Source organism: Erythrobacter sp. S267, assembly GCF_057365045.1.
Map to the genome: position 1 here is coordinate 677,260 of NZ_CP200298.1, position 53,855 is coordinate 731,114.

The following is a 53,855-nucleotide window of genomic DNA, read 5'->3' on the forward strand; positions in this document are numbered from 1 at the left end:
CCTATCGCCGTGTGGCGCGCGAACTTCGCGGACGCGGGTCGGGCGGCTGGGTGCTGGACGGACGAGTGGAGGGACGAAACACCGAAAAGAGCCTGTTTGACGATATCCTCGATGTGGCGCGAGCGAATACGATCTTCAGCCACCATGCCAGCCTCTATAACCTCTATGTCTATTTCTGGCGCTGGTCGCTTTGGAAAGCGTTTTAGGCGCACGGCGATGGCCCTGGTATCATCACGCTGATCACGGGTAGCTCTTGGCTTCACGGTCCCGGTTTTGTCGGTTTGCGCGAGATGGTCCGGCAATTGGCTGATGAGGTTTGGGTGCTGGATCTTGGCGGCGACAACAAAGGCGCGAACCCAGAGGACAATATCTTCGCCATTGAGACGCCAGTGGCGATTGTGACGCTCGTGCGCGATGGCGCCAGCGACAAAGGCACTCCGGCCCGCGTCAATTACCGCAGAGTTCGAGGGAGCGAACAAGAGAAGTTGGCAGTTTTGCGCGATATTGGCGCGGCGGACGATCCGTTTACGGGCGAATGGATTATTGCTCCCGATGGCTGGCTTGATCCCATGATCCCGCCCACCGGCGATGCGGCATGGGAAGATATGCCACTGATCACCGATCTGTTTCCCTGGCAGCAGCCGGGATGCAAGTTTGGCCGCAGCTGGCCGATCGCGCCTTCGCGTGAGTTGCTGGACGAGCGGTGGAGGACGTTTGCCAATGCGCAGGTCGAGGATCGTCCAGAGCTTTTCAAGACTACGTCGAGTGGCCGCAACATTGAGACCAAGGTCGGCGATTTAGCTCGGCTAGTTGATGTCGATGGTGAAGTGCCGCCTCAAGCGATCCGCCAATACGGCTATCGAAGTTTTGACCGGCAATGGGCGTTTGATGATCCGCGTATGGCCAAAACTGATAGTCCATCGCTTTGGCAATCAGTCTCTCCTAGCCAGATATTCCTCACATGCACTCTGACCGCAAAGATTGGGGCGGGGCCCGCATTGACGGCAACGGAAGCGGTGCCCGATCTCCATTTCTACTCAGGGCGCGGCGGCAAGGACATCATCCCGCTCTACCGCGACGCCGACGCTTCCGAACCCAACATCACAGCCGGTCTCGCGACAACGCTCGCAACTCTTCTGGGCATTGATCCCCCGTCCGTCGAGGATCTGGCCTGTTATACCTACGCCATGCTTTCGCCGCTTGCCTATCAGCAACGCTTTTCAGCGGCGCTTGAAACGCCGGGCTTGCGCGTGCCCATCACCGCTGATCCGGACCTTTGGAGAGAAGCGGTAGAAGCAGGGCGGCACCTCTTGTGGCTGCACACCTACGCCGAACGGTTTGTCGATCCTGCAGCTGAACGTGCCGCACATGTGCCCGATGTAGACGGTGTTGGCTGGACCCGAGCGGTTTCCGCCATTCCCGCTGACACCTCAGAAATCGACTATGACGAGGAAAGCGGAACGATCACAGTGGGTGATGGCAGGGTTGGCGGTGTCCGGCCCGAAGTTTGGGGATTCTCGGTCAGTGGGATGCAGGTCATTCCCAAATGGCTCGGCTATCGCACGCGCAAGGGCACAGGGCGCGCGACCAGCTCTTCAAGCGCTCTTGATCACATACGCCCGCAAGAATGGCATGATGCATGGAATGACGAGTTGTTGGACCTGATCCGCATCTTGACCATCACCGTGGACCGGCAGGATGCGCTGGCTGAATTGCTGGACAGGGTTTGCGATGGAGAATTGATCTCCGTTGAAGACTTGCCCCAGCCCACAACAGCGCAGCGCAAGCCCCCTCCGACGCGATGAGTGGTTGGGGAATGCACAGTTTTTCCCCAGCATGCATGGCGCACGAAGCTTGAACGCTATCCCGTCTCAGGTATCTTTTGACTGATGAGCAATCAGCCCGATCTTTTCCCCTCTGAGCCAGTTCAGGAAGCCGTCGATCCCGATGACGTCCGTGAACAGATGATCGAGTTGTTAGCGACAGCTAAGGCGGCGGTTGAGACTGCTCCTTGGAATGCGCGTCGCCAGCGTTTCTGGCGCAAGGTCTATCCGCAAATGTCGAATTGGCTGACTGATCCTGATGAGGCCCGTCAGCTCTGTTTTGAATTCTCGGCAGAACTTGACCGGATTGAGGATATGCTCGCCGCTTAACCCAAGCTGCGCCCTACTTCGACCGACGCGCCTTCTTGCGCTCGTGCGGGCAGAGGAGGGTCTTGCGCAGGCGGATCGACTGCGGCGTTACCTCGACCATTTCATCATCGTCGATATAGGCGATGGACTGCTCCAGGCTCATCCGGCGCGGCGGGGTTAGGCGGATGCTGTCATCCTTCCCCGACGAGCGGATGTTGGTGAGCTGTTTGGCCTTCATCGGGTTGACTTCAAGGTCATCGTTTTTCGCATTCTCGCCGATGATCATGCCCTCATACAGCTTCATCGATGCGCCCACGAACAATTCGCCGCGTTCTTCCAGCATGTTGAGAGCGTAGGCGTTGGACTCGCCGTCGCCATTGGAGATGAGGACGCCGTTATTGCGCCCTTCAATCGGGCCTTTGTAGGGGCCGTACTTCTCGAACAGGCGGTTCATGATGCCAGTGCCGCGCGTGTCGGAGAGGAATTCTCCGTGATAGCCGATCAGCCCGCGTGACGGGGCGGAGAAGGTGATGCGGGTCTTGCCTTGGCCCGACGGCTTCATCTCAGTGAGGTCAGCCTTACGGCGCTGCATCTTTTCAACGACGGTGCCTGAGTGATCGTCATCCACGTCGATGACGACGGTTTCGTATGGCTCCAGCTTCTCGCCATTCTCTTCGCGCAGCAGCACTTTGGGGCGGGAGATGCCGAGTTCGAAGCCTTCGCGGCGCATCGTTTCGATCAGGACGCCGAGTTGCAGTTCGCCGCGGCCAGCGACTTCGAAACTGTCCTTGTCGTCGCTTTCTGTGATGCGGATGGCGACGTTGGTCTCGGCCTCGCGCAGCAGGCGGTCGCGGATCATGCGGCTGGTGACTTTGTCGCCTTCGCGGCCCGCAAGAGGCGAGTCATTGACGCTGAAACGCATGGCGAGGGTGGGGGGATCAATCGGCTGAGCTTCGATCGGAGTGGTGACTTTCGGGTCGCAGATCGTGTTGGCGACGGTGGCTTTCTCAAGCCCGGCCAGCGCGATGATGTCGCCCGCTTGCGCGCTTTCAACCGGCACGCGTTCCAGCCCATCAAAGCTCATCAACTTGGTCGCGCGGCCCGCTTCGACCACGTTGCCGTCCATGTCGATGGCGTGGATCGGATCGTTGATTTTGAGCTTCCCGGACTGCACGCGCCCGGTCAGCACGCGGCCCATGAAATTGTCCCGGTCGAGCAGGGTCGCAAGGAAGCTGAACGGCGCATCAACCTCAAGGCCGGGAGGCGGCACATGGTCAACGATCAGCTTGAACAGCGGGTCCAGTGTGCCTTCGCGGGCGGTCTCGTCATCGGAGGCATAGCCGTCGCGCCCGCTCGCCCAGAGCGAGGGGAAGTCGAGCTGTTCGTCAATCGCATCGAGGCTGGCGAAGAGGTCGAACACTTCGTCGAGCACTTCCTGCGGGCGGCCATCGGGGCGGTCGATCTTGTTGACGACGACGATGGGGCGCAGGCCGAGGGCGAGCGCCTTGCCGGTCACGAACTTGGTCTGCGGCATAGCGCCTTCCGCGCTGTCGACCAGCAAGATGACGCCGTCGACCATGGAGAGAATCCGCTCAACCTCGGCGCCAAAGTCGGCGTGGCCGGGCGTGTCGACGATGTTGATGCGCGTGACTTCTCCGTCAGGGCCTTCCCACTCGACACTGGTGCATTTGGCGAGGATGGTGATCCCGCGCTCTTTCTCCAGATCGCCCGAATCCATCGCGCGTTCTTCGACGCGTTGATTGTCGCGGAAGGTGCCCGATTGGCGGAACAATTGGTCCACCAGAGTGGTCTTGCCGTGGTCAACGTGGGCAATAATCGCGACATTGCGCAGGGAAGAAGGGGCCTTGGACATGAAATTTTGTTTCCGAGAAGTGAGCCGCCGTGGCGTGCCTGGCTCCAAACCAAACCGGACGGTCAGGGTAGGGGCCGAAAGTGAAGCTGCGCGATTGTGCAGCGCGAGAGGTGTGGGTGCCGGTCAAGCGCGCTGCGAGCGGGCAGACGTTACGGCATCCAAACCGCGACGTTGCGTGCTGCATTGCACCATTCTGGCGAAGTTGAGCGCGCGCCTAGCGCAGGTGGGGCGCAGCGGCAAGCCCAAGCGCCTATGAAAGGCACCACTTTACAACGCATGCTGACCGCATGGTCACTGTGTTCTGCTTGCAACAAGCATGGCGCCAGCGGCTGAAAACTGCGGGTTTGCAGCTTGTCGATGATGCAACACTCCCGTATTACGGTTTTCGATCAAAGCTGAAGGCGACAAGACTTTGTGCATCTGGGGATGCGCGCAAAAAGCAGCCGGACGCATTTGACGATATTGAGGAGAGGATTTCCATGCGTTCACCTGTTTCCGGCTCTGCCGGTTCGTTCCGTTTTGCCCTGCTCGCAGGCGCAGCCGGTTTCGCTCTTACTGCCCCCGGCGTCGCACTCGCCCAAGACGCAGACAGTGATGATCTCGCCGCTGAGCTTGGCGATGAAGGCAGTTCCAACGTCATCATCGTGACCGCGTCAAAGCGTGAGCAGACCCTGCAAGAGACCCCGATTTCGGTCAGCGTGACCACGGGTGAAACGCTTGAAAATGCGCAGATCCGCGACGTGCTCGACCTGCAAACGGTCACGCCTTCGCTGCGGGTCAGCCAGCTGCAAACTTCGTCAGCATCGACCTTCATCATTCGCGGTTTTGGTAATGGTGACAACAACTTTGGCGTTGAGCCTTCGGTCGGCGTCTTCATCGACGGCGTGTTCCGTTCCCGCTCGGCAGCGGCTCTGGGCGATCTTCCCAATGTGCAGCGGATTGAGGTTCTGAACGGCCCGCAATCTACGCTGTTTGGTAAAAACGCATCGGCCGGTGTTATCTCGGTCGTGACCCGTCCGCCGCAATTTGAATTCGGCGGCAATGTCGAAGCGGTCTACGGCAACTTCAACACCTTCGTGCTGAAGGCTGACATTACCGGGCCGATTTCGGACAACATCGCCTTCTCGCTCGACGGCAATTATCAGCGCCGCGACGGCTATGCCGACATCGTCAACCTCGATGAAGAGCAGAATGATCGTAACCGTTACTCGGTTCGCGGCCAGCTTCTGATTGAGCCGTCCTCGGATTTCTCGATCCGTGCGATTGCCGACTATTCGCGCATTGACGAGGTCTGCTGCCAGGTCGGAGCTCTCGTCAACGGCCAGACCGCTGCGGGTGTCGCGGCTGTGGGTGGCCAGATCGCTGACCCTGCCAACTTCTTTGAGTACGAGGCATTCCTGAACGTCGTGCCGACCAACGAAGTCGACAATTACGGCGGCTCGATCCAGATGGATTGGGACATTGGCGCGATCTCGCTCACGTCGATCACGGCCTATCGCGAGCTGCGCAACTTCTTCCTGTCGGACATCGACTACACCAGCGCAGATGTCGCAACGGAAACCCGCGATCAGGCGGTCGATACCTTCACGCAGGAATTCCGGATCGCGTCAGACTTTGACGGACCGTTCAACTTCCTGCTTGGCGGTTTCTACTTCGACGAGTCGATCACTCAGGAAAGTGGTGTCCAGAACGGGGCCGACATCCGCAACTTCTTCGAAATCCTTGCAGGCGAAGACCCCGTTGCGGTGCTGACCGATCAGCCGACGCTCTTTAACGGTTTGGAGGCAAGCTTTGGCTTCCCGCAGGAGACCATCTTCAACACGCCGCTTCTGACCCAAGAAAGCTTCGCGATGGACAACACGTCGTGGTCGATCTTCGGGACGGTTGATTTTGAGCCGATTGACGGCCTCGTCTTCACCGCCGGGTTCAACTACACGGACGACAAGAAGGACTTTGCGCTCAGTCAGACCTCGTTTGATCCACTGGCGCAGGTGAACTTCGTCGATGCTGGCATCATTGCAGGGTCAGGCGGAACGGTCACAACGCGTGAGCAATTCTTGGCCCTACCCCAAGCGCAACAGGATGCTCTTGCAGCAGGTGCACTTGATCCGTTGACCAACCCGCTCATCGCTTTGGCAGGGTTCCAGTTCCAACCGCCGTTCCTGGCAATTCCGAACGCGGTTGAGCCCGGTCAGACCCGTGATGATGAGCTGACCTATCTGTTCCGTGCGGCCTATCAGGTCTCAAACGAGATTAACATTTACGCCAGCTACGCCACCGGTTTCAAAGCCAGCTCAGTCAACTTGTCGCGTGACAGTCGTCCGTCTGGTGATGACTTTGTCGACGGTCCAATGACTGTGGAGCGTCCGGGCGTGCCTTCGCGACTTTCGGGTTCGACATTCCTCGCGCCTGACTCAGCCATCATCAATGGTGGGCTCGCTGTGCCGAACCTTGTAACGGGTTCGCGTTTTGCCGGCCCGGAAGAGGCTGAGGTCTACGAGATTGGCTTCAAGGGCCAGTGGGATGGATTTGGCATCAACGTCGCTCTGTTCGACCAGACGATCGACGGGTTCCAAAGCTTCGCTTTCACCGGCACCGGCTTTGCACTGCGCAACGCTGGTCGTCAGTCGGTCCGTGGTTTTGAGATGGATGCGACAATTCAGCCAACCGACGGGCTGATCCTGACCTTCGCGATGACGCACCTTGATCCGCTGTTCGACAGCTTCCCAGGTTCGGTCGTGGGTGACCTGACGGGCGTGCGTCCTGCTGGTATCCCCAGCTTTGCAATCGCTACCAGCGCGACTTACACGCATGAGTTCAACAGCGGCTCGCGCCTGATCACGCGCATCGACTACAATCACGAGAGCAACACCGACATCAACAATGGTCTGCCGACATTCAATGGCCCCATTGATGCACGTCGTGATGATCGGATATTCCGCCGTGAAGTGAACCTGGTGAACGCCTCGATGACTTTGGCGCTCAACAACGGTCTGGAACTGGGCGTGTTCGGTCGTAACCTGTTCGACGATCAGTACATCCTGACCGTGTTCGACAGTGTTGCGCAGGCCGGTTCGGTCTCTGGCTATCCCAGCCAGCCGCGCACATACGGTGGCCTCGTCCGCTTCCGTTTCTAAGCGCAAACGACAATTGTGGGGCTTTGCACCCACTCGAAGAGGCTCCGCCAGCAATGGCGGGGCCTTTTTCGTGCGTTTTGTCGCTTTTTGCAGGCTTAACCCCTGACTATTGGCACTTAGACGTTGTCCAACCGGTCAGAATGTGGTGGCTTATGCGCTCCTTCACATCGGACTTGAGAAAAAAGGGGATTGTCCAATGGAACAGTATGGAGGTTTTTGGATCCGGTTTGTGGCGTACATCATTGATGCCATCATTCTCGCGATCGTTGGTGCAGTGGTTGGAGCCATCCTTGGCGTCATTATCGGTGTTGGTGGAGGCGGCGAGTCTGCGGCTAGCAATGCAGGCGGTTTCGTTGGCCTTATCCTTGGTATCGCTTACTTCACCGTTCTGGAGAGCGGCGAATGGCAAGCGACTGTCGGCAAGAAGGCAATGGGCCTGATCGTGACTGACCTTGAAGGCAACCGTCTGACTTGGCCGCGTGCGCTGGGCCGCTATGCGGGCAAGATCCTGTCGGGCCTGATCCTTGGTATCGGCTATATCATGATCGCCTTCACCGACCGCAAGCAAGGCCTGCACGACATGCTCGCCAGCACGCTTGTGCTCAAAGGTGAGCCGGGCATGGGCTACAACGACACCTCGACCTTCGAGTAAAAGGGCGGGTTTCACACACTTAGCGTGATTGACGGGCCGGCATATCGATGAGTGTGCCGGCCCGGTTCATATCGGCTCGCTTAATGGCCGAACCTCAAGAGGGAAAATACAATGGAATGGATGTTGATGCCGCTGAAGCGGTATGCCGACTTCAACGGGCGATCACAGCGGATGGAATATTGGATGTTCGCGCTGTTTCAGCTGCTGTTTCTTATCGCCGCAGCCGTGATCCTTGGCGTCACAGGCGGGTTGGATGAAGGCAATGAGAGTGCGATCGGATCGCTGCTCTTGATCGTAATCGTCATAGCCTATCTCGGCCTGTTCCTAATTCCGGGCATTGCGGTGACAGTACGCCGGTTCCACGATCAGGATAAGTCGGGCTGGTTGTACCTGTTGAACTTCATCCCATACGTCGGTGGGTTGATTGTACTTGTTTTCATGTGCCTGGACGGCACTCCGGGTGAAAACGAATATGGCCCCGACCCCAAGGGCGGCGACTTCAACGAAGACGTATTCAGCTAAGTTGGTGGTGAATGGGGGAGTGCTTGGAGCGCTCCCCCAATCATAGCTCCCGAAGCGCTTGCGCCGGTTTCGCGCGCAGCAGCGGCAGTGATCCGCCGAGCGCGAAGGCGAGCACCATCGCAAGGCCGAGGCCGAGCACTCCGAGCACAACGCCCCAATCGGGCAGCCAGTCAAATTCGAACAGCTGAGTGATAATCACCCAGCCAAGCGCCGATCCCAGAGCCAATGCAACCAGCGCAAGCGCGCTTGCGATCAAGCCGTATTCTGCCAGTTGCAGGCCGAGGATTTGTTTGCGGCTCGCGCCCAGAACTCTCAGCACAACCGTGTCATAGGTGCGCGCCGCTCTCGCCGCTGCGATGGCTCCCATCAACACGGCGAGGCCAGCGAGCACTGCGACAGCCGCCGCGGCAAGGGTCGCAAGGCCCACTTGTTCGAGCAGAGTGCGCGCCTGGACCAGAACCTCTCCCACCTCGATGACCGAGCTGGAGGGATATTCGCGCACCAACGCCCGGAGCAGCTCTCCGCGCGCTTGGGTGTCGGCAGAGGCGCTTTCGGGCAGGTCAATCGTTGCCGACAATTTGTGCGGCGCGTCAGAGATAGCCGCGCGGGAGAAGACCATGGTGAAGTTGAAGCCCATCGTCTCCCAGTCAATCTCACGCGTATTGGCGACGCGGACAGTGCGCTCTGTCCCAAGGATGCCGATGGTCAGCATGTCGCCAACTTGAAGGTCCACCGCGTCCGCAAATTGCTTGTCGATGGAGACGAGCGCTTCGGTGCTGTCCTCAGCCCACCACTCGCCATCGACGACGCGGCTTCCGGGAGGGGCCGTGTCGGCATAGGTGATGCCACGTTCGCCCCGCAGCGCCCATGCGCCCTCGGGGATTTCCTCCAGCTCGGAGACGAGCTGCATGTCCCCTTCCGGCCCATAGGCCAGCACCGCGCCGCGCATGGTGGGGACGGTGCGCACGTCTGCTTCGGGGAAGGCATCGGTGACGAGCGTGGTGAAGCGTTCCTCGCCCTCAACCGGCACGTCGAGCGCGAAATAGTCCGGTGCCTCTTGCGGGACGCGGCTCTGGATATTGCCGTCAATCGAACTCTGGATCGCAGCGAGCAGGACGAAGGCGGCGAGGCCAAAGCCCAAGGCCGTGACCAGTGCGCTGGTGGGCGCTCCGGGACGGTGGATGTTGGCAAGGGCTGATCGCAGCAGCGGATTGCTCGGGCGTGGCAATTTGCGCGCGACGAATTGCAGCAGAAGTCCGAGGCCAGCGAGCAGAATGAGCGCGCCGCCCGCTCCGATCAGGAAGCCTCCGGACAGAAGCGGCTGCGCGGTGGTGAGGAGGGCGAGGGCGCAGATGGCGGCAAGGCCAATGCCGGTCGCAATCAGCGCGCGCTTGTCCCGGCTGAGCGGCACAATCCGGCTGCGCATCAACGCCATCGCCGGGAAGGACCGCGCGCGCAGCAAGGGCGCAGCGGCAAAGGCAAAGGCGACGAGAATGCCGTAAGCCCCTGCCAGCAGCAGTGGCGCAGGCTCGATCACAAAGCCGCTCTCAACCGGCAGCAACCCTTCGAGCGCGGCTCCAAGGATCGGCGTGACCAAGACGCCGGTCGCAAGGCCGAGGAAGCTGCCGAGGAAAGCTGCCACAGCGATCTGGAGCGCATAGACGCGCACGATGTCGCGTGAGGATGCTCCGAGCACTTTGAGCGTCGCAATGCTCGCCCGCCGCTGGTCGAGATAGGAGGACACGCCGCCTGCAATCCCGATCCCTGCGATGACCAGAGCAGCGAGGCCCACAAGGGTCAAAAAGTCGCTCATCTGCCGCACGAAGCGGTCCGCGCCGGGGCTGGCGCGGTCGCGGTTGCGGAAGTCGAAACCGGCATTGGGATAGGCCTGCGTTAGGGCTTCCTCGACCTCGGAAGGGTCGAGCGATTGGTTGTCGAAGGCGATGCGGTATTTGCTCTCATAGAGCGATCCGGGCTGCGTCAGGCCAGCAGCAGCGGGGATGTCACGGGCGACCAGAACGGTCGGGCCAAGCTGGAACCCTTCGGAGAGGCGATCCGGCTCGTTTTCAATCACGCCCGCTGCGCGCAATGTCATGGTGCCCACGCGGAACTCGTCTCCGACGGCAATGTCGAGCCGGTCTAGCGCGCCCTGTGCAAGGTAGGCGTCATTGGCGGTCGGAGCGGTGGTTTCGACGCCGTCGCCTACAGTGAAACTGCCATAGAGCGGCCACTTGTCGTCGACCGCCTTCAGCTCCACCGGAGCGGCAGCGTCGTCAGTCGTCGCCATCGCCTGCAAGCGGAAGCCGCCGGAAATCTCGCCATATTCGCTCAGACTGGCGATTTCCTCCTCAGACAGGTCGCGTTGCCAGACCTCAACCTCCAGATCGCCGCCGAGCAGCGCTTGGCCAGACGATTGCAGCTCGCGCTCGATCGAAGCGGTCAGCGTGCCGATAGCGGCGAGCGCTGCCGTGCCAAGGAAGATGCAGACCAACAGCAGGCGCAAGCCCTTGAAACGCGCATTGAGGTCGCGCTTGGCAATCTGCCACGCCGCGCCCCATGTCAGAGAGTTGATCCCAGCAGCGCTCACTCCGCAGCCTCACTGGCAGGCACATGGGTCGCTTCGGGCGCGCCGGTGCGGCGGTCAGAGACGATCACGCCATCCGCCATTGTCAGCACGCGGTCACAGCGCTCGGCGAGGGAAGGGTCGTGGGTGATTATGAGCAAGGTGGCGCCAGTCTCCGCGCGGCGGGCGAAGAGCAACTCGACGATTTCCTCGCCGGTGGAGACATCGAGATTGCCGGTCGGCTCATCCGCAAAGATTAATTGCGGTCGAGGCGCAATGGCGCGGGCGATGGCGACGCGCTGTTGCTCTCCGCCCGATAGTTGCGTGGGGTAATGGCCGATGCGGTGGCCTAGGCCCACAGCTTTCAGTTCGGCTTCAGCGCGTGGGCTCGCATCCGAACTGCCCGCCAGCTCCATCGGCGTTGCGACATTCTCAGCCGCTGTCATGGTCGGGAGCAGGTGGAAGGCCTGCAAGACAATCCCGATCCGCCCGCGACGTGCTGCGGCCAAGCCATCCTCATCCAGCGTCGAGAAATTCTGCTCTGCCACAGTCAGCGACCCGCCGCTTGCGCGCTCCAGCCCCGACAGCACTGCCATCAGTGAGCTTTTGCCAGACCCCGACGGCCCGAGCAGCGCGACCACTTCGCCATGGGCAATGTCGAGGTCGATGCCCTTCAGGATCTCCACCGGCGCGGCGTCGGAGCCAAGCGTCAGGGTGAGATTGCGAGCCGAGATCGCCATCGACTGGGATGGGTCGTTTGCAGATAGGGGAGAGGTCAAGAGATTGATCGCTTTACAATTGGGGGTATGGGTTCAGATGGGCTAGGAACGGTTTTCAAACAAGACCGACACTTAAAGGTTCGCAGATCACTATGACCAGCTTGCAGATGAATTCGGGTCTCAAACGCCCAAAACCCAAACGCACGGCAGCCGCGTTTGGTTTCGCAGCCGCGCTCGCTTTATCGGCGTGCAGCGACGAGGGAGCCGAGCCCTCTGAAACCAACACCCCGCGCACAGAGGCGGGCGAATTTGCGGAAGGCGAGCTGGCGATCCCCGTCATGGGCGAGGAAGTGCGCATCATCGCTTTCGGAGACAGCCTGTTCGCCGGATACAGGTTAGAGGAACCCGAAGGTTATCCCGAACGCCTCGAAGCGGCTCTGCGCGGGCGCGGGATTAACGCACGCGTGGTCGATGCAGGCGTCTCGGGCGATACAAGTGCAGCGGGCCGCGACCGGCTCGCCTTTACGCTGGATGCGCAAGCCGAGAAGCCGGACCTTTTCATTCTGGAGCTGGGCGGCAACGATCTGCTTCGTGGCCTCTCTCCCGATGAGACACGCGCCAATTTCGACGCCATGCTGACCGAGCTGAAAGCCCGCGAAATCCCCGTCCTCCTGATGGGCATGCGCGCGCCGCCCAATTACGGGCCGGAGTTCCAACAGCAATTTGACGAGATGTATGGCGAGCTGGCGCGCGAATATAACACCGCGCTGATCCCGTTCTGGTTGCAGGACATCTACGAGGATCAAAGCCTGTTCCAAGCCGACCGCATCCACCCGACCGCCGAAGGGATTGAAGCACTGGTGGCTTCAACCATCGACGAAGTGGCAGCGGCGTTGCCTGAGGAGTAGCACTTTTCTTCGTCATTGCGAGCCGCGAAGCGGCGCGGCAATCCAGGGCTGTCTCGCGTGACGCTCTGGATTGCTTCGCTACGCTCGCAATGACGAAGTGTTAGACCCGCTCCAGCGTCCCGCCGCTCACCCGCCACACTGCTGCTTCCTCTTCGATCGCGTCAAACGGCGCGAGTTCGGTTCCGGTCATCCAGACTTGCGCTTTGCCTGCACGCAGACGCTCGAACAGGGCTTTGCGGCGCACGGGGTCTAGGTGGGCTGCGACCTCGTCCAGCAGCAGCACGCTTGGTCGGCCTGAGGCGGCGAGTACGCTGTGGGCCAGCGTGATCGCGATCAACATCGCCTTTTGCTCTCCGGTAGAGCAGGATGCGGCGGGCTGGCCTGAGCCCATCATCACCACGTCCAACTCATCGCGGTTTGGCCCGACCAGCGCACGTCCTGCGGCGCGGTCGCGGGGGCGGGCGCGGGCGAATTCGGCAAGCAGCTCGGCAGGGTCGGTGGGCCCTCCGGCGCGGTAGGTCAGGATTGGGCGGGCGAAGGGCTCCGCAGGCAAGGCGGAGAGTTCGTCCGACAGCTGAGCTATCAGCCGCGCGCGGGTCTGCGCAACTAGGCTGCCGTGCTGCGCGGCCTGCGCTTCAATCGCATCGAGCCAGCGCGCATCGCCGTGATCTTCGAGCAGACGGTTCCGCTCACGCAGAGCGTTTTCCAGCTGGCTCACCGCCTTGGCATGGTCCGGCTCAATCGCGAGCGCCATCCGGTCGACAAAGCGCCGCCGCGCGCCCGCGCTGTCGGTAAACAGCCCGTCCATCGCCGGGGTGAGCCAGGAGACCGCATGCCACTCGCTTAGCGCAGAGGCGCTTGCCTCGCTGCCATTGATCCGTACCAGACGCCGGGTAGGGCGCTGGGCTTCTGTGTAAGTGCCAATCCGAGCGGAGATCTGCCCCTGCTCGATCAGGCTTGCGCCGATGGCAAAAGCGCCGACCTCGTCCGATCCCGGTGCCTTGCGCGCCAGGTCTCCCAAAGGCGCGCGCCGCAGACCGCGTCCGGGCGAGAGCAGCGAGATCGCTTCGAGCACATTGGTCTTTCCCGCGCCATTCTCGCCCACCAGCAGGTTGAAATGCGCGGTGTCGCCAAGCTCGCTCGCCGCATGGTTGCGGAAGTTTTGAAGGGTGATCTTTGCGAGCGCCATGACTGTGTCAGCGCCTAGCACGGGGCGGGATAAAGGCCAGCCGCGGCTAGGGCAAAATCCCCAATCCCAAAGCTTGGGAAAAATTCCCAACCTTTCGGAATGCTGAACGATGGGTTAAGGTTGGTGGGCCATGAAAACCGCAGAATTCTCCCGTTTTTCGAGTTTGGCACGCCTCCTGCAAGGTCTTGGGTGTAACCGGGACGGTCCCGGAGAACACACAAAGACACTCACTAAGGAGAATTCAAATGACTGCCACCAACACTGCAAACCGCTTCTTCGCCGCCGCTCTCTCGGTTGTCTTCTCAGCCGCAATGCTTGCCTACGCGATTGTCCCTGCAACCCCTGCGTTTGCTTGATCCAACTCACTCATAGGAGACCCCACCATGTTTAACTCTGACACTGCCAACCGCGTTTTCGCCGCCGCTTTCTCGGTCGTGATTTCTGCTGGTTTTCTCGCCTACGCCATCGTTCCGGCGACCCCTGTTATGGCTTGAGGGTGACGGTCTAGCCCCAACCCTCAAGACTCCCCCTCAAGACAGCCACTCAAACCATTCAGACCCACCATTCAAACACACAAAGGAGACTTCAATTCATGTATTCGTTCTACGCCCTGTCCGGTAGCCTGGCCGCCCGCTGCGCCGCTGCTGCGGTGGGATCGTTGATCGTCACGTTCATCCTGCTGGCCCCCGGTATCGTCGACGGTATCTCAGGTAGCGCCGCAGGAACTGCCTCCCCCGCAGAAGCCATTCTTTCGGTAACCCCGAACCTCGCTACCCTTGACCTATTCACCCTAGCAACTGGAGCAATCGCATGAGCAATCTGACCAACAATAACGGCCGACCGCCACAGACCAACTTCCGCCTCGACAAAACCGATGGCAAGCTGATGGGCGTGTGCGGTGGGATCGCAAATTATATGGGCATCGACCCGATCATTGTGCGGATCGCCTTTGTCCTTGGCGCTTTCTTCAGCGTCGGAACCGCTGGCCTGATCTACCTCGCTATCGGCCTGATCGCGAAGTAGCCGTACCATCACCGCAAACCGGGAGGGGCTCGTTGTAGGGGCTCCTTCTTTGTTTGTGGGAGAGATGGCCCTAAGCTCCTCGCTCAGAACAAAGAATCAGGGAGGGGAGACCCAGATGAAGAAATTGACCGCAGCAGCGTTGGCCTGCGCCGCGATGATGTCTGTGCCCGCAGCGATGGCCCAAGACGCCACGCCGCAAATCACACCGCAAATCACCTTGGGCAATGGAGAGCGCAACGCGATCCAGACCGAAGGCATGACGCGTACCAAAGGCGTTACCTCCTTCCAAACCCTGCGCGTCGATGGAGAGGCCGTCTCCGCCTATCGCGGCGATTCCGTGGCGCTTGTCTTCCCGGAGGTTACGATCGAGCAAGCCGGCTTCCTCGTCGCCCACCCTGTGATGGATGGCCGCCCCAATGGCGATGTCGTCTCCGGCTTCACCTATCTGGAGGCAGGCACCAACGAGGGCGTCACCCTGCGCCTCAACACACCCGCCGATCCGGGTCGGATGTTCCTCGTTATGCTGCACACCGACGTGGACGACGACCGCGTGCTCGACTTCGTCTTCGTAGAGGACGGCATCAACGTGGAGGACAAAGCCGTCTTCGAAGGCACGACCATGGTCGCGCATATCGTGACGGTGCCGGAGTAGGCGCACTCCACGGTGGCGCTAGCACGGCGCGCAGCGTCGCAAGGGCGACCGCCCGCCCGCAGCGGGCCTGTAGCGAAGCGAAAGGCGTCTAGCGAGGACGCTCACCCGGATGGGTGAGCGAAAAGCTACATAGCGCTGATACCACCATCCAGCTTGATCTCCGCGCCGGTCATGAAGCGGCTTTCATCGCTTGCCAGATAGACCACTGCGTTGGCGATGTCGTTGGGTTCTCCGACGAAACGCAGGGGGATTTGGCGGGCGAGCTTCTCCATCAGCACATCCTTGTCGAGGCTATGCGCCTTAGCCGTCCCATCGAGAATAGGCGTGTCGACGAAGGTCGGGTGGATCGAGTTGCAGCGGATCTGCATGTTGTTCTTGGCGCAGTGCAGCGCAATCGACTTCGACAACATCCATACCGCCGCTTTTGACGCATTATAGGCGGGCATCGTGTCGCTCGCGATAAGGCCGGCGATGCTCGAAATGTTGATGATGGAGCCGGGTGCGTGCTCGCGCATCAGCGGCAGGGCCTTTTGGCAGCCGTGAAAAATGGAATCGACATTGATCGAGAAGCAGCGCTGCCAGTCGTCAAAATCGCATTCCTCGATATTGCCCGGCACGCCGATCCCGGCATTGTTGACGAGCACGTTCAGCCCGCCGATCTCTTGCCTGGCTGCATCGACAGCGACTTCCCATTGGTCGGGATCGGTCACGTCATGCGCGATGCCATGCGCATGGCCCACACCGCATTCCGAATTGATGCGCGCGGCGGTGTTTTCGGCGCCTTGGCCGTTGATATCGGTGCACAGCACGCGTGCCCCTTCGCGGGCGAGCAGGGTCGCATGGGCGGCTCCCAAGCCTTGAGCAGCGCCTGTTACAATTGCGAGTTTGCCTTCGCAGCGTTTCGTCATGTCCAAATCTCTCCCAAAAATCCCTTAGCCCAAGAAGCCCTAAGTCAGAAAACCAGGCGTCATTAGCATGGCCACGCGCACATCGACGCCGTGGCCGGCCTTGCGCCACTCGGCGACAAAGTCAGCGAGCCCGTCCAATGGCACGCGGTAAACTTCGATATTTTCCTCGGAAATGCCGCCGCCTTCGCTGACCTTGGTGAGGCCGCGGGCGCGCAGCAGAGTGAAGCTTTCGGAGACCATTCCGGGGGAAGAGTAAAACTCGCCCAGATTGTCCCATGCTTCCGCGGAGTATCCGGTTTCCTCGACCAGCTCGCGCTTGGCGGCGTCCATAGCGAGCTCGCCTTCCGCGCCCTCATCATCGCCGACAAGGCCTGCGGGGATTTCGAGGGTGAAGCGGCCCAGCGGCACGCGGTATTGTCCGACCAGGATGACGTGGCGGGTGCCGTCCGCATCCTCGTCTATCGCCATGATCGCGGCGGCGCGGATGCCGCGTGCGCGTCCGACATATTCCCACCGTCCGCGCGTTTTGGCGGTGATGAACTTGCCCTCCCACCGGGTTTCCTCCGGCAGGTTGGCGTCTTTATCTTTGATGAGGTTGGTGAAGTCGTTGGGCATAGGTTGGCAGCCCTTCGACAGGCTCTTGGCGGGCGGGTCAAGGGGGGATGTGGCTTAGACCTCGATCAAGCGATCAGGCAGCTCATTCGTGTCGTCTTCACCGCGCGGGAAATGCTCGGCGAGGATGAAGCCGACATCGCGCACGCCCACGGCCATGCCCTCTGCGATGCGGCCTTCGCGGATTTCTTCGAGCATGTCGCCCATCGCCTCGCCCCAGACTTCGGGCTTGACCTTTTCCGCGATGGAATCGTCCGCGACGATCTCTGCGCGGTGTTCTTGCATCGAGAGGTAGATGAGGACGCCGGTGCGGCCATGCGTGCGTCGTTCTGCGCCGACTTTGAAGTGGCGGATCGCTTGCTCATGACAGCGCGACGTTTTGACGGGCGAGGGGATCATGCGGAAACGCAACGGGTCCCACAGCTGCGCGGCGAGCACGATGAGGAAGGTGACGAGGCCAATCGCAACCAGCGTGCCGAGCAATTGCCCGTCAGTGAAGTCAACGCCCCAGCCGCCGATCAAGGCGTCCAGCATGTCGCGATACATCGCAGGGAAGGTCGCAAAGACTGTCATCACACTGATCGCCAAGCCAATCGCCCACCATAGGGCGACGTCAGTATAGCCGTCGCTGCGGTCGGCAAGGACCGTGACGATCTCGCCAGAGGTTTGCGTCTCCACTTCGCGCACGGCGTCAGAGACGAGTTTGTGCTGCTCTTCGTTTAGATAGGCCATGTCTCACCAACCCCCTGAGGCGCCGCCGCCTCCAAATGATCCGCCGCCGCCGGAGAAGCCGCCGCCGAAGCCGCCGCCTCCGCCGCTCCAGCCGCCTCCGCCAGAGCCGCCTCCGGAGAGAGCGCCGCGCGCAATGGCGCTGCCGATTTCCCACAGGATGATGGTGCCGACATCGCGGCCAAAGCCGTCGTCATCGTCATCCCAGTCGTCGTCATCATCGCGCCTGCGCTTTTTACCCTTGCGTTTGCCCCCCCGAGAGCCCCAGGGTCCTTTGCCCTTGCGGCGATAGCGGCGGCTCTTGCTCGCGCCGCGAATGATCGGAAGCACGAAGAAGAAAAACAGGAAGCCGAGCCAGATCAGTGCTCCAATGGGGAAGCCGCCATCGTCGGAGCGGCGCTCGGTCTGGATCGTGATCGCGTTTTGGGAGACTTCCGCTGCTTGTTCCGGCGTTAGCTGCAACTGGCCAATGATCGCATCGGTGCCCGCGACAATTCCGCCCGGCATATCACCATCGCGAAAGCGCGGCGTGATTTGATTCTGGATGATGAGCGAGGAGACCGCATCGGTCAGATAGCCTTCCAGCCCATAGCCGACCTCAATCCGCACGCGGCGTTCATTGGGGGCAACCAGCAGGATCGCGCCGTCATTGCGCTCCGCATCGCCGATCCCCCATTCGCGGCCCAGCCGGTAGCCATAATCGGCAATGTCGTAGCCATCGAGGGTCGGAACCGTCGCCACGACCAACTGGCGCTGCGTGGTTGCTTCCAGATTTTCGAGTTTCGCGGTCAGCTGCGCTTCGACATCGGCGGGGATGATATCGGCTTCGTCCACCACGCGGCCCGACAGCGCTGGGAAATCCTGCGCGGATAGAGGCGTAGTGAGGGCAGGGGCCAGATTGAGGCCCACGACTGTCAGGAGAAGGAGTAGAAACCGCATCACCAACTCCCACTCGCACCGCCGCCACCGAAAGAGCCGCCGCCGCCGGAGAAGCTGCTGCTGGAGCTGCGGCTGGAGGAGGTGCTGCCCCCGCGCGATCCGCTCCAACTGGAGCCACTACGCCCGCCTTTGGCCCCTTTGCCAATCTGGCTGATGAAAAGGAACATCATGAAGAGGATGAAGAGGTTGGCGAGGATCAGTCTGGCTGCTTCGCCAAAGTCTACCCGGTCTGCAATGCGAGCCTGCTCCTCCACCAGATTGCGCGCGGCGAAGGCTTCGTCTTCGGGCAATCCAAGATGGGTGACAAGCGCGTCCGTGCCCGCCTCAATCCCGCCGACCATGTCCTCTTGTTTGAAGAGAGGCACGATCTCGCTCTGGATGATGTATGCGCTGTAGGCGTCGGTCAGATAGCCTTCGAGCCCATAGCCAACCTCGATCCGCACTTGCCGTTCATTGGGGGCCACCAGCAGCATCGCGCCGTCATTGCGCTGCGCATCGCCCAATTCCCACTCGCGGCCCAAGCGATAGCCATAATCGGCGATGTCATACCCTTCGAGCGAGGTGATCGTCGCGACGACCAATTGGCGCTGCGTGGCGGATTCGAGAGCCTCCAGCTTGGCGCTCAGGTCTTCCTCAACCGGAGCGGGGATGATGTCGGCCTGATCGACCACGCGTCCCGTCAGCTCCGGGAAGGTCTGCGCGGCAATCGGTGCTGCGACCAGCGCAAGCAAGGCGGTTAGGGGGAGGGCGATACGGCGGATCATGCGGCCTCTGCCAATTCGCCCGCTTCTACCTCAGCCACCAGCCTGTCGACCCCGGCAGTGATACCTGCCTCGAAATCGCCGCTGCGGAAGGCGGGGAGGATGGCCTCATAGATGATCGCCGCTGCATCAGGGTCGGTGACGGTTGTCTCCAAGCCCAGTCCCACTTCGATGCGCACCAGCCTCTCACTGGGAGCGACCAGCAAAAGGAGCCCGTCATTCCGCTCAGCACTGCCTAGGCCCCATGCCTTGGCGAGGTCGAGCGCGTAGTCTTCGATTGAGCGTCCATCGAGCGAAGGCGTGGTCGCGACAACCAGTTGGGCCCCGGAGTTCTCTTCCAGCGCTGCCAGCTTGGCACTCAGTTCAGCTTCCACGCTGTCGCTCAGGATACTTGCCGTATCAACGACGCGGCCCGTCAGTTCGAGCGCTGCCTCCGGCGTAGCATTGTCATTGGCCGCGCCCTCAGGCTCGCTCTCAGATTGAGGGGCGCAAGCCATAAGGAACAGCGCCGCAAGAGCAGCAAGGAGAGACGATCCGCGCAAAGCTTAGTTCGACGTCAGGTCAAGCTCGGGCGCGATTTCGGCTCCCTCGGTCGTGGCCGAATAGGGCGCGAGTGGCTCTGCGCCGTGGATGATGTTGGCGCCGATCGTGTCCGGGAAGGTGCGGATCGTCGTGTTATAGGCGCGCACCGCCTCGTTATAGTCGCGGATGGCGACGGCGATGCGGTTCTCGGTGCCCTCAAGCTGGCTTTGCAGCGTCAGGAAGTTCTGGCTCGACGTGATCGTCGGATAGGCTTCAAAGCTGGCGAGCAGGCGGCCAATTCCGGCGCTGATCTGGCTCTGCGCCGCGGCAAAATCCTCCATCGCCTCAGCGTCATCAAGGCTATCTGCGCTGACATTGATGGCAGTCGCACGGGCGCGGGCCTCGGTCACTTCGGTCAGGATCGCACGCTCATTCTCAGCAGCGCCTTGTGCAACCTCAGCCAGGTTCGGGATCAGGTTCGCGCGGCGTTGGAACTGTGCCTCCACATCGGCCCATTTGGCCTTCGCCTCTTCCTCAGCAGCCGGGACCGAGTTGATCCCGCATGCGGCCAGCATCAATGAAGCGGCAGCGACCACAACGGCGCGCCCGAAATTCTTGAAATTCATCTTGGTCCCTCCTGAAAGCGCGAGCCTCGCATAAGGGGAGCGGCCGCGCAAACTGTCTGTACTATGAATATAGCACACCGTTGTTGGCTTTCAAGAAGTCCACAGGCGGCTCCTTGACGCTTGGCAAGCGGCTCTGAAGCTGCAAAATGGGCAGTACAGGGATCAGGTAAAGGGGATCAAGAATGCTTACCGAATTCAAGGAATTCATCGCCAAGGGCAATGTGATGGAACTGGCCGTTGCCGTTATCATCGCCGGTGCCTTCGCCGTCATTGTCGCATCGCTCACCAACGATATGATTATGCCAATCGTCGGCATGATCTTTGGCGATGTCGACTTCAGCAGCAAATACACCGTTCTTTCCGGCGCCGAGCTGGTGGAGCCTGGCATGTCGCTTGAAGCCGCACGTGAAGCGGGCGCGAATGTGCTGGCATGGGGCGCGTTTGTGACCTCGATCATCAACTTCGTGATCTTGGCCTTCATCATCTTCATGCTGGTTCGCTATGCGACCAAGATCCAAAAGCGCTATGAAAAGCCGGTAGAGGAAGAAGAAGCACCATCCGGCCCGACCGAAATCGAGCTGCTGACGGAAATCCGGGATAGCTTGAAGAAATAATCAGGTTAGCCTGAACACAACGCCCGCCTCGCACTTTGGTGCGGGGCGGGTGTTTTTTGTTTTGTGCCCTCAAACGCCGGGCGGCGGGAGTTGTTTGTCTCATGCACCCACATCCGTGGGTGCGTCCTCGCTAGACGTCCTCCGCTTGCGCTACGGACCCGCTGCGGTCGGCCTGTCGGCCTCTGGCTCGCCTGGTCGGCTCGCGACCAGCGCTAGTCGAGCGGTTGGCACCTAGCCGCTAGGCGCGAGGTGGCAACGTAATCGCGGAGCACGGGCCGCGAAGCGGACCGCAAGGGCGACCGCCCGCCCGCAGCGACGCGCCCGAAGGGCGTGAGAGCGAGGAAATCGCGCCCGGCGTCTGAGGGCGCAAGAAAACAAAAACCCTCCGACTGTCGCGCACACTCTCACAACTCACACCAAACCCCCATTCACTTCCATTTCATCAATCAAGCGCTATATGAGGAGCGTCGGGCAACCGACTATGGCGATAAATTGCAGCGTGCAATAGGCACAACGGACCCGGGGGCAGTACCCGGCGGCTCCACCATAAATCTCTGGAAACAGGGACTTTTGACGGGGCCGAACTAGGATCGACGTGGGCTGAAAAGCGTTGTTTTTGCCCGGGCTGAAAACCCCGTAAAACTGTTCACAACTCATAAGTGCAAACGATAACGAAGCACTCGCAATCGCAGCGTAATCTGACGGCCTAACGGCCTGATCTTACAAAGCTAAAGCGCGGTTGGACCCACCGGGCAACAGAAGCGGATTCCGGGGCCCCGGGGAGAGGCTAGCAACAGAATCTCCCCACTTTCATTGTTTTGCGAATAAGAACCGCCCTCGCCAAGAGAACGACGGTCCTCCTCTCCCAAGACAAAAGCGCGGGTAGCTAGCAACAGAAACCCCCACTCATCTCCGATATTGTACAAGAACCGACTGCGCGATGAGCGCGGCGGTCCTGCTGTCCCTAAGCCTAGGCCAAGTGCCGCGCGGAAGTTTCATCTGGTGGAAAGGTTGGTGAGTATAGCCTTGCAAAACCGTCGAATTTTCAGGGGTCGCACACTGTGAATATGCATCTCTCCAGCAAGCTTGCCGCGCTTTCGGTTACTGTTCTTGCCGCCACCGGCCTCTCCGCTCCGGCATCCGCCGAACCCTATCAAGAATATCTCGAGCGCTTGCGTCACATTTGCGAGGTCGACTGCCTCCAGCCGCGCGCGCTTCAGATCGCGGCTCGCCGCAATGCGAGCGACATGGCCGATGATGAGGAATGGGAGATGGCCGTCATCATGGATGTCGCCAATGTCATCCGCGTCGGCGACAAGTTTGAGCTGCATGACCGCGACTACAATGTGAACCCGCTGGAGGAGATCGCGATCCTCGGCTCAGCCGGGATCAACACCTCAAGCAGCAACGGGATTGGCGGTCTCTCACGCGGGTCGAGAGTGGCGCGCAATCCCAACCTGGTCGTGATCGAGTTTGATGAGGACACGTTCTACGAAATCCTCGATGCATCGGTCGATACAGTTGCAGAGAACTCGACCGAAACTACCACCGAGGCAGGCCTGATCGTCGATGGCGATAGGACGGCTGAATTTGAGCGGCCAACGCTAGCCAATCTGCGCGCCTATTTCCGCGGTCGGCGCATCGTGGTGCGCGGACAGCCTCGGCTTGAAGCGGCATGGGTCGGAGGACGGCGCGACTTCCGCCGCAAGCAAGTGACTTTGGTGGTCACGCGGGCAGAGGATATTGCTCTGCTTCCCGAATATGACGAGGACGGCAACGCGATCCCCAATGACGGGTTTGGGCAGTAGGTTAGCTGCGCGGGTCTTGGGGCAGAGCGTCTGAGCGCTCAGCTGCTTGCGCCAATTGCGCTCTCAGCTCGGCGACTTCCTTCTTCGCATCGAGCGAATCTAGGATAGCAGCACCCGCTAGGAACACCGCGCCGGTTGTTGCTAGGAACAGAGCTACGCCCCAGCCGCCGGGATATTGGTCGAGATAGGAACTGCCGCGGGCGGTGGCGCCCAGTGCGAGGGCATAGATGATCACATAGGCTTCGAGCCGGTTCTTGATCACAAAAAGACGCCCAATTTTTCGCAGCATTCCGACTCCAAAGGTTAACCTCTTCAAGAGCAATTACCGTGCCAACAACGCTTGGCTGCGGGCTCTAGTGGTTAACGTTGGGACGAGTGTAAGCGCATCCGACGCAGAGCTGCAAATGCGTTAACTTTGATGAACTGGCTCAATCGAGCTGAAGCGCGGTGAGCAGTGCTCGTCTTGCGGCGACCACCTGCTCGGTCAAAGCCTCGCTGCCCAGATCGGCCGGGTCGATCTGCTCGGGCCATGTTTGCGCGATGGTCTGTTCCAACAGGTCGGCCTTGGCTTCATCGAGAAGAAAGCGCGGATCGACGGTCGCGGAATCGCACACAACGCGCAGGCGCAGGCAGGCAGGACCGCCGCCATTGGCCATGCTTTGGCGCACATCGACAGGCACGACTTTGCGGATCGGGCCGTTGGAGGCGACCATCGCCTCGCAATAGGCCCAGACGCTTTCGCTCTCGCGGCATTCCTCGGGCACGATCAGCGCCATCGTGCCATCGGGCAGCGTCGTCAGCTGAGCGTTGAAGAGATAGGTGCGGATGGCTTCGTCGAGGCTTACCGCGCTGGAGGGAACCTCCACCACTTCGAGCGCGGGGAAGGCCGCGCGGATCGCGTCGTAGGCACCCGCTTGGTCAGCGAAAGCCTCCGCATGGGTGAACAACACACGCTCATTGGCGACCGAGACGACGTCATTGTGGAACGCGCCCGCTTCAATCGCGGCAGGGTTCTGTACGATGAAGACGCATTTGGCTGGGTCGAGTCCGTGTGAGCGAGCGATGAGCCGGCTGGCTTGTTCATGCTGTCGCGCCGGGAATCGTCCGCCGGGCCTGCCGTAGACGAACACTTCGACACCCGCGCTGCCATGCCCCTCACAGAAACGCATATGATTGGCCGCGCCCTCATCCCCGAAAGTGGCCGGGACGGCGGTGTGGATCGTGAAATGTTCCTTGTCTGCGAAGGCGATTTTGAGCTGCTGGGCCGTCTCATGCCATTCCTGCGCGCGGTGGAGCATGGTCACAAGGTTTGCCGGGGTCATGTGGCACTTGCAGTCCTTAGTATCCGGCGCCGGGCTGACTGTAGCGGCATTGGCGGTCCACATGCTCGACGCAGACCAAGGCACAGCGCGCAAGCTGGGGTCTTCCGTCCCGTCCAAGGCGAGGGCGGCCATCGTCGCGATATTGGGCCTGTGAAGCGGCAGCAGGAAGCCTTGCACACCCAGCCGCTCCAGATTGCCGCGCATCTTGGCGATCCCCTGCAAGGCAGCCGCACGCGGGTAGGAGGTGTTGCCGTGATGCTTGGCGCTCGCAATATTGCCGAGGCTCAGACCCGCATAATTGTGCGTCGGGCCGACAATCCCGTCGAAATTGATCTCTGTGAGCATTAGCGCGCGACGCTCCAGACCTTATCGCCCTCGGCGACGTCCAGAGCATCGGCAGCCGCTGAGTCAATCGCGATCCCGCCTTCGCCGTCCATCACCCGCGCGCCATAGCAGGCGCGGAAGTCGGAGAGGCGTCCGGTGGCGATAATCGCGCGCTCGCCTTCGTGCACGTCGAGGCCAGTGAGTGTTGCTTCGCTGCTGTCACGCACGCTCGTGACGCTGTCGGTCGGCGCGATCATGGTTGGGCCTCCGTCAAAAATGTCGACATAGCCTTCATAGCGGAAGCCCTCATTCTCCAGCATCCGCATCGCCGCGCGGCCTGTGGGATGAGGGACGCCGATTACGGAGCGCGCATCCTCGCCCAGCATCGCGATGTAGACGGGGTGCTTGGGCATCAAGTCGGCGATGAACTGGTTGCCATTGATGGCGTTGAAATAGTCCGCTTCCTGAAAGCCCATGCCGAAGAAGCGCCCCGCAACCCCGTCCCAGAAGGGTGATCCGCCGCGCTCATCAATGATCCCGCGCAGCTCCGCCAGCACCCGGTCCGCAAAGCGCGCGCGGTGCATGGCGATGAAGAGATAGCGGGAGCGGGCGAGCAACAGGCCAAGCCCCCCGGCGCGTTCATTGGGGTGGAGGAACAGTCCGCCAACCTCGCTCGATCCTTCCAGATCGGTGACGAGGCTGAGCAATTCGGCGCGCACCGTGCGGTCGAGTTCCTGGCTGTATTGGGTGAGCGTGTTGAGGCGGTAGGAGTAGAACGGCCATTGCTGCCCGACCTTGGTCATCAGCTGGCATGTGCCGCGCACAGCTTTGGACTTGGTATCCTCCAGCACCAACACGAATTGTTCGTCGACCAGCGTATCCTCAGTATTCTCAAAAGCGGCCTGCGCGCGTTCGAGCTTTGTGCCCAGCGCTTTTCGGTCAGCGGGCAGGTTGGTGAAACCCCCGCCGGTCAGCTTGGCCATCTCATAGAGGTGTTCCAGATCGGTCGAGCGCGCGGCGCGAAGGCGAAAGGTCAAATCTAGGGCTCCCCTTGGCGCGATAGACTGCGCCAGTGTCCTGCAAAGCCTACCCGTAGCGGGCGAAATCGCGCCTTCCAACCCCGCTTGCAATGGACCGCACGTTTCGCCATAGGCTGATCCCAAGTCCTCCTCCCCAGGCCCGTTAAACGGATCGATCTGAGGACTATCAATGACCACCATGAATTCCCCTATGATTGGGCGCGCTGGCCTCTCTGTGGATGAGGGTCTTGCCCATCTGCTCGAAACGCAAGTTCTGGCTCCATTAGGCCGGGATGCGGAAGCGTTTTGGCAGGGCTTCGCGACGCTGCTGGCGGATTTTGCTCCGCGCAATCAGGCGCTGCTGGCAAAGCGCGAGGACCTTCAGGCAATGATCGACGCATGGCATGTCGAGCGAGTGGGAAAGCCACATGACGCAGCGGAGTATCGCGCGTTTCTGGAGGAGATCGGCTATCTCGTGCCAGAGCCTGCTGACTTCCAGATTGGCACGCAGAACGTCGATCCTGAGATCGCGACGATGGCGGGCCCGCAGCTGGTGGTCCCGATCCTCAATGCCCGTTTCTTGCTGAACGCGGCCAATGCGCGTTGGGGTTCGCTCTACGACGCCTTCTACGGGACCGATGCGCTAGACGCTCCGCCCGCAAAGCCCGGCGGCTATGACGAGGAACGCGGGGCGGCGGTGATTGCGCGCGGTCGCGAGTTCCTCGATCAGGCCGTGCCGCTGGCAGAGGGCAGCTGGGCCGACCTCACTGACGCGACCCAAGGCATCGCTATCGCGGATGAGAGCCAATATGTCGGCGAGACCGAGAAGGGCCGTCTATTCGTCAACAATGGCCTCCACATCGAAGTGGTCTTCGACGCGTCCACGCCTGTCGGAGCGGGCGACAAACTCGGCATTGCGGACATCAACATCGAAGCCGCTCTCACCACCATTGCCGATTGCGAGGATTCGGTTGCGGCGGTTGATGGAGAGGACAAGTTGCTTGCCTACACCAACTGGCTCGGCATTATTCGCGGCGATCTGGAGGAGAGCTTTGAGAAGGGTGGGCGTACGCTCACCCGCAAGCTCAATGGCGACAAGACCTATCGCGATGGCTTTGGCAATGAGCACTCACTGCCGGGCCGCAGTCTGATGTTTGTGAGGAATGTCGGGCACTTGATGACCAATCCTGCGATCCGGCTTCAGGACGGCTCGGAGATCCCCGAGGGCATCATGGACGCGGTCTTCACCTCCGCGATCAGCACGCTGGACGTTGAAGGGCCCCATAAAGAAGGATTGGCGAAATACGGCAATTCGAAGCACGGCAGCATCTACATCGTGAAGCCCAAGATGCACGGGCCGGAGGAATGCGCCTTCACCAACGATCTGTTCGACGCAGTGGAAGACTTGCTGGGTCTTCCGCGTCACACGATCAAGGTCGGCGTGATGGACGAGGAACGCCGCACTTCCGCCAATCTCGGTGCCTGTATCCACGCGGTGAAGGACCGCATCGTCTTCATCAACACCGGCTTCCTTGACCGCACGGGGGATGAGATTCACACCTCGATGCAAGCGGGTCCGATGATGCGCAAGGGCGAGATGAAGTCGTCCGCATGGCTCGGCTCTTACGAGGCGCGCAATGTCGCGATTGGCCTCAAGCACGGCCTGTCGGGCAAGGCGCAGATCGGCAAGGGCATGTGGGCCGCGCCCGACCTGATGGGGCAGATGATGGTCGAGAAGATCGGGCATCTGCGCGCGGGCGCGAACACGGCGTGGGTGCCGTCTCCAACCGCCGCGACGCTCCACGCTTTGCACTATCATTCTGAGAACGTCTTCAACCTCCAGAAATCGCTGCCAGAGCCTGCGGGTCTCGACGCGCTGCTCTCGATCCCGCTGGCGCAGGGCACGAACTGGTCGGAGGAGGAACTGCGCGAGGAGCTCGACAATAATGCCCAAGGCCTGCTCGGCTATGTGGTGCGCTGGGTCGATGCGGGTGTGGGCTGCTCCAAGGTGCCGGACATCAACGATGTCGGCCTGATGGAGGACCGCGCGACGCTTCGCATCTCCTCCCAGCACATCGCCAACTGGCTGCTCCATGGCGTGGTCACTGAGGAGCAGGTGATGGACAGCCTCACCCGCATGGCTACCAAGGTCGACATGCAGAACTCAGGCGATCCCTCGTACCAGCCGCTGATCGGTAACGAGGACGCCCCCGCCTTCCGCGCGGCCAAGGATCTGATCTTCAAAGGCGCCCAGCAACCCTCTGGCTACACCGAACCGCTGCTCCACAGCTGGCGACAGGTGAAGAAGGCGCAAGGGGCGGTTTAGAGCCCATGCGACCTATTGCTTAGGGTCGATCTCGTCCCAATCCATGTCGAGTTCGCTGAGGTCGAATTCGAAGCCCATTTCCGCCTCTTCCAAGGCCTTGACCGCTTCGACACCCTCTTCAGCGAGCACTTTCAGCTTGGCGAGATCGTTATCGACAGCAGAGCTCATCATGGCGATCTCACCGGCGACCTCTTCATCCGACAAGTCGGGATCAAATTCGGCGCTCATCACCATTGTAACGCGGCAAGCGTTCTCGCCTGTCGGCTCAATCGTGTAGTCCTCAACTGATTTAACGAGCGCAAAGAGCTGCGGAACCATGACGCATTCGGCTTTGTGGCGTTGTCCGGGGACGCGTTCGAGCACCGTGAATTCGAAGACGGCGTCGTCGATCTCTTCAACGCTCATTGTGAAACGGCCGTCCGATCCCTTGAGCTGGGCGCCGCGTTGGGCATGCGCAAATCGCGGATCGGCAATGTCGATCAGAGGAAACACCTCGAGTGCCGGGCGACGAATCAAGACTTCGGCCTCGAACTCGACCGGACCTTCGATCATGCGCTTGTTTTTGTTGAACCCGAACAATGGATGGCTCCTTGGCAATGGCGAGTGACTACGCAACTTTACTTGGCAAGGCCTAACAATCCGTGACGTTATCGGTCGTCCGCTCTTCAATCCTCGCGCACGACAAGCGAGCGGCGTTTGCGGGCTGGTGCGCCTTTGGCTCGGTCGTTTGCCGAGCCGTCCATCTGTGCAAGGCTCTGCACACCGACGCGGAATTTGGCTTGAACGGTGGCGGCAAAGTCGGCCTGCGCTGGCGTGAGTTCGCCGGATACCTCCTGCGCCTCGATCCCCAGTTTCGCGCCCGACTTTGTGCCTGACTTCTTCTGCGCCTTACCCGTTTCGCGGGTGATATTGCCGAGCTTTTCATCGCCCAGCGGCGCGCCAAACTTGATCCCGCACATCTGCCCGCGCGACCAGACGATCTCGCAAAGAACCATGTCGTCGCCCATCACCAGCCTTGCCGTGGTGCCAGCGGGCGGCGGGGTTGGAGTCTCCAGCATCGCGCCATCGTCAGAGATATTGGTCATATGACACTCATGCTGCTCGCCCTTTGTCGCGAGCGTCACCGGAATTTCCGTAAGCATGCGGGTCGAGCGCCGCCGATCAATCTGATTGCGCGCAAGTGCCTCAAAACTCTTTGGCTCGACGATCTGGCCCATTTATCCCTCTTAACTGCACCCTTGGGAGGTCCGCCCGTGGCCTGCGTTATGAGGGGTTAAACCATTCGAATGTCTTGGCGAATTTGCTTACTCAAACTTAACCAAATGCCTTTGGCGGGTGGTCAGTATGGATGGCAGGGCGAAGGTTACTGTAACGCCCGCGCCACCGCGATAAACTCGTCGACGCTGACGGTTTCAGCGCGGCGGGTTGGGTCGATGCCAACCGTCTCGAGCGCATCGAGAGCACCATGCACCGACTTAAGGCTCTGGCGCAGCATTTTGCGACGTTGGCCAAAGGCGGCTTCGGTGAGGCGTTCGAGCGTGCGGGAGGAGACGCCTTCGGGCGCATCAGCAGGGGTCAGATGGACGATTGCGCTCATCACTTTGGGTGGCGGGGTGAAGGCGCTGCGGTGGACCTTCATCGCGAGCTTGGCGCAGGCGCGCCACTGGGCAAGGACGGCGAGGCGACCATAGGCGCTGGTGCCCGGCTTTGCGACGATCCGCTCCGCCACTTCGCGTTGGAACATCAGGGTGAGGGACAGCCACTGAGGGGGCCATGCTCTGTCATCCCCTTGGCCGCTCAGCCAACGTACAAAAAGCGCCGTGCCGACATTGTAGGGCAGGTTGGAGAGGACGTGGAAGGGCGCGCCATTCATCACTTCTGCGTGATCCAGCTTCATCGCGTCGCCTTGGATGACATTGAGCTGGCCGGGAAAGGCCTCTCCCAACTCCTCCAAAGCCGGCAGACACCGCGCGTCCATCTCGATTGCGGTCACATTCGCACCTGCTCTTAGCAAAGCGCGGGTGAGGCCTCCGGGACCGGGACCCACTTCGAGGACGCTCGCGCCTTTGAGATCTCCGGGAAGGGCCGCGATGCGGTCCAGCATTTGCTCGTCGAGGAGGAAGTTCTGGCCCAAGGCCTTGGACGCAGACAGGCCGTGGCGTTGGATCACCTCCCTGATCGGGGGCAGATCAGCCATTGCGCGCGGCCGCCCCGCGGGCAGCCACACAGTCGCTCGCCATGGCAAGCGCCGCCATCATGGCGCTGGGATTGGCTTTGCCGCTGCCGGCAATGTCAAACGCAGTGCCGTGGTCGGGCGAAGTGCGAATGATCGGCAGGCCCATCGTGACGTTGACGCCTTGGTCGAATTCCAGCGCTTTCAGGGGGATAAGCGCCTGATCGTGATACATGCACAAAGCCGCGTCATAGGACCGCCGCATCACAGGCGTGAACAAAGCGTCGCCCGGCACTGGCCCGACCGCGTGGAGGCCTTCTTCCTGCAAAGTCGCAATTGCAGGGGCAATCGCATGGGCCTCCTCATCGCCAAACTGACCGCCTTCGCCCGCATGGGGGTTGAGGCCCGCAATCGCGAGACGCGGCTCAGCAATCCCAAAGTCTCGTGCCAGGCCAGCGGCGATGATGCGCGCTTTGTGGGTGATGAGCTCAGGTGAGATCAGCCCCGGTACTTCGGACAGCGCGACATGGACGGTCAAAGGAACAGTCCGCAGCGATGGGCCTGCGAGCATCATCACTGCGTCTTCGGGCGCCATGCCACAAACCTGCGCCAGAAATTCGGTTTGGCCCGGATACTCAAAGCCCACTTTGCCTAGCTGGGCCTTGCTTACCGGAGCAGTCACCAGCGCGCTTGCCTTGCCGAGCAGCACTGCGCGGGTTGCCTCGGACAGCGAATAGAGCGCGAGCGCTGCGCCCTCATCATTCGGAGCGCCGGGCGTGTAGCTTGCATCCGCGCCTGCAATCACTGGCAGACCATCGGCGAAGGCGTGCGCTGCTTCCTCCGGCTGGTCGATGGGGATGATAGAGCACGCGCTTCCCGCCGCCTCGCTCGCCGCGCGGAGCACATCCACGCCGCCGACAACGAAGAAGGGGGCGCTGCTTGCCCTGAGGCGTTGATAGCTGGCGCAGATGATCTCCGGACCGATGCCCGCAGGATCACCCAAAGACACGGCCAAGGGCGAAACCGCTAATGGAAGCGTGCTCATGTCCCCCAAAGAGCCCCCAACTCAATCAGCGCCCTAGTTGTAGAGGATGTAGGCGTCGTTGCGCAGGTCACGCAGGTAACGCTGGGCGCGCTTGTTGATCCGCTCGCTCTCAATCGTGTTCATCACCGATTGGAAGTCCGGAGCGTTCTCCTGAGCTGGATCATCACGGCCACACAGCATCAGCACGCGCACGCCTTCTTCGATGTTACCGAAGGGCGGGGTGGTCTGACCGACCTGCATGTTGAGCAGGATGTTCTGCAATTGCTCGGGCAGTTGGCCGGCCTGGATCTGCTCGTTCGAGACCACATTGGCACCCAGCACGCTGCGCGCTGTTTCCGCCTCGCCGCAGCTGCGCAGCGATTGGATGAAGACGCCAAATTCGTCGATCTTGGCCGCAGCCTGTTCCTCGGTCGTGCCCGGTTCGAAGCCAATCGAGATTTGCTTGAGGCTGAGGATCGAAGCCTTTGGATCGGCCATCAGTACCTGACGGCGCTCAATCAGATAGACGATTGAATAGCCGCCCGGAATGGCAATCGGACCGACCAGCTGACCCGGCTGCATTTGCTGCACGGTTTGGGCCATCGCTTGCGGCAGGGTTGCAAGGCGTAGGAAGCCGGTGTCCCCGCCGCCCACTGCCGTCGAGGCCTCTGAGAATTGCCGTGCATAGGCGACAAAGCTGCCGCCCTGTTCCAGCTGCTGCATGATACGCTGCATGTTCTGGAGCACCGCATCGCGGTTCTCATCGGTCGCGTTCATGTAAATCTCGCCGAGGCGATATTCGTCAGTGCCGCGCGCTTCTTCGAGCCGCTCCAGCACGCCATTCACTTCCTCTGCCGAGACATTGACGAAGGGAGAGATATTGCGGCGGACAAGGTTCTCCCACGCAATTTCGCCTTCGATCTGGCGCTTGAGAGCGTTGGGCGAGGAGCCGATGGATACGAGATACTCGTCCATCCGCTCTGGCTGCTGGCCGAAATTCTGCGCGGCGAGCTGTTGGTAGGTCTGCTCCACTTCAGCGCGCGAAACCGGCATTTCCTGCGCGGCGGAGGCCTGAATTTTAAGCGTTTCGTCAATCAGGTTGCGCAGCACCTGGACGCGCAGGCGCTGAAGCTCTTCAGCGGAAACCTCTGTCTCAGCGGCGTTGGTGACAAGCGCGACGCGCTGGTCGATATCGGTCCCGGTGATGACATAGCCATTGACCACAGCGGTTGCGGTCCGCTCATTCGGGTTCTCGCTGCCATAGATCGTGAAGTCCGCAGGGATGCCCAGCGGGTTATCCGCCGTTGCCTGAGCCGGTGCAGGCGCGGCGTTTTGCGCGCTCGAAGGGATCGCGGCAAAGGCGAGCGATCCGAGCAAAGTGCCCGCAAGAGTGCTGGTCACAGCTTTGCGAAGAGTGGAATTAGCCATCAAAGTTTCGTCCATGATCTACGATAATTGTACCGTTCAAAGCGCATATAGGCGCCCCATCCGCGTCCCGTACAGCTCGTCTCCCGCATGCCGTCCCTCGGCTGAACGCAGGCTGAGTGTTAATGAGCGGCGCTTTAACCCCTTTTGCCGTGCATGCCAACGCAAGCTATCCACCGCTGCCCCGTGCCGAACTAGCGGAAGCCCAGATTTCGCAGCGCAAAGAACACCTGAAACGAGTTTCCGCGCTCTGCATCGCCTGCGGAGATAAAGTCGCGCCGCCAGGTTGCTCCGAATTCGATGCAATCGTCGCTGTAAGCGATACCAAGCCGGGTCCGAATAGGCTCAAACCCGTCCGGGCTGAAGACCGGGTCCTCTGCCGCGCTTGTCAGGTTGAAAACGCCGGAGCCGAACACCGACCAATGCCGCCCGATGGTAAAGCGCCCCGCTGCCCGGATTTCTTCGCGGTCGAGCAAATCCTCAACCGTCTGAATGTCGCGGTTGAGGCGTAGATAGCCCAGCTCCACATAATTGCGCTGCGAACCGATCGTGGCGTCAATCTCGTTCCGGCGTACAGCTAGGCTGTCCTTGTCGATGCGGAAGCGGTGGGTGAAGGCAATGAAGTTCTTGTAGCGAATTTCCGTCCGGCCCACGAAGTCAGAGACCCGCTCTGACAGGCCGGTGCCGTCGGGGAAGATCTCACGCTCATTGGTGAAGCGGTAGGATTGGCCCACCGTGGTCTCAACCCGCCAGCCCGGCCGCTCCAGCGACCAGTCGAGACCCCAAGTGACCCGCGTGCCATCCTCGACCCGGTCATATCCGGGGAAGCGGTTGAGCGCGAAGAGGTTGCTATCCTCCAAATCAATCGCGCGCGCATCTTCGTTGGGCACGGCGAGGTTGCGGATCGAGGGGCTGGCGACGACCTGAAGGCGCGGTTTCAGAACTTGCGTCCCGCCAAAGGCCTCACCCACGAAGGGCCACTCAACATCCACCGCAGCGGTCGCCACGCCGCGCGCGGTCCAGCCTTCATTGCCGCGATAGACAGCCGTCAGCGTCGAGAGCGTGTCATTGGTGTTGTAGACATCGCCGCGCACAAGGCCGGTGACCGTCACCAACTGCCCCATGCCTGTCAGCGCGCGCCTATCCCAGCGTGCGCCTGCAAAAGCGCGCTGCGTGTCCTGCCCTTCGTCCCGCACCAGAGCGAGCGTGTTGGCTTGCAGCTCCAATTGGCCACCCAGCACTGGATCGGCGAGGTTATAGCGATAATCGAAGGCGGGCAGGGCAAGCGGCACCTGGCCTTGCTCGGCATTGATCCGCAGGGTCTGCGTCGCCCAACCGGCAAGGCTGAGATAGGACTGGTCGTCAATCCGCTCCAGATTGAAGGTCGAGCGTAGGCGGTCATCGCGGCTAAGGTCATAGCGGCGCAGGAAGGTGCGGTCGCTGGCGAGCCGGATAGAGCCGGTGAGGCTCCACGCCTCGTCAAACTGGAACCGGCCATTGGCGAAGAGATAGCCGCGCGGGTCACTCCTTGCGGTTGGAGTTGCCCCGAAATTGGCAACGCGCTGGCTCGACGTTGCATAGCCGGTGATCTGATACGCGCCCTTGCCGGTCAAATGCCGCCATTGGGCAGAGATCATCGGCGCGACGTTGGAATAGACCCGCGTGCCCAGCGTCAGGTCCTGATTGTCGGCCACGCGCAGATAATATTCGCCCTGAACCTCCAGACCATTCACTTGGTCAATGCGGATATTGGGAACGAGAAAGCCGCTCTCCGCCCGGCCATCAGTGCGGATGGCGAGGCCGGGCAGCGGCAGAATGCGCGCTCCGAACAGCTCCAACACAGCGCCGGTAAAGCGCACGCGGTTGTCGCCCGGCGTGTAGGTCACGCGGTCAGCGGTGACGCGCCAAGATGGTTCCTTGTCGCAGCCTTCGCCATTGATGACAGCGCAAGCGGTGTAGGCGGCGTCTTCGAGCTGGACGGTGCCATCCTCACCGCGCTCAGCTGAGCGAGCCGCCAGCCGGCCACCAGCGCGCAAGGCGAGTAAAAGCTCATCCATCGCGCCCGCTTCGAACTGATCGTTGAGCGTGATGCTTTCCGTGAAGATCTGATTGCCGGTGTTGTCGACAAAGCGGACACTGCCGGTGGCGATGATTGAGCCGGTGTTGCGGTCCCACACGACGTTGCGGGCACGGACCGAGGCCCGGTCGGAGCGCAGGATGACATTGCCGCTGGCGATGATCCGTTCATTGGCGCTGTCATAGGCGACTTCGTCCGCCTCAAAGGTGACTTCCTCGCCTGACTGCGCCTCGCTCGTCGCATCAGGCGCGGGAGGTGTGTCCTCCAGCTCAATGACCTGCAGCGGCTGAATGCTCTCGCGCCTCTCGCGCGCTTCGTCGCTTTCATAATGATAGAGAAGCTCCTCGGCTTCCTCTTCAGTCACCAGTGGTTCTTCGCCGGACGCTTCCTGAGCGCTCAGCGGCGCGGCAAGCGCGCATAGAGCAACGCTCGCGCTTGCAAGAGCAAGCGGCCGAACTGTTGCGTGAAATCTGTGATGGCCACCAGCTGGGGTGCTGACCATGGAACCCTCCGACATGGCTTGCCTATTGCACCGCTGGCGCTTAATCGCAATCGCCATTCCCGGTCGTTCAACCATATGATTGATCACCGGAGCTTTTGACCCGCCGGATGCGGCGGCAGACATTCGGAGCTTCTATGCAAATCGTCTTCACCCAACCCTCGCCCGCAAATGTTCGACTGACCGCCCGCGTGGTCAATAAAGGCGATACACTCGCCGATCTTGAACCGGCGCTGAGCGAAGGGGCGGTTGTTGCCCGTTTTAAAGGTGGACCGGGTCAGGTTTTCGACGGATTTGCGACAATCGATGGATCGCTGGCGCGGGTCGGTATCGCCGGAGCAGGTGAGAAGGGGGCTGATGGCCGCGCTTTGAACCTCGAAAAAGCTGGCTCAGGCCTCGCTGCAAAATATCTGCGGTCGGGTGAGACTGAGATGGTGCTCGACCTTGGCGCAGCAGAGCTTTCGGGCGAGGAAGCCGCATCGGTGCTCACCGGCCTCAAACTGCGCAGCTGGTCGCACGACCAATATCGCACGAAGCTTGCCGCTGATAAGAAGGTGAGCCTTGATACGGTCCATGTCGTCAATGCACCCGAAGGCACCGAGGCAGCCTGGGCGCGCGAGGAAGCCATCACCAAGGGCGTTGAGTTCACCAAGAAGCTCGTCACCGAACCCGCCAACATCGTTTATCCCGAAAGCTTCGTCGCTTTGTGCAAGGAGGCCTTTGCAGGCACCGGCGCGGAAATCACTGTCCTGAACGAGGCGGAGATGGAAGAGCTGGGCATGGGCGCTCTTTTGGGTGTGGGCCAAGGCTCTCGGCGTGAATCGCAGCTGCTTGCGATCCGTTGGAATGGCGGCGCAGAGGGTGAGGCTCCCACTGTGCTGGTCGGCAAAGGCGTGACATTTGATACCGGCGGTATCTCGATCAAGCCCGCTCCCGGCATGGAAGACATGAAGTGGGACATGGGCGGCGCAGGCGCGGTGGCGGGCGGCATGCTTTCGCTCGTGTCTCGCAAGGCCAAGGCCAATGTCATCGGCGTGATGGGCCTCGTCGAGAACATGCCGGACGGCAATGCAATCCGCCCCGGCGACGTGCTCACCACGATGAGCGGGCAGACGGTCGAGGTCCTCAACACCGACGCGGAAGGCCGCTTGGTCCTGTGCGATGCGCTTCACTGGGCGCAAGAGCAGTACTCTCCGGCCCGCGTGATCGACTTTGCGACTTTGACCGGCGCCATGATTGTGGCGCTCGGCAACGAGCACGGCGGTGTCTTTGCCAATGATGATGATCTGGCCGACCAACTGGTCGCTGCGGGCAAGGCGACCGAGGACAAGCTGTGGCGCATGCCCATCGGCCCTGCCTACGACAAACTGATCGACAGCCCCATTGCCGACATGAAGAATATCGGTGGGCGCTGGGGCGGATCGATCACCGCCGCTCAATTCCTCCACCGCTTCATCAAGAAGGGCACCCCTTGGGCGCACTGCGACATCGCCGGAATGGTGTGGAGCGACAAGCCCGGCCATAACCACGACAAGGGTGCAACCGGCTACGGCGCGCGCCTGATCGACCGGCTGGTCGCGGACAATTTTGAAGGGTAAGGGAGCGCTTTCATCCCCAAAATGCGCAAAAAATCGGACCTACCGTCCAAGATTTGCGGAGCCTGCGGCTTGCCCTTCACATGGCGCAAGAAGTGGGAGCGGGACTGGGATAATGTGAAGTATTGCTCCGAGCGGTGTAAGCGCAACAAGAAGGCTTGTTAGCTTCGTGGCCGCGCCACCCGCTCCCTCCACCCTTCCACCCGGATCATACTCCGGTGTGAAAATCCGGGTGGAAGGGTGGAGGGAGCGGGTGGCTTGGTCTAGTCAGACAAAATGAAAATCGATTTCTGGCAGCTCTCGCGCGATCCGGTGGAGAAGGTCGTCACGCTTATCGCGCAAAAGGTGATGGGTGAGGGTGAGCGGCTGTTGGTGGTCAGCAAGGATGCAGACCAGCGCGCCGCAATCTCCAAAGAGCTTTGGGCGGCGGGGCCGGACAGTTTCCTCGCCAATGGTGAAGCCACCGCCCCCGGTGCGGACAAGCAGCCGATCCTGCTCGCAGGCGAACTCCAGACTGACAACTCAGCCAGCCACGTCATCTATGCCGACGGACAATACCGCGAACCTGAAGGTTTCGCACGTGCCTTCCTCTTGTTTGACGAGGGCACGGTGGAGGCCGCCCGTGGCACCTGGCGCAGCCTTGATGGGCAAGAGGATTTGGAGCGCGCCTTTTTCCGGCAGGATGGCGGCAAGTGGGTGAAGGTCGCCTGAGCGGCTTGCGTGCAATCACCGCTTGGGTAACAATCATCCGTCAGCAATGGGAGCAAAGCCGATGAAACGTCTCGCCAAAACTGCCACAATTGTGACCGCCACGCTCGCTCTCGTCGCCTGCGGGTCGGAGACATCCGGCACCTTCACCACGGAAGATGGCGAAAGCGGCGAATACTCAATCGACAGCGACACGGGCGAAACCTCGGCTAGCGTCATGACGGATGAGGGGCTGACTACATTGCGGTCCGGTTCAACCGTCGAAGTCACCGATCTGCCCGGCGGTTTCACCGTCTATCCGGGCGCGACTATCGTCGCCAACACGATTGTTGAGCGCGCAGATGGCAGCGGCAGCATGATCATGTTCGAAACCGGCGACGCGCCCGAAGATGTCGCCGCGCATTACCGCACAGAGGCTGAAGCAGCAGGCGTCCCCATCGAAGCGGATGCCTCGATCAACGGAGGCATCTTCGTCACGGGGCAGGGGGACAATGGCATCGTCTTCTCGATCTCTGCCGGGCGCGATGCTGAAGATACCGGCTCTGATGATGTGACCACCGGCCAGTTGATGGTTGCCCAAGACGTTGTGGAGTGACTGGGTGGAGTGATCGGGCGGATGCCTCGAGCGAGTATCGGGCTTGAACTTGTACGCCGCCAAGGCTAGAGGCGCGCGCAATTCATCCCCTTGCGAGAGGTCTTTCCCTCGCGCACTCAACTCCAAGGAACACTGACATGGCGGTCACCCGCACTTTCTCGATCATCAAGCCCGACGCAACCAAGCGTAACCTCACCGGCGCTGTCACCGCAAAGCTGGAAGAAGCCGGCCTGCGCGTCGTCGCTTCCAAGCGCATCCACATGAGCCGCGAGCAGGCCGAAGGTTTCTACGCCGTCCACAAAGAGCGTCCCTTCTTCGGCGAACTCGTCGACTTCATGATGAGCGAGCCGGTTGTCGTCCAAGTGCTCGAAGGCGAAGACGCCGTGAAGCGCAACCGCGACGTGATGGGCGCGACCAACCCCGCCGAAGCCGCAGAAGGCACGATCCGCAAGGAATTCGCGCTCTCCATCGGCGAAAACACCGTCCACGGTTCGGACAGCGAAGAGAACGCAGCGATCGAAATCGCCTTCTTCTTCAACGACGACGAAATCGTCGGCTAGGCATTTACCATGCAGGTGAAGAGCCACCGCAGGTATTTTGGAAAGGGGCTGCCTTGCTGGGCGGCCCCTTTTGCGTTGTTCGGGGCGCTGGTTCCCGCGGGCCTTGCATCCGCTCAGCCGGTTGAGGCTGCGGGCGATGACATCGACGCCTGCATCATCGCAGAGCGTTTCGAATGGGGCTTTGCCAGCGTCACCCGCAATCCCTATCACTTCGACCGTTTCATCGTCGAAGCCGAATTCCTCACTGATATCGAAGGGTCCGACGGCTCGCTCTCAAGCGTGCAGATGTCGACCATCATTCCTGAAGAATTCACCGTCGAAGACATCGATCAACGGATCAATTCGCTCGGCGTGACCTTGCAGTTTGGCAACGCCCAATTGGTCGATGCTCCCACGCTGATCTACTACAATCGCGAGAATACGATCCCTGTCGATGTGGCTCCGGGCAAGCTCGTCTATCCGCGCTATCTGCGCGATGATGACCGCCTTACGATTGGCCTCGTGATGGGGGATCTGGAGCGGCAGATGCACTTCGGACCTGCCTACCCACCGGTTGAGTACCTCACTTGGATCGCGAAGCGCGTTGGCACCAGCTACGACGACCAAGAAGTCATCGATTCAGGCGAGATCCCCCTCGCACCGATCTGGCAAGCGCGCGATGATGTACGCGGATTGCTGGCCCGGTGGATTGAGGTGAGCGAGGCAAATCGCTGCCAGTAAAGCGGCTCAGGCGCTCGGTTCAAACCGCTGCAATTGTTCCGAATGTCCGGTGTGATGGCCAGAGGCGCTGCGCTCCATCTCGGTACGCATTGCGGCGAGGGCTGGCTCGGACAGCTCCAGCCCCAGATCAGAGTAACAGCGCCGCACCGCGCTCTCCCAATCCGCGTTTAGAGCATCGAAGTCGAGCCGCGCGATAGCGCCTCTCCAACTGCCCAGCGCCTTCGCCATCCGCTCCTCGCGAAGGGCGATCTTGTGCTGCCACAGCGCCTCAATCCGCTCCATTTGACAGCTGTCTGACTGCACAGCCATCTGGTTGGCGGAGAGTGAAATTGCGCTCTTCAGCACTGCAGAGCGATCCCGCGTCGCCACCACCAGCCGCGCATCGGGGAACTCGGCGAGCAGGGCAGGCAAGTCCTCGGCAAAGGCGGGGACTTTCATCACGCGCGGGCGATCCGCAATTGCGCGATGGGCTGCATCGGTGCGCAAGATGCGGGCAAATTCGCGGTATATGGGGAGGGAAACGCGCGCCTCACTCCATGCCGAGTAGCTGGGAATATGCCACTGCGATTCGTAGATCGAGTGGTGGAGCGCGGCGGAAATCCATGCGAGCTCCTCCTCCACCTCAGCCGGGGCCATCGGGTGGATCGACTGCATCCACGGATTGAGCGCGCCCAGCATAGCCAGCTCAAATGCTGCCTTGAACCGGTTCATGCCCCGCATGCCGGGCACAGGGTGGAAGGCATCCTGATAGCGCGTGTGCGAATGGGCCGGATCGCTCGCGAGCAGCTTGTGAATTCGCGTCGTGCCGCTGCGCATATGGCCCACAACGATGATCGGCGGGGCGAGCTGGGTCCGGAGGATAGAGGGGTGCTCCGCCCACACTTTACCCAGCGCCAACCGGTTTTTGATCGCGCGCGTCAACTGCCCCCACGCCATCGCTTTGCCGAGCGGATTGAGGTCAGCCTCTTCGCGCACAGCTTGGGAGAGGCGCTCCAATCGCTCGCGGAAATCGGCGACATCTTGCGCCTCACGCCCGCCGCCCTCTGCCTTGTAAGCACCATCGCCAAAGGGTTTCGCTGCAATCGCCCACAGCGCCTCGGGGGCCAATTCCGGAGGACGCAGCCAGCCGCGCGTCCAGGCCTTGTCCAGAAACTCGCTCGCCCGCTCCGCCAGACGCCCGCGCGCCAGCGGATGATCGCGGACGGGCAGAGCTTTGCGGCGTGCCATCAAAACTGGTCCGCCGCGTCGAGGAGCTTGGTGAGCCGAGCAGGCGCTACGCTGCGCCATGATCGTTGGAGCCACTCAGCCACATGCTCCCAGTCCACACTGGGCCGGTTTAGGATCAGGCCAACCCAACCGCTCGCGCCGTAGAAGGCAGGCTTGTAATAGGTGTCGGGCTGTTCCTCAATCAGCGTCATCAGCTCGTCCATGCCGCTGGTTTTGACCAGCAGTGCGATGTGATCGGAGCCGTGATGTTGGTCACTGAAATAGGCGAAGTATTTGCCCGATTTCTCCGAGCCGACCCGAAAGCCGGGCGCGCCGTGGCTCTCACGCTCATGCGTTTCGGGCAAGGCCAGGGCGAGGTCGCGCAGGCGGCCAAGCAGATAGTCTGGATTGCTGCTGCGCGAGACATAATCGGCAACCGCACGCGGGTAGAGCTGGTGCTCGGCGGCCTTGACCCGCTCGGCCAGTGTGTCGGGCGTGTCACCTTCTGCAATCGCGACGCGGACCTGTGCGAGGACATCGCCTGCATCGAGCTCGGCGGTGACGATGTGCACGCTCGATCCTGCATGGCTGTCGCCCGCTTCGATGGCGCGTTTGAATGTGTGGAGGCCCTTGTATTTCGGCAGCAGGGAGGGGTGGATGTTGAGGATCCGGCCAGCCCATCGCTCGACAAAGCCCTCCGACAAGATGCGCATAAATCCCGCCAGCACGATGGTCTCCGCGCCAGACTTGACCACCGCCGCCTCCATCGCCGCGTCGTGATCCTCGCGGCTGTGACCCTTATGCGAGTGGACGAAGGTCTCGATCCCTTCGAGTCTTGCCAGCTCCAGCCCCGCCGCATCCGCATTATTGCTGGCGACGAGCACGATTTCGTAGGGGCAATCCTCCAGCCGGCTCGCATAGAGCAGCGCCGCCATGTTGGAGCCTGTGCCCGAGATAAAGACCGCGATTTTGGCTTTGTCGGCCATCTCTCTCATCCGTCATGCTGAACTTGGTTCAGCATCCATGACTTGGCGGTCCCCAGCAGCATTGGTCTTCGCGATGGACCCTGAACCGAGTTCAGGGTGACGAGCGGGTGGGTCCCAACTCGCTCAAGCATTGTGCGTCGCGCTCCAATCCTCGCGTCCTCCCCATGTGCCTTGCGATCCGCGCACAGTGCAGCCTTTATCGCCGCCCGCAATTTCGCCGACCTTGAACACAGTCTCTCCCGACGCTTCGAGCGCCTGCGTCACGTCTGCCACTTCGTCCGCTGCGACCGCCAGAACCATGCCGACGCCGCAATTGAAGGTGCGCGCCATCTCTTCAGGCTCAATCGCGCCTTGGGCTTGCAGGAAGGCCATCAAGCGCGGCTGCTCCCACAGATCGGCATCGACGGTTGCGTGAGCGCCATCGGGCAGGATGCGCGGGATGTTCTCGAGCAGACCTCCGCCAGTGATATGCGCCAGAGCGTTGATCTTGCCCGCGCGCACCAGCGGCAGCAGGCTTGCGACGTAAATGCGCGTCGGCTCGATCAGAGCGTCGATCAGAAGACGTTCCGCATCAAACAGGGCAGGGCGGTCGAGCTTCCAACCCTTATCCTCAGCCAAGCGTCGCACAAGCGAGTAGCCGTTGGAGTGCACGCCGCAGCTTGCAAGGCCGAGCAATACGTCTCCGGCCGCAACCTTCTCGCCCGTCAGCTGTTCACCGCGCTCCACCGCGCCAACGCAGAAGCCGGCGAGATCGTAGTCGCCATCGGCGTACATGCCCGGCATCTCCGCCGTCTCGCCTCCGATCAGAGCGCATCCGGCCTGCTTGCAGCCATCCGCGATTCCCGCGACGACGCGCTCGGCAATGCCGTTTTCCAGCTTTCCGGTGGCGAAATAGTCGAGGAAAAACAGAGGTTCTGCGCCTTGGACGATCAGATCGTTGACGCACATGGCGACCAGATCGATCCCGACGCTGTCGTGCCGGTCATGCTCAATCGCGAGCTTCAGCTTGGTGCCCACCCCATCATTGGCCGCGACCAGCAATGGGTCAGCGTAGCCGGCGGCCTTGGGGTCAAAGAACCCGCCGAAACCGCCCAGCTCGCTGGTGGCTCCGGGACGCGCTGTGGCCTTGGCCAGTGGGGCGATGGCTTTGACCAAAGCGTTGCCTGCATCGATCGAGACACCGGCATCGGCGTAAGTGTATGGGGAATTCTTGCCTGTCATGCGCCATGCTTTACCCTTTCAGGCTTGGAATTCCACGTCGCATTGGGCAAAGACGGGTCAGATTTCCCCGATGGAAACACTGATGGCTAACAGCGCGCATCTTTCTGGCCCCAATTGGAAGGTCCTTCCCAGCCTGCGATGGCTGATCGCAAGCGTTATTGCCCTTGCGCTGCTGGGTGGTGGATTCGCGCTTGTCATGGCGCAGGTGGCTGGTGACCGAGGGATCGCTCCCACCGCTTCAAGCGCCGATGTCGAAGTGCGCGGGATCGAAGTGGATGTGCGCGCTGAAAGCGGCCTTGCTGCACGCGATCAGGCGTGGCGACAGGCCCAGCGAGAGGCGTGGCGGCGGGTCGGTGGCCCGGCGATCAATGATAGCCAGCTGTCGGGCATGGTCTCCGCCATCGTCATCCAGCGTGAGCGGATTGGGCCAAAGCGCTATGTTGCGACTCTGGGCGTGACGTTCGACCGTCAGCGCGCAGGGCGCTTCCTGGGCGGTGCGACGCGTGCCCGCGCTTCGGCTCCGATGCTCGTCATTCCGGTGACGGTGAGCGGCGGGGCTTACACCACGTTTGAGAGCCGCAATCCCTGGCAGCGCGCCTGGGCAGAGTTCAATCCGGGCACGAGCCGCATCGATTATGTCAGGCCGAGTGGGGCAGGGGGCGATTCGCTGCTGCTCAATTACGGTCAGGCCGGACGCCGCAGCCGCGCTTGGTGGCGCACGACGCTCGATCAGTTTGGCGCGGCGGATACGCTGGTTCCTATTGCGCGGTTGGAGCACCAGTTCCCCGGCGGTCCGATCACCGGCACCTTCACCGCGCGTTACGGCCCCGACAGCACTTTCCTTGAAAGTTTCACGCTCGAAGCAAGCGGACCCGGAGAGCTGCCCGATATGCTGGGCGATGCGGTCGAGCGGCTCGACGCGATTTATGAAGAGGCGCTGGTTGCCGGCAAGCTGAAGCCCGATCCCACTCTGCGCGAAGGCGGCTCGGGCCGTGTGGACCCAGCTTTGGCGCGCTTGATTGAGATCGGCCAAGCGATCCGTGCCCGCGACCGTGCGGCGGCAGAGGCGGCAGCTGCAGGCGCGCAGCCCTCGACCGGCCCGCAATTGCCAGCGCAACCCACGGTTGAGACGGTGCAAACCCGCTCGGTCGCGGTCCAATTCGCTACGCCCGACCCGATGGCCTTCGATGCGACCTTGTCGGCCATGCGGCAGGTTTCCGGCGTGCGCGGCGTTGCTGTGACCAGCACCGCGATGGGCGGCACGTCGGTGATGAGTGTGAGCTATGAGGGCGATACGTCCGCCCTTGCAGCGGCTCTGCGAGCGCGCGGCTTCAACGTGCGTGAGGGCAACAACACGCTCGCGATCAGCCGCTAACCGGCGCTCCAAGCGATTGGCCATGGCGATGCCGCAAACCAAACCATCCCAGATTGCACTGCCTTTGGTGCCTGATAGCGCCGGTGCCGCGCGCCGGATCGTAATCGGAAACGCCAACCAAGCGGTGATTGAGGCTCTGCAAGCGCCAGAAAGCTGGCCGTTCCACACTGCTGTCCTCACTGGGCCTGAACGCTCGGGCAAAAGCCTGTTGGCACGCTGGGCGCAAGGGCAGAGGATCGAAGTGATCGACGGCGCGGATGCTGAGGAAGAGGACGCGATCTTCCACCGCTGGAACGCGGTGCAGCAAGGGGGCTCGCGCGCAGGGCAGCCGCTCTTACTGGTCGCCGACACAACCCCTTGGGAGATCACACTCCCCGACCTCAAATCGCGCCTTGGAGGCTCTCTCCAGCTCGAAATCGGTGAACCTGACGATGCGATGGCGGCGGCGTTGATAGAGGCGCATGCAGAGGCGCGCGCGCTAACTTTGGGGCAGGGCGCGGCCGATTATCTCGTGCCTCGCACCCGCCGATCCTTCGCCGATCTCGAGGCATTGGTCGCCACGATTGACCGCATCAGCCTTGAACGCGCAAGCCCTGCTACCATGTCTGTTTGGAGAGCCGCGCTAGAAGCTTTGCATGGCCCGGACCAACAAAAGCTGTTGTAGCAGCTATTTGCTTTTGCGCGTGATTGGTGGGAGAAACTGACCCATGTTCGACAGTCTCAAAGCCTATCTGGACTCCGTTCACAGCCGCGATCCCGCGCCGCGTTCGCGGTGGGAGATCATGCTCTATCCCGGCGTCTGGGCGCTCGGTTTTCACCGCGTGGCGCATTGGCTGTTTGAAGCGAAGCTCTATTTCCTGGCCCGCATGGTCAACCACACGGGCCGCTTTCTTACCTCGATCGACATCCATCCCGGCGCCACTATCGGGAAGAACTTCTTCATCGACCACGGCTTCACTGTGATCGGAGAGACGGCTGAGATTGGCGACAATGTCACCATCTACCAATGCGTGACTTTGGGCGGCACCAACCCCACCAACGGCAAAGGCGGCAAGCGTCACCCGACGATTGAGGACAATGTCATCATCGGCTCTGGGGCGCAGGTCATCGGCCCAATCACGGTGGGCGAACGCTCCCGCATCGGCGCCAATGCCGTGGTGATGGAGGAAGTCCCAGCTGGCGCCACCATGGTCGCAGTCAAGGCGCGCTCAACACTCGTCCCGGCAGAAGACTGGATCAAGGAGTTCATCCCCTACGGCACACCGCTCGCAATGGAGTGCGAGGATGAGGACGGCAACCGCGTCGATTGCATTGAGAAGCTTGAGAACGAACTGGCGGCGATGAAGGCCGAAATCGCGCAATTGAAGGCAAGCCAGCAACAAGCCGACGCCCCGGCCCAGACCTCCTTCGACCTCGGCAAGAAAAGCGGAACTGCTGACTGATGAGTGCAGGTTCCGGTTCAACCGGCCAGATTGTTCAGTTCCCGGGTAAGCCAGGCGCGCAAGTCGGCTTCGACCGTGAGGAGCTGCAACGCATCCTCGACCTTTATGGCCGCATGGTCGCGGCCGGTGAATGGCGCGACTACGCGATGGACTTCGACAAAAACGCCGCGACCTTCGCAGCCTTCCGCCGCACCGCCGAGCGCCCGCAAGCCCGGATCGAAAAACGCCCCAGCCTTCGCAATAAGCAAGGCATGTACACGCTGTTCGGAGAGCACGGACAGGTGCTCAAACGCGGCTCAGAGCTTGCCAATGTGCTCGCCCCGATGGAGCGGCGCTTGGTCAAAGCGGTCGACGATTAAAGGGGCCGATTAAGCGCGGATCGCAGCGGCAGGCGCAGCGGCGTCTTCGGTCGCGGGCAGCTTGGCTTGCAGCTCTGCGGGCAGCACTCCCACCACGCTCCGCCGGATCGGTTGCCAGAAGGCGGAGAGGCTAAGCAGAGCCGAGCCGATGACCAAAGCCGTCAGCGCAAAGTTCAGCTCCACCGCTCCAAACTCGCGGAACAGGAAGGTGAGCGCGAACAGCACATAGGCGAGGGCAGAGACCAGCAAAGCGCGCCGGTCGATGGCGAGCGCGACAAGGCCGAACACGATGTAAACCGCCAGCACGACAAAGGCCGAGCCAACGCCAACATAATCGCCCTCTGTCACGCCCAGCAGCGCGAAGACAGAGTGCGCAATCATCGGCGCGGCCAGCAAATGGAGCCAGAAGGCAACGTCTGAGCGGCGCGTGATCCGCTCGCGGTCGGACACGTCCCAGCGCATGGCGAGGCTAAAGACCACGAGTCCAGCGGCCAGAACCGCGAACAGAAACCCGGTGCTATCCGCCTCGATCTGCAAGACTGAAAGGAAAGCCAGCAGCAAGGCGATCACACCGGCGCCGACCCCGGCCGCAACGGTGATCGGCACCTGGAAGCGCCGCCAGTGGAGATAGGCCGCCCCGCAAGCAAACAGGCCTGACGCAATCGCGAACACCGCGCCAACAGGCTCGTTCCCCGATATGCCAAAGCCCATCCCTGCGCTGAACACGGTCACGAACACTCCGATCACAAAGGCGAGCAGGAGCAGGATCGAAGGCAGCGCCATGCGCCGTTTGCGGGTGAAAAACTCCGCCAGAGGCCACGCGGTGCCGGCGACAAATATGGCGGCGAGAGAGAGGGAGACGGCGTTGTGCATGTCCTGCGCCGCCCAATATTGATCAAGGCTCTGATCGCCAAAATCGGAGAGCATGCCGGGTTCGGGCGCAATCAAACCTCCGATCGCCTGCCCAATCGCTCCCATCGCGACCAGCAGGATCACCACGCCAATCGCGACGAAGATGTCGTTGAAGCTGTTGATCAGGCGAAAGTTCTCCTCCGATTGTCTCGGTAGCTCTCGCCTTGCGCTCATATGCGCGCGGAACGCCTCGGCGGCCTCAGCGCTCAAGGCACCAGCGGCGACGGCGGAGTTGATGTCTTCTTCGGAGTACATTGCTTTGCTTCTCCCTGTTGGCGGAGAAGCTACGCCCAAGTGTATTGTTATGTCAACACACCCGCACCTGATACAAAACGGCCCCCGAACTCAAAAAGAGCGCGAGGGCCATCTTGATTGCGCTTCTGGCGTGTTACCCGAGTCGTTAGCCTCTGGCGCTATCTGGACCTGCACCGGTCACTTTTTGCATCGCTTTCAGGATCGCGCCCGATTGCTCGCTGCCCGATTGCGGGGCAACGAGGTTGGTGAACGAGCTGATGTCGTCCCAACGGTCGGCAAAGCCTTCAACGGTGCGCTCGCCATCGGGCAGCCACACGGCGTCGTTCATCACCACCCATGACGAGTGATAGCCGCCTGCGCCCGCGCCGATGATGGCGTTGGTGGGCGAGTCCTCGCTGACGAGGTAAAGTGCGGCCGGAACCACGTTCACCGGATCAAACAGCTTGAACGCTTCTTCGGGGAACAGGTCTTCGGTCATGCGCGTGCCGGCAACCGGTGACAGCGAGTTCACGCGGATGTTGTATTTCGCGCCTTCGAGCTGGAGCGTCTTGGTGAGGCCAGCAAGGCCAAGCTTCGCCGCGCCATAGTTTGCCTGGCCAAAGTTGCCGAACAGGCCGGTCGAGGAAGCGGTCATCAGCACGCGGCCATAGGCCTGCTCGCGGAAGGTTTCCCAGCATGCCTTGGTGACGAAGGCCGATCCGGTGAGGTGCACCTTTAGGACAAACTCGAAGTCGTCCGGGGTCATCTTGTGGAAGGTCTTGTCCCGCAGCACGCCTGCATTGTTGATCAGGATGTGCACGCCGCCCCACTTTTGCTTGGCGTCGGCGACCATCTTTTCCATCTGCTCATATTCGGTGACCGAGCCGCCGTTCGACATCGCTTCGCCGCCCATGGCTTCGATCTCTTCGACGACCTTCAGCGCCATGTCGGAGTGACCGGTGCCATCGCGTGCGCCGCCCAGATCGTTGACGACAACCTTCGCGCCGCGGCGGGCGAGTTCAAGCGCATATTCACGGCCCAGACCGCCGCCGGCTCCGGTGACGATCGCTACTTTATCTTTGAAGTCGATGCTCATGGGGTGAGATCCTTTCCGTCCTGCATGTGTGTTCTTGACCCGCTTTACGCGAGCGTAAACTTACCGTGGGCGCTGGGTGACAGGATTTGTGCTGCGATGCAACAGGAAGCGTGCCCGACGTCGCGCGTCGTAAGGTCAATCGTTCAAGATCAGAGCTTCTCGAGAGCGGGGATGAGTTCTCTGAGCGAATCAATCACCGCATCTGCGCCCAGTTCACCCGGTGGCTTGTCGCAATATCCGTAAGCGGCGGCGATCACCGGCACGTCTGCCGCGCGCGCGGCGTTCACGTCGTAGGTGGAGTCGCCGACGAAGGCGATGCTTGCCGCAACACAGCGCTTTTGCGCCTCCCAAATGGGTTCGGGATGCGGTTTGGAGATGTACTTGCTGTCCGCTCCTTTGCCCATCGTATTGCCGCCGATGACGGTCTCAAACGGGTCAATAAAATCGATTTGGGTGAGGATTGAGCGGGCGAATTCTTCAAACTTGTTGGTGACCACTGCAACTTTGACCCCGCGCGCTTTCAGCTCGGCCACCACCTCGCGGGCATGGGGGTAGGGGGCGGAGTGGACCGCGTTGTTCTCTGCGTAGAAAGCGAGCATCTTTTTATAGAGCGCGTGGAATTCGTCGTCAGGCAAACCGCCCTGGGCCTCAATAGCCTTAGCCAGCATGATCTTCGCCCCGCCGCCGATCAGGTCTTTTGAGCTGTCCACCGGCACAGGCTCAAACCCACCGAACCCCAGCGCATGGTTCACCGCTTCGCCAAGATCGCGGAACGTGTCGAGCAGGGTTCCGTCGAGGTCGAAACCCACCGCTTCAAATGGAAAATCAGCCATCTGCGCCGCGTGGCATCGCCGACACAAAACCGCAAGCAATTGCTGCCAAACGCCATCAAGCGTAAGGGAGTAACCATGACTGATTTCGCCGCCATAATCCTTGCCGCGGGCAAAGGCACCCGCATGAAGAGCGACCTTCACAAGGTCCTGCACCCGATTGCGGGCAAACCAATGCTCGCGCACCTGCTTGACGAATTTGCAGGACTCTCGCCCCAGCGCACCGTCGTGGTGGTTGGGGACCGGCGGGAGCAGATCGACGCGGCGTTGGAGGGGCGGGACGTTTCTACCGCTCTGCAAGACCCGCAGCATGGCACGGCCCACGCAGCCTTGCAGGCGCGGGCGGCTTTGGAGGGCTTCTCCGGCCACATTCTCGTCTGCTTTGGCGACGTGCCTATGGTCAAGGCTCACACAGTGCGACGTCTGCTCGCGGCGCTTGAGGGCGGGGCCAAGGTCGCGGTGCTCGGCTTCAAGCCAGAGGACGCGCTCGCCTATGGCCGGATCATCGCCGATGATGACGGAACGGTGCGCAAGATGGTCGAGTTCAAGGACGCGACCGAGCGGGAGAAGCGCACGCGGCTGTGTAATTCGGGGCTGATCGTTGCGCATTCCGATGATATGTGGCCGCTCTTGGACGCGGTCGGCAGTGACAACGCTCAGGGCGAATATTACCTCCCCGACGTCGCGACAGGAGCCATTGCGCGCGGGGATACAGTCGTCGTGGTAGAGACCGATCCGGACGAGGTCGCTGGTATCAATTCCCGCTCCGAGCTCGCCGCGGCGGAAGCCCGCTGGCAGGCGGCGCGGCGCGAACAGGCGATGGATGAGGGCGCTACCCTGAAAGCCCCGGAAACCGTTTTCTTCAGCCATGACACGCATTTAGGCCGCGATGTTACCGTCGATCCTCACGTGGTCTTCGGTCCCGGCGTCAGCGTCGCCGATGGCGTCCACATCAAGGCCTACTCGCATCTCGAAGGCGCGGAGCTCCATACCGGCGCGCAGGTCGGGCCGTTCGCAAGGCTTCGCCCAGGAGCGGTGATGGAGGAAAACTCCTTCGTCGGAAACTTCGTCGAGATGAAGAAGGCGGTACTCGGCCCCGGCGCAAAGGCCTCTCACCTCAGCTATATCGGCGACGCCACCGTGGGCGCGAAAGCGAATATCGGTGCGGGCACTATCACCTGTAATTATGACGGCTACTTCAAATACCAGACCACTATCGGAGAGCGGGCCTTCATCGGCTCCAACTCCGCTTTGGTCGCGCCGGTCACAATCGGAGACGACGCGATCGTCGCCGCTGGCTCCACCGTGAGCCGCGACGTGGGCGCAGGCGACCTGCGCATGGTCCGCGCCGAACAGGCGGTGAAGCCAGGCTGGGCGGACCGTTTCCACGATACGATGAAGAAGAAAAAGGCCGCCCAAAAGAAGGACTAGAAACCGATGCGAGTGATCCAATTCGTCGCCAGCGCCAAGCATGCGGAGGCGCTTGCCTTTTACCGTGACGTGATGGGTTTCACTTTGCTGGAGGACAATCCCTTCGCCATTGCCTTTGACGCTGCTGGCACGATGTTGCGGGTGCAGAAGGTGCCGGGCTTCGATGCGCATCCTTTCACTGCGCTCGGTTGGCAGGTTGAAGACATTGCCGCCAAACGCGACGAGCTTGCCGAGCGGGGCGCGCAGTTCCTGAACTTCCCGCATTTCGAGCAGGATGAGCGCGATATCTGGACTACGCCGGACGGCGCGCAAGTGTGCTGGTTCCACGACCCCGACGGCAATACGCTCTCGCTGACCCAGTTTCCGGATTGAGCGACGCGCAAGACACCTGCTGGCTTTGCTCACGCCCGCTCGGCACGCGGTCGGAGTGGCATCATCCGGTGCCCAAGTCGAAGAAGGGGCGGGTGACGGTTCCAGTTCATCCGATTTGTCATCGGACTATCCACGCCAACTTCACAAATTCTGAACTGGCGCGGATGGGGGAGGATGTAGAGGCGGTGCGCGCGCATGAAGCCATCGCCAAGTTCCTCAAGTGGATCGCCAACAAGGATCCTGACTTTTACGCGCCCACGCGGCGCTAATCCTCTTCATCCGGGAACCAAAGCTGCCCGTATCTGCTGATAGATCACAGCATCAGGCAAAAGGGGTTTTCGGCATATGGGCATGTCCACTTGGACTAAGATCGGGATCGGCGTCTCCGCCATCACAGCAGCACTCGGCAGCGCGGCCTATGCGCAGTACCGCAACACGGAAGAGCCCGCCTACGACGTGGTGGTCGAGGACAAGCGCTTTGAACTGCGCGATTACCGCCCGATGATCGTGGCTGAGGTTACGCATGAAGGCTCTCGCCGCCGCGCGAGTGGTCTGGGCTTCCGCCGCCTTGCCGCTTACATTTTCGCTCAAGATCGTCCCGCTGGCGGTGAGCGGATCGCGATGACCTCTCCGGTGATTCAAGAACGCGTCGACCAGAATGAACGGATCGCGATGACCGCTCCGGTGCTTCAGGAAGCCACGTCCGAAGACGAATGGCGCACGCGCTTTGTCATGCCTGCGCGCTTCACGATGGAGACGCTGCCGCAGCCGCCCGAAGACATCACTTTGACGCAGGTGCCCGCGCGGCGGATGGCGGCTGTGCGCTTCAACGGCAATGGCGGAAACGCCGATCTAGCCATCATGGAAGCGATGCTGCGTGAGTGGATGGAGGATGAGGGCCTGACGCCTGTCGGTGAGGCGGAATACGCCTTTTACGATGCGCCGGGCGTGCCCAGCCGAATGCGCCGCAATGAAGTCATGATTGAGGTCGCCGCCGAGTAAGTCCTGTCAGTACGGGGGCGCGACAGGGCTTTGCTTGGGTCTCTTGTAGCGGCGACCTCGACCAGGAGTTGGTGCCTAGACGGGTGTGCTAGGCACGCTTGGAATTTCTCGTGCCTTGGCCTCAGGCGCGTTCAAGCTCAGACGCGTTTGAGCTCATGCTCGATGAACCGTGCGCAAAGTCGCGTTCCCATTCCTCAAACTCGCTGCGGCTGAGCAGATAACGCTCACGCGCTTCGTGGAAGCTGATCGCACGGTCATGCACAGCGCGGACCACGTCGGCCTTCTTGGCAGAGGACCAGTGGACGCGGTGCGTCTTGGGCAGGCCATAACGTTTGATCGCATCAGCGATCGAGATATCGCGGGGGTAAGCCATTCAAATGTCTCCTTTTCGATCCCTGTTGCATCTCAAAAGGGACCGTCAGACTTAATTGCGGCCTAGCAGAAATGGTTAATTCAGCGTTGACGACGCCCTACGTGCTGCCCTTGCGGTGAACGGAGGGAAAACTGTCGGATTGCTTGACACTCCGCCTCTTTTCCAAGGGGACGAGCCCACGAAAAAGGGCGGCTTGGAATGTCCAAGCCGCCCCAAATTCGCGTCTGAGTCGGGGCTCACAGCCCTGCGATCAGTCCATCAGCTGACGCATCAGATAGACATATTGCAGCGCTTGAATCTTAGCGCGCTGTTCGTTGTCTACGCCGCCTGAGTGGCCACCGACCGTATCTTCGAAATAGAAGTAATCGTGGCCTTGCTCTGCCAACCGCGCCGCGCCTTTACGGGCGTGAGCGGGGTGGGTGCGGTCATCAGCGGTCGAGGCCCACAGGAAGGGCGTGGGATAATCCGCATCGGGCACGATCATCTGGTAGGGCGAGTAGCCCTCAATCCATTCGCGCTGCTCTGGGATGCGCGGGTCGCCATATTCGCCGATCCATGAAGCGCCGCGTCCGATGACGTGAAAGCGCAGCATGTCGAACAGCGGGATCTGGACGATCGCCGCGCCAAACAGGTCAGGGCGCTGGGTGAAGGCCGTGCCGACCAGCAGGCCGCCTTGCGAGCCGCCCTGAATGCCGAGATGTTCTGGCGAGGTATAGCCACGCTCCACCAGATCCTCACCCACAGCGATGAAGTCGTCCCATGTGCGCTGCTTGTTCTCGCGGATCGCGGTCTGGTGCCAGCCGGGGCCAAACTCGCCCCCGCCGCGCAGGTTAGCCAGGACGTAGGCCCCACCGCGCTCCAGCCACATCTTGCCGGTCGAGCCGAGATAGCCGGGCAGGCGCGGGATCTGGAAGCCTCCATAGCCGGTCATGAGCACCGCCGTCTCACCATTCAGCTCCATCCCTGCAGGCTTGACGATGAAGTAGGGGATTTTGGTCCCATCGGCGCTGGTCGCCTCGTGCTGCTCAACCTCCATACCGGCCGCGTCAAAGCGCGCCGGCGAGGTCTTGAGCACTTGCGGCGCTTCGCCAGCTTCCGAATAGTAGAGCGTCGTCGGGTTGAGGAAATCGGTGACGGTGAACATGATCTGCTCACTCTCTGAAGAGCTCGCCGCGATGCCCACAGTGGCGTTGTCAGGAAGGTCGACCTCCTCACTGGTCCACGCCCCGTCTACGAAGTTGAACTTCAGCACCTTGCCAACGACATTGTCGAGCAGACCGACATAGAGCGCGCCTGCGGTGATTGCGCCGCCGCGCTTGGTCTGGCGGTCACCCGGAGCCCAGACGAGGGTCTTGGCCGCCGCATTCGGATCGGCCTTCCATTCTTCAAGGTCCATCGCGATGAGGCTGTCGGCGGGGAAGGTCTGGCCCTGCGTCTCCCAATCCACATCGGTGGTCATCAGCATGTGCCCGTCGACGATGCCATAGGGCGATGCCTTGAGCGGAATGTCGAGCTTCACCCACTCAAAGTTCTCCGGGTTGAGCCAGAAATACTCGGTCTCGTGAAAGCTCACCGCGCGGAAGGCGGTTGTGGCGTGGATTTCGCCCGTATTGTCCCGCACAAGGCTGGCACCGGACCAGACATCGCTTGTTTCCCCGCGGAAGATTTCCTTGGAATCGGCAATGTCCGTGCCGCGCACCCAGACGCGGGTGGAGAGCGGATATTCGCTGTCGGTGAGCGAGCCTTCGCCAAAGTCGCGG

At 61.3% G+C, this 53,855-nt stretch carries 57 protein-coding genes and 1 other RNA gene (2 of these 58 only partly in view); 30 read left to right on the forward strand and 28 right to left on the reverse strand.

Annotated features, from left to right (window positions below; translation table 11 throughout):
- The 3 genes from AC0V6X_RS02910 to AC0V6X_RS02920 form a co-directional block, all read left to right on the forward strand.
- A protein-coding gene (locus tag AC0V6X_RS02910; protein WP_486183097.1) for an N-6 DNA methylase crosses the window boundary here: on the forward strand, positions 1-206 show its final stretch. 1,474 nt of this gene lie to the left of the window's left edge; 206 of the gene's 1,680 nt are visible here — the last part of the coding sequence; its start codon lies off the left edge, out of view; the stop codon is at positions 204-206.
- Between the two features lie 96 nt (positions 207-302).
- Positions 303-1,805 carry a type ISP restriction/modification enzyme gene (locus AC0V6X_RS02915; RefSeq protein WP_486183098.1) on the forward strand — a complete coding sequence of 501 codons (1,503 nt, stop codon included), beginning with the start codon at positions 303-305 and terminating at the stop codon, positions 1,803-1,805.
- A gap of 84 nt (positions 1,806-1,889) precedes the next feature.
- Entirely contained in the window at positions 1,890-2,153 is a 264-nt protein-coding gene (locus AC0V6X_RS02920) for a hypothetical protein (protein WP_486183099.1), read from the forward strand.
- 13 nt (positions 2,154-2,166) lie between these two features.
- On the opposite strand, the gene typA is transcribed toward AC0V6X_RS02920, so the two are convergent.
- Positions 2,167-4,005 (reverse strand): translational GTPase TypA, encoded by a 1,839-nt coding sequence (typA, locus tag AC0V6X_RS02925; protein WP_486183100.1) that lies wholly within the window; start codon positions 4,003-4,005, stop codon positions 2,167-2,169.
- Positions 4,006-4,484: 479 nt separating this feature from the next.
- Here typA and AC0V6X_RS02930 point away from each other — a divergent pair, with 479 nt between their 5' ends.
- From AC0V6X_RS02930 to AC0V6X_RS02940, 3 genes are all read left to right on the forward strand, one after another.
- The gene (locus AC0V6X_RS02930) at positions 4,485-7,142 is read left to right on the forward strand and encodes a TonB-dependent receptor (RefSeq protein ID WP_486183101.1); all 2,658 of its coding nucleotides are present in this window, start codon (positions 4,485-4,487) and stop codon (positions 7,140-7,142) included.
- A gap of 196 nt (positions 7,143-7,338) precedes the next feature.
- A complete protein-coding gene (locus AC0V6X_RS02935) occupies positions 7,339-7,794 on the forward strand; it encodes an RDD family protein (protein WP_486183102.1) in 456 nt (151 codons plus the stop codon).
- A 111-nt stretch (positions 7,795-7,905) separates the two neighbouring features.
- Positions 7,906-8,316, forward strand: coding sequence for a DUF805 domain-containing protein (locus tag AC0V6X_RS02940; RefSeq protein ID WP_486183103.1), 411 nt, complete (start codon positions 7,906-7,908; stop codon positions 8,314-8,316).
- Between the two features lie 40 nt (positions 8,317-8,356).
- Here the strand turns inward: AC0V6X_RS02940 and AC0V6X_RS02945 are convergent, their stop codons facing one another.
- Together AC0V6X_RS02945 and AC0V6X_RS02950 are read right to left on the reverse strand one after the other, a co-directional pair.
- The gene (locus AC0V6X_RS02945; protein WP_486183104.1) at positions 8,357-10,903 is read right to left on the reverse strand and encodes an ABC transporter permease; all 2,547 of its coding nucleotides are present in this window, start codon (positions 10,901-10,903) and stop codon (positions 8,357-8,359) included.
- On the reverse strand, positions 10,900-11,619 hold the full coding sequence (locus tag AC0V6X_RS02950) for an ABC transporter ATP-binding protein (RefSeq protein WP_486185501.1): 720 nt from the start codon (positions 11,617-11,619) through the stop codon (positions 10,900-10,902). The genes AC0V6X_RS02945 and AC0V6X_RS02950 overlap by 4 nt, the downstream gene beginning before the upstream one ends.
- 131 nt (positions 11,620-11,750) lie before the next feature.
- Here AC0V6X_RS02950 and AC0V6X_RS02955 point away from each other — a divergent pair, with 131 nt between their 5' ends.
- Positions 11,751-12,506 carry an arylesterase gene (locus tag AC0V6X_RS02955; RefSeq protein ID WP_486183105.1) on the forward strand — a complete coding sequence of 252 codons (756 nt, stop codon included), beginning with the start codon at positions 11,751-11,753 and terminating at the stop codon, positions 12,504-12,506.
- A gap of 100 nt (positions 12,507-12,606) precedes the next feature.
- On the opposite strand, the gene recF is transcribed toward AC0V6X_RS02955, so the two are convergent.
- The gene (gene recF, locus AC0V6X_RS02960; RefSeq protein WP_486183106.1) at positions 12,607-13,695 is read right to left on the reverse strand and encodes a DNA replication/repair protein RecF; all 1,089 of its coding nucleotides are present in this window, start codon (positions 13,693-13,695) and stop codon (positions 12,607-12,609) included.
- Positions 13,696-13,940: 245 nt separating this feature from the next.
- Between recF and AC0V6X_RS02965 the strand changes: the two genes are divergently transcribed.
- From AC0V6X_RS02965 to AC0V6X_RS02985, 5 genes are all read left to right on the forward strand, one after another.
- Complete coding sequence (locus tag AC0V6X_RS02965) at positions 13,941-14,051, forward strand: enoyl-CoA hydratase (RefSeq protein ID WP_486183107.1); 111 nt, start codon at positions 13,941-13,943, stop codon at positions 14,049-14,051.
- Between the two features lie 27 nt (positions 14,052-14,078).
- Entirely contained in the window at positions 14,079-14,189 is a 111-nt protein-coding gene (locus AC0V6X_RS02970) for an enoyl-CoA hydratase (RefSeq protein WP_486183108.1), read from the forward strand.
- Between the two features lie 98 nt (positions 14,190-14,287).
- Positions 14,288-14,509, forward strand: a complete 222-nt coding sequence (locus AC0V6X_RS02975; RefSeq protein ID WP_486183109.1) for a hypothetical protein — start codon at positions 14,288-14,290, stop codon at positions 14,507-14,509.
- Positions 14,506-14,718, forward strand: a complete 213-nt coding sequence (locus AC0V6X_RS02980) for a PspC domain-containing protein (protein ID WP_486183110.1) — start codon at positions 14,506-14,508, stop codon at positions 14,716-14,718. The genes AC0V6X_RS02975 and AC0V6X_RS02980 overlap by 4 nt, the downstream gene beginning before the upstream one ends.
- A gap of 115 nt (positions 14,719-14,833) precedes the next feature.
- Positions 14,834-15,370: a DUF7282 domain-containing protein gene (locus AC0V6X_RS02985; RefSeq protein ID WP_486183111.1), complete on the forward strand. Its 537-nt coding sequence runs from the start codon at positions 14,834-14,836 to the stop codon at positions 15,368-15,370.
- A 125-nt stretch (positions 15,371-15,495) separates the two neighbouring features.
- On the opposite strand, the gene AC0V6X_RS02990 is transcribed toward AC0V6X_RS02985, so the two are convergent.
- The 7 genes from AC0V6X_RS02990 to AC0V6X_RS03020 form a co-directional block, all read right to left on the reverse strand.
- Positions 15,496-16,278 carry an SDR family oxidoreductase gene (locus tag AC0V6X_RS02990; protein ID WP_486183112.1) on the reverse strand — a complete coding sequence of 261 codons (783 nt, stop codon included), beginning with the start codon at positions 16,276-16,278 and terminating at the stop codon, positions 15,496-15,498.
- Positions 16,279-16,317: 39 nt separating this feature from the next.
- Positions 16,318-16,869 carry an NUDIX hydrolase gene (locus AC0V6X_RS02995; RefSeq protein WP_486185502.1) on the reverse strand — a complete coding sequence of 184 codons (552 nt, stop codon included), beginning with the start codon at positions 16,867-16,869 and terminating at the stop codon, positions 16,318-16,320.
- A gap of 78 nt (positions 16,870-16,947) precedes the next feature.
- Positions 16,948-17,622, reverse strand: a complete 675-nt coding sequence (locus AC0V6X_RS03000) for a TPM domain-containing protein (protein ID WP_486183113.1) — start codon at positions 17,620-17,622, stop codon at positions 16,948-16,950.
- 3 nt (positions 17,623-17,625) lie between these two features.
- Complete coding sequence (locus AC0V6X_RS03005; RefSeq protein ID WP_486183114.1) at positions 17,626-18,558, reverse strand: TPM domain-containing protein; 933 nt, start codon at positions 18,556-18,558, stop codon at positions 17,626-17,628.
- The gene (locus AC0V6X_RS03010; RefSeq protein ID WP_486183115.1) at positions 18,558-19,322 is read right to left on the reverse strand and encodes a TPM domain-containing protein; all 765 of its coding nucleotides are present in this window, start codon (positions 19,320-19,322) and stop codon (positions 18,558-18,560) included. Before AC0V6X_RS03010 ends, AC0V6X_RS03005 begins: the two co-directional genes overlap by 1 nt.
- The gene (locus AC0V6X_RS03015) at positions 19,319-19,816 is read right to left on the reverse strand and encodes a TPM domain-containing protein (RefSeq protein WP_486183116.1); all 498 of its coding nucleotides are present in this window, start codon (positions 19,814-19,816) and stop codon (positions 19,319-19,321) included. The genes AC0V6X_RS03010 and AC0V6X_RS03015 overlap by 4 nt, the downstream gene beginning before the upstream one ends.
- A 48-nt stretch (positions 19,817-19,864) precedes the next feature.
- Positions 19,865-20,467, reverse strand: coding sequence for a LemA family protein (locus AC0V6X_RS03020; RefSeq protein ID WP_486183117.1), 603 nt, complete (start codon positions 20,465-20,467; stop codon positions 19,865-19,867).
- Between the two features lie 182 nt (positions 20,468-20,649).
- Here AC0V6X_RS03020 and mscL point away from each other — a divergent pair, with 182 nt between their 5' ends.
- From mscL to AC0V6X_RS03035, 3 genes are all read left to right on the forward strand, one after another.
- Positions 20,650-21,081, forward strand: a complete 432-nt coding sequence (gene mscL, locus AC0V6X_RS03025; RefSeq protein ID WP_486183118.1) for a large conductance mechanosensitive channel protein MscL — start codon at positions 20,650-20,652, stop codon at positions 21,079-21,081.
- A 428-nt stretch (positions 21,082-21,509) separates the two neighbouring features.
- Positions 21,510-21,851, forward strand: a transfer-messenger RNA (tmRNA) gene (gene ssrA, locus AC0V6X_RS03030).
- A gap of 291 nt (positions 21,852-22,142) precedes the next feature.
- Entirely contained in the window at positions 22,143-22,889 is a 747-nt protein-coding gene (locus AC0V6X_RS03035) for a hypothetical protein (RefSeq protein ID WP_486183119.1), read from the forward strand.
- Position 22,890: 1 nt separating this feature from the next.
- Here the strand turns inward: AC0V6X_RS03035 and AC0V6X_RS03040 are convergent, their stop codons facing one another.
- The 3 genes from AC0V6X_RS03040 to AC0V6X_RS03050 form a co-directional block, all read right to left on the reverse strand.
- The gene (locus AC0V6X_RS03040) at positions 22,891-23,178 is read right to left on the reverse strand and encodes a hypothetical protein (protein WP_486183120.1); all 288 of its coding nucleotides are present in this window, start codon (positions 23,176-23,178) and stop codon (positions 22,891-22,893) included.
- Positions 23,179-23,317: 139 nt separating this feature from the next.
- Entirely contained in the window at positions 23,318-24,556 is a 1,239-nt protein-coding gene (locus tag AC0V6X_RS03045; RefSeq protein WP_486183121.1) for an N-succinylarginine dihydrolase, read from the reverse strand.
- Entirely contained in the window at positions 24,556-25,572 is a 1,017-nt protein-coding gene (locus tag AC0V6X_RS03050; protein ID WP_486183122.1) for an arginine N-succinyltransferase, read from the reverse strand. Before AC0V6X_RS03050 ends, AC0V6X_RS03045 begins: the two co-directional genes overlap by 1 nt.
- 172 nt (positions 25,573-25,744) lie before the next feature.
- Here AC0V6X_RS03050 and AC0V6X_RS03055 point away from each other — a divergent pair, with 172 nt between their 5' ends.
- A complete protein-coding gene (locus tag AC0V6X_RS03055; protein ID WP_486183123.1) occupies positions 25,745-27,880 on the forward strand; it encodes a malate synthase G in 2,136 nt (711 codons plus the stop codon).
- Between the two features lie 12 nt (positions 27,881-27,892).
- Here AC0V6X_RS03055 and AC0V6X_RS03060 read toward each other — a convergent pair whose 3' ends face one another.
- From AC0V6X_RS03060 to AC0V6X_RS03085, 6 genes are all read right to left on the reverse strand, one after another.
- A complete protein-coding gene (locus AC0V6X_RS03060) occupies positions 27,893-28,459 on the reverse strand; it encodes an SRPBCC family protein (protein WP_486183124.1) in 567 nt (188 codons plus the stop codon).
- An 86-nt stretch (positions 28,460-28,545) separates the two neighbouring features.
- Positions 28,546-29,097 carry a PilZ domain-containing protein gene (locus AC0V6X_RS03065; RefSeq protein ID WP_486183125.1) on the reverse strand — a complete coding sequence of 184 codons (552 nt, stop codon included), beginning with the start codon at positions 29,095-29,097 and terminating at the stop codon, positions 28,546-28,548.
- 146 nt (positions 29,098-29,243) lie between these two features.
- Positions 29,244-30,077, reverse strand: a complete 834-nt coding sequence (gene rsmA, locus AC0V6X_RS03070) for a 16S rRNA (adenine(1518)-N(6)/adenine(1519)-N(6))-dimethyltransferase RsmA (protein WP_486183126.1) — start codon at positions 30,075-30,077, stop codon at positions 29,244-29,246.
- Positions 30,070-31,098 carry a 4-hydroxythreonine-4-phosphate dehydrogenase PdxA gene (gene pdxA, locus AC0V6X_RS03075; RefSeq protein ID WP_486183127.1) on the reverse strand — a complete coding sequence of 343 codons (1,029 nt, stop codon included), beginning with the start codon at positions 31,096-31,098 and terminating at the stop codon, positions 30,070-30,072. Before pdxA ends, rsmA begins: the two co-directional genes overlap by 8 nt.
- Before the next feature lie 33 nt (positions 31,099-31,131).
- Positions 31,132-32,505 carry a peptidylprolyl isomerase gene (locus tag AC0V6X_RS03080; RefSeq protein ID WP_486183128.1) on the reverse strand — a complete coding sequence of 458 codons (1,374 nt, stop codon included), beginning with the start codon at positions 32,503-32,505 and terminating at the stop codon, positions 31,132-31,134.
- 191 nt (positions 32,506-32,696) lie between these two features.
- On the reverse strand, positions 32,697-35,204 hold the full coding sequence (locus AC0V6X_RS03085) for an LPS-assembly protein LptD (RefSeq protein WP_486183129.1): 2,508 nt from the start codon (positions 35,202-35,204) through the stop codon (positions 32,697-32,699).
- 11 nt (positions 35,205-35,215) lie between these two features.
- On the opposite strand from AC0V6X_RS03085, the gene AC0V6X_RS03090 reads away from it, so the two are divergent.
- The 6 genes from AC0V6X_RS03090 to AC0V6X_RS03115 all read left to right on the forward strand — a co-directional run bounded on the left by AC0V6X_RS03090 (position 35,216) and on the right by AC0V6X_RS03115 (position 39,256).
- Positions 35,216-36,676 carry a leucyl aminopeptidase gene (locus AC0V6X_RS03090; RefSeq protein WP_486183130.1) on the forward strand — a complete coding sequence of 487 codons (1,461 nt, stop codon included), beginning with the start codon at positions 35,216-35,218 and terminating at the stop codon, positions 36,674-36,676.
- Positions 36,677-36,697: 21 nt separating this feature from the next.
- On the forward strand, positions 36,698-36,838 hold the full coding sequence (locus AC0V6X_RS03095) for a DUF2256 domain-containing protein (RefSeq protein WP_486183131.1): 141 nt from the start codon (positions 36,698-36,700) through the stop codon (positions 36,836-36,838).
- 111 nt (positions 36,839-36,949) lie between these two features.
- Positions 36,950-37,384, forward strand: a complete 435-nt coding sequence (locus AC0V6X_RS03100; protein ID WP_486183132.1) for a DNA polymerase III subunit chi — start codon at positions 36,950-36,952, stop codon at positions 37,382-37,384.
- 61 nt (positions 37,385-37,445) lie between these two features.
- On the forward strand, positions 37,446-37,976 hold the full coding sequence (locus AC0V6X_RS03105; protein WP_486183133.1) for a hypothetical protein: 531 nt from the start codon (positions 37,446-37,448) through the stop codon (positions 37,974-37,976).
- Between the two features lie 137 nt (positions 37,977-38,113).
- A complete protein-coding gene (gene ndk / locus AC0V6X_RS03110; RefSeq protein ID WP_486183134.1) occupies positions 38,114-38,536 on the forward strand; it encodes a nucleoside-diphosphate kinase in 423 nt (140 codons plus the stop codon).
- A gap of 75 nt (positions 38,537-38,611) precedes the next feature.
- Positions 38,612-39,256 (forward strand): hypothetical protein, encoded by a 645-nt coding sequence (locus tag AC0V6X_RS03115; RefSeq protein WP_486183135.1) that lies wholly within the window; start codon positions 38,612-38,614, stop codon positions 39,254-39,256.
- Positions 39,257-39,262: 6 nt separating this feature from the next.
- Here AC0V6X_RS03115 and AC0V6X_RS03120 read toward each other — a convergent pair whose 3' ends face one another.
- The 3 genes from AC0V6X_RS03120 to purM all read right to left on the reverse strand — a co-directional run bounded on the left by AC0V6X_RS03120 (position 39,263) and on the right by purM (position 42,669).
- On the reverse strand, positions 39,263-40,483 hold the full coding sequence (locus AC0V6X_RS03120) for a sulfotransferase family protein (protein WP_486183136.1): 1,221 nt from the start codon (positions 40,481-40,483) through the stop codon (positions 39,263-39,265).
- Positions 40,483-41,448, reverse strand: coding sequence for a phosphoribosylglycinamide formyltransferase (gene purN, locus AC0V6X_RS03125; protein WP_486183137.1), 966 nt, complete (start codon positions 41,446-41,448; stop codon positions 40,483-40,485). The genes AC0V6X_RS03120 and purN overlap by 1 nt, the downstream gene beginning before the upstream one ends.
- Before the next feature lie 123 nt (positions 41,449-41,571).
- Complete coding sequence (gene purM, locus AC0V6X_RS03130) at positions 41,572-42,669, reverse strand: phosphoribosylformylglycinamidine cyclo-ligase (protein WP_486183138.1); 1,098 nt, start codon at positions 42,667-42,669, stop codon at positions 41,572-41,574.
- An 82-nt stretch (positions 42,670-42,751) separates the two neighbouring features.
- Between purM and AC0V6X_RS03135 the strand changes: the two genes are divergently transcribed.
- From AC0V6X_RS03135 to AC0V6X_RS03150, 4 genes are read left to right on the forward strand one after another with little or no spacing between them, the layout of a single operon-like run.
- Positions 42,752-44,044 carry a heavy-metal-associated domain-containing protein gene (locus AC0V6X_RS03135; RefSeq protein WP_486183139.1) on the forward strand — a complete coding sequence of 431 codons (1,293 nt, stop codon included), beginning with the start codon at positions 42,752-42,754 and terminating at the stop codon, positions 44,042-44,044.
- 22 nt (positions 44,045-44,066) lie between these two features.
- On the forward strand, positions 44,067-44,708 hold the full coding sequence (locus tag AC0V6X_RS03140) for an HdaA/DnaA family protein (RefSeq protein ID WP_486183140.1): 642 nt from the start codon (positions 44,067-44,069) through the stop codon (positions 44,706-44,708).
- A gap of 43 nt (positions 44,709-44,751) precedes the next feature.
- Positions 44,752-45,486, forward strand: coding sequence for a serine O-acetyltransferase EpsC (gene epsC / locus AC0V6X_RS03145; RefSeq protein ID WP_486183141.1), 735 nt, complete (start codon positions 44,752-44,754; stop codon positions 45,484-45,486).
- Positions 45,486-45,845: a DUF2794 domain-containing protein gene (locus AC0V6X_RS03150; RefSeq protein WP_486183142.1), complete on the forward strand. Its 360-nt coding sequence runs from the start codon at positions 45,486-45,488 to the stop codon at positions 45,843-45,845. Before epsC ends, AC0V6X_RS03150 begins: the two co-directional genes overlap by 1 nt.
- Positions 45,846-45,854: 9 nt before the next feature.
- Here AC0V6X_RS03150 and AC0V6X_RS03155 read toward each other — a convergent pair whose 3' ends face one another.
- The 3 genes from AC0V6X_RS03155 to AC0V6X_RS03165 all read right to left on the reverse strand — a co-directional run bounded on the left by AC0V6X_RS03155 (position 45,855) and on the right by AC0V6X_RS03165 (position 48,920).
- Positions 45,855-47,012 carry a hypothetical protein gene (locus AC0V6X_RS03155; protein WP_486183143.1) on the reverse strand — a complete coding sequence of 386 codons (1,158 nt, stop codon included), beginning with the start codon at positions 47,010-47,012 and terminating at the stop codon, positions 45,855-45,857.
- Positions 47,013-47,157: 145 nt separating this feature from the next.
- On the reverse strand, positions 47,158-48,087 hold the full coding sequence (locus AC0V6X_RS03160; RefSeq protein ID WP_486183144.1) for an SDR family NAD(P)-dependent oxidoreductase: 930 nt from the start codon (positions 48,085-48,087) through the stop codon (positions 47,158-47,160).
- 149 nt (positions 48,088-48,236) lie between these two features.
- Positions 48,237-48,920, reverse strand: coding sequence for an HAD hydrolase-like protein (locus tag AC0V6X_RS03165; RefSeq protein WP_486183145.1), 684 nt, complete (start codon positions 48,918-48,920; stop codon positions 48,237-48,239).
- A 75-nt stretch (positions 48,921-48,995) separates the two neighbouring features.
- On the opposite strand from AC0V6X_RS03165, the gene glmU reads away from it, so the two are divergent.
- The 4 genes from glmU (at position 48,996) to AC0V6X_RS03185 (ending at position 51,722) form a co-directional block, all read left to right on the forward strand.
- The gene (gene glmU, locus AC0V6X_RS03170) at positions 48,996-50,348 is read left to right on the forward strand and encodes a bifunctional UDP-N-acetylglucosamine diphosphorylase/glucosamine-1-phosphate N-acetyltransferase GlmU (protein ID WP_486183146.1); all 1,353 of its coding nucleotides are present in this window, start codon (positions 48,996-48,998) and stop codon (positions 50,346-50,348) included.
- 6 nt (positions 50,349-50,354) lie between these two features.
- Positions 50,355-50,720 carry a VOC family protein gene (locus AC0V6X_RS03175; RefSeq protein ID WP_486183147.1) on the forward strand — a complete coding sequence of 122 codons (366 nt, stop codon included), beginning with the start codon at positions 50,355-50,357 and terminating at the stop codon, positions 50,718-50,720.
- Positions 50,717-50,989, forward strand: a complete 273-nt coding sequence (locus AC0V6X_RS03180; protein ID WP_486183148.1) for an HNH endonuclease — start codon at positions 50,717-50,719, stop codon at positions 50,987-50,989. Before AC0V6X_RS03175 ends, AC0V6X_RS03180 begins: the two co-directional genes overlap by 4 nt.
- Before the next feature lie 82 nt (positions 50,990-51,071).
- On the forward strand, positions 51,072-51,722 hold the full coding sequence (locus AC0V6X_RS03185; RefSeq protein ID WP_486183149.1) for an SOUL family heme-binding protein: 651 nt from the start codon (positions 51,072-51,074) through the stop codon (positions 51,720-51,722).
- A 121-nt stretch (positions 51,723-51,843) separates the two neighbouring features.
- On the opposite strand, the gene AC0V6X_RS03190 is transcribed toward AC0V6X_RS03185, so the two are convergent.
- Both AC0V6X_RS03190 and AC0V6X_RS03195 read right to left on the reverse strand, forming a co-directional pair.
- Positions 51,844-52,095, reverse strand: coding sequence for a DUF1153 domain-containing protein (locus tag AC0V6X_RS03190; RefSeq protein ID WP_486183150.1), 252 nt, complete (start codon positions 52,093-52,095; stop codon positions 51,844-51,846).
- Between the two features lie 250 nt (positions 52,096-52,345).
- Positions 52,346-53,855 carry the 3' portion of a prolyl oligopeptidase family serine peptidase gene (locus tag AC0V6X_RS03195; RefSeq protein WP_486183151.1) on the reverse strand. The gene runs 608 nt beyond the window's last position, so 1,510 of the gene's 2,118 nt are visible here — the last part of the coding sequence; its start codon lies off the right edge, out of view — the gene reads right to left on this strand; the stop codon is at positions 52,346-52,348.

Excerpts from the sequence above, each read along its gene's own strand:
- AC0V6X_RS02920 (WP_486183099.1), top strand. The coding sequence starts at position 1,890 with ATGAGCAATCAGCCCGATCTTTTCCCCTCTGAGCCAGTTCAGGAAGCC.
- typA (WP_486183100.1), bottom strand. The coding sequence starts at position 4,005 with ATGTCCAAGGCCCCTTCTTCCCTGCGCAATGTCGCGATTATTGCCCAC.
- AC0V6X_RS02930 (WP_486183101.1), top strand. The coding sequence starts at position 4,485 with ATGCGTTCACCTGTTTCCGGCTCTGCCGGTTCGTTCCGTTTTGCCCTG.
- AC0V6X_RS02935 (WP_486183102.1), top strand. The coding sequence starts at position 7,339 with ATGGAACAGTATGGAGGTTTTTGGATCCGGTTTGTGGCGTACATCATT.
- AC0V6X_RS02940 (WP_486183103.1), top strand. The coding sequence starts at position 7,906 with ATGGAATGGATGTTGATGCCGCTGAAGCGGTATGCCGACTTCAACGGG.
- AC0V6X_RS02950 (WP_486185501.1), bottom strand. The coding sequence starts at position 11,619 with ATGGCGATCTCGGCTCGCAATCTCACCCTGACGCTTGGCTCCGACGCC.
- AC0V6X_RS02955 (WP_486183105.1), top strand. The coding sequence starts at position 11,751 with ATGACCAGCTTGCAGATGAATTCGGGTCTCAAACGCCCAAAACCCAAA.
- recF (WP_486183106.1), bottom strand. The coding sequence starts at position 13,695 with ATGGCGCTCGCAAAGATCACCCTTCAAAACTTCCGCAACCATGCGGCG.
- AC0V6X_RS02965 (WP_486183107.1), top strand. The coding sequence starts at position 13,941 with ATGACTGCCACCAACACTGCAAACCGCTTCTTCGCCGCCGCTCTCTCG.
- AC0V6X_RS02970 (WP_486183108.1), top strand. The coding sequence starts at position 14,079 with ATGTTTAACTCTGACACTGCCAACCGCGTTTTCGCCGCCGCTTTCTCG.
- AC0V6X_RS02975 (WP_486183109.1), top strand. The coding sequence starts at position 14,288 with ATGTATTCGTTCTACGCCCTGTCCGGTAGCCTGGCCGCCCGCTGCGCC.
- AC0V6X_RS02980 (WP_486183110.1), top strand. The coding sequence starts at position 14,506 with ATGAGCAATCTGACCAACAATAACGGCCGACCGCCACAGACCAACTTC.
- AC0V6X_RS02985 (WP_486183111.1), top strand. The coding sequence starts at position 14,834 with ATGAAGAAATTGACCGCAGCAGCGTTGGCCTGCGCCGCGATGATGTCT.
- AC0V6X_RS02990 (WP_486183112.1), bottom strand. The coding sequence starts at position 16,278 with ATGACGAAACGCTGCGAAGGCAAACTCGCAATTGTAACAGGCGCTGCT.
- AC0V6X_RS03000 (WP_486183113.1), bottom strand. The coding sequence starts at position 17,622 with ATGGCCTATCTAAACGAAGAGCAGCACAAACTCGTCTCTGACGCCGTG.
- AC0V6X_RS03005 (WP_486183114.1), bottom strand. The coding sequence starts at position 18,558 with ATGCGGTTTCTACTCCTTCTCCTGACAGTCGTGGGCCTCAATCTGGCC.
- AC0V6X_RS03010 (WP_486183115.1), bottom strand. The coding sequence starts at position 19,322 with ATGATCCGCCGTATCGCCCTCCCCCTAACCGCCTTGCTTGCGCTGGTC.
- AC0V6X_RS03015 (WP_486183116.1), bottom strand. The coding sequence starts at position 19,816 with ATGGCTTGCGCCCCTCAATCTGAGAGCGAGCCTGAGGGCGCGGCCAAT.
- AC0V6X_RS03020 (WP_486183117.1), bottom strand. The coding sequence starts at position 20,467 with ATGAATTTCAAGAATTTCGGGCGCGCCGTTGTGGTCGCTGCCGCTTCA.
- mscL (WP_486183118.1), top strand. The coding sequence starts at position 20,650 with ATGCTTACCGAATTCAAGGAATTCATCGCCAAGGGCAATGTGATGGAA.
- AC0V6X_RS03040 (WP_486183120.1), bottom strand. The coding sequence starts at position 23,178 with ATGCTGCGAAAAATTGGGCGTCTTTTTGTGATCAAGAACCGGCTCGAA.
- AC0V6X_RS03045 (WP_486183121.1), bottom strand. The coding sequence starts at position 24,556 with ATGCTCACAGAGATCAATTTCGACGGGATTGTCGGCCCGACGCACAAT.
- AC0V6X_RS03055 (WP_486183123.1), top strand. The coding sequence starts at position 25,745 with ATGACCACCATGAATTCCCCTATGATTGGGCGCGCTGGCCTCTCTGTG.
- AC0V6X_RS03065 (WP_486183125.1), bottom strand. The coding sequence starts at position 29,097 with ATGGGCCAGATCGTCGAGCCAAAGAGTTTTGAGGCACTTGCGCGCAAT.
- rsmA (WP_486183126.1), bottom strand. The coding sequence starts at position 30,077 with ATGGCTGATCTGCCCCCGATCAGGGAGGTGATCCAACGCCACGGCCTG.
- pdxA (WP_486183127.1), bottom strand. The coding sequence starts at position 31,098 with ATGAGCACGCTTCCATTAGCGGTTTCGCCCTTGGCCGTGTCTTTGGGT.
- AC0V6X_RS03080 (WP_486183128.1), bottom strand. The coding sequence starts at position 32,505 with ATGGCTAATTCCACTCTTCGCAAAGCTGTGACCAGCACTCTTGCGGGC.
- AC0V6X_RS03085 (WP_486183129.1), bottom strand. The coding sequence starts at position 35,204 with ATGTCTGCCGCCGCATCCGGCGGGTCAAAAGCTCCGGTGATCAATCAT.
- AC0V6X_RS03090 (WP_486183130.1), top strand. The coding sequence starts at position 35,216 with ATGCAAATCGTCTTCACCCAACCCTCGCCCGCAAATGTTCGACTGACC.
- AC0V6X_RS03095 (WP_486183131.1), top strand. The coding sequence starts at position 36,698 with ATGCGCAAAAAATCGGACCTACCGTCCAAGATTTGCGGAGCCTGCGGC.
- AC0V6X_RS03100 (WP_486183132.1), top strand. The coding sequence starts at position 36,950 with ATGAAAATCGATTTCTGGCAGCTCTCGCGCGATCCGGTGGAGAAGGTC.
- AC0V6X_RS03105 (WP_486183133.1), top strand. The coding sequence starts at position 37,446 with ATGAAACGTCTCGCCAAAACTGCCACAATTGTGACCGCCACGCTCGCT.
- ndk (WP_486183134.1), top strand. The coding sequence starts at position 38,114 with ATGGCGGTCACCCGCACTTTCTCGATCATCAAGCCCGACGCAACCAAG.
- AC0V6X_RS03120 (WP_486183136.1), bottom strand. The coding sequence starts at position 40,483 with ATGGCACGCCGCAAAGCTCTGCCCGTCCGCGATCATCCGCTGGCGCGC.
- purN (WP_486183137.1), bottom strand. The coding sequence starts at position 41,448 with ATGGCCGACAAAGCCAAAATCGCGGTCTTTATCTCGGGCACAGGCTCC.
- purM (WP_486183138.1), bottom strand. The coding sequence starts at position 42,669 with ATGACAGGCAAGAATTCCCCATACACTTACGCCGATGCCGGTGTCTCG.
- AC0V6X_RS03135 (WP_486183139.1), top strand. The coding sequence starts at position 42,752 with ATGGCTAACAGCGCGCATCTTTCTGGCCCCAATTGGAAGGTCCTTCCC.
- AC0V6X_RS03140 (WP_486183140.1), top strand. The coding sequence starts at position 44,067 with ATGGCGATGCCGCAAACCAAACCATCCCAGATTGCACTGCCTTTGGTG.
- epsC (WP_486183141.1), top strand. The coding sequence starts at position 44,752 with ATGTTCGACAGTCTCAAAGCCTATCTGGACTCCGTTCACAGCCGCGAT.
- AC0V6X_RS03150 (WP_486183142.1), top strand. The coding sequence starts at position 45,486 with ATGAGTGCAGGTTCCGGTTCAACCGGCCAGATTGTTCAGTTCCCGGGT.
- AC0V6X_RS03155 (WP_486183143.1), bottom strand. The coding sequence starts at position 47,012 with ATGTACTCCGAAGAAGACATCAACTCCGCCGTCGCCGCTGGTGCCTTG.
- AC0V6X_RS03160 (WP_486183144.1), bottom strand. The coding sequence starts at position 48,087 with ATGAGCATCGACTTCAAAGATAAAGTAGCGATCGTCACCGGAGCCGGC.
- AC0V6X_RS03165 (WP_486183145.1), bottom strand. The coding sequence starts at position 48,920 with ATGGCTGATTTTCCATTTGAAGCGGTGGGTTTCGACCTCGACGGAACC.
- glmU (WP_486183146.1), top strand. The coding sequence starts at position 48,996 with ATGACTGATTTCGCCGCCATAATCCTTGCCGCGGGCAAAGGCACCCGC.
- AC0V6X_RS03175 (WP_486183147.1), top strand. The coding sequence starts at position 50,355 with ATGCGAGTGATCCAATTCGTCGCCAGCGCCAAGCATGCGGAGGCGCTT.
- AC0V6X_RS03185 (WP_486183149.1), top strand. The coding sequence starts at position 51,072 with ATGTCCACTTGGACTAAGATCGGGATCGGCGTCTCCGCCATCACAGCA.
- AC0V6X_RS03190 (WP_486183150.1), bottom strand. The coding sequence starts at position 52,095 with ATGGCTTACCCCCGCGATATCTCGATCGCTGATGCGATCAAACGTTAT.